Genomic DNA, 56,199 nt, shown 5'->3' on the forward strand with positions numbered 1-56,199 from the left:
AGTGAAGATATGAAATCATAATCGGTGTTAATCACCATTTTATTCCTAACTTCTTTCTCTAAACTAGAAATAGGCAGGAATATAACATCTTGGTAGTAAGGGTAACTATCCTTCACTATATGACAATCAATCTTAGGTATGCTCAAACCGCATTCTTTAACTATATCTTCATTATTTTTTATAAAGTTATGGTAATTGCATCCTCTACATGGAGAGCCATTTTCCTTATGAAATTGAGATTCCATATCCCCATCAAGAACTATAACCATTTTAGTATTATTGAACAGACCATTAATTTTAAATTCATGAGTGAAGCTCAGAACCTCTCTCCACCCACCAAGAGCAGATACATTCACAAGTTTGTTTTTAGATAACTCATTTTTTTTTATGGTTTCTGAAACTATTTTTTTTGCAAGTTCATCTTCAACGCAAACAATATAGTCATATCCTGATGACTCATATATCCCTCTAATTGCATAATGTGGATAACATGGAGTAGTCACACTAAGCTTACCGCTACTCAAATGAGACTCTAACAAGAATATCTGGTCTTGCCTTAGGTTTGATATGATATCTCTGCTATGAGTGGAGAATATTATGCAGATCCCATGCTCTCTAGAGACCTTATTACAAAATTGGATGAACCTCTTTTGAGAGGATGGATGTAACGCAATTTCAACTTCATCAATGATTATCAAGAATGGTTCTTTGTTCGGTTTCTTATCAGTTGTATAGGTTATCCTGTAATAAATATAATCAAGTATTTTTAACAGCAGATATTCGCCAGAACTCATTTTGTATTGAGTTATAAACCCACTATCCTTCTTTAGCAGGAAGGGACGTTCCGTTCTGATTAAAAAGTTTTCAGCTTCTTTTGGCATTTCTTTGGACTGTCGATTCAAGTCAGCCTTTGTAATGGTTTTTAATCCTCTATAGTGATTTTCATTTCCTTTGAGTATTTTCCCTAGGTTTTTAAAAACAAAATCAGGTGCATCATATAAACTTTCTTCTGAAAAAGAAACGTAATGTGAACAGTATTTATTTATTACGTGTAGTGAAGAGTTTACAAATCGACTCCCGTAAATAATCCCTGGTTCATGAAATCCTTTTAGTTGGACTAAATCCCCTTTTTTTACCCATTTCCCGGAATTTTGATTCCATATACATTCCTCATTCCCTAGCTTTATGGAAAGTGAAGATGTTTGCCTTTTTTCGTCGAAAAAAAGTTTATTTATATTTGATTGTTCTACTAGTTGAGATATTGCATTAAGAATCGTAGATTTACCAGATCCGTTACCACCTACAAGGCATATAAGACCCGGTTTTAAATCTATAGATAATGATAATTCATTTATAGCCTTAACATCCTTGATCTTAATTTCTAGCTTTTTGTATATAGACATATCTATTTCTCTTGTAATATGCAGTGCTTTCGACATTTAAAATCACATTATGGTTGTGGTTATACCTCTCAGAGATTTTTATTTTTTCCCTCTACCACTTTTTCATGGGGAAACTCTCTCAATGCATTAATTCTACTAGTGTGAATGTTTTCAATATTCACTTTGTAATAATCATTAGATAAATCTAATGAGTAAATTTCGCCATACCCTTAACCATTCTACTTGCTTTGTTATCTTGAAGCGGAATAGTTAAATAAAGATTGCAAGTATCAGCTATTTGTAGCATGCATATAATCACCATTCATAATCAATTCATTCGTGATGTATCGCGCAGTCAGCGCATTTCCAGTTTTTATCGACCAAAGTATAGTTGTGATTTAAGCTATGGTCACCAAATATTTCCCATCATATATCTGATGGGAAACACTTTTATATCGCATATCTAGATTCTATAACGAAAATAACCTCCAGTACAACTAGCTAGCCTGTCATACAACTTCTGGTTCTGGGCTGGATTGGAGATATGGTTAATCTAGAACACCTTGGCTCAGGACTTTTTCTCAGGTTAGTTACGAAAAACTTCTATAGCGATTTTCTTCGGCTACTGCGCAGGCGGTTTGACGTGCATATCGGCTTGGCATGACCAGGCCGTATTTGAGCGCGTACTCCGCGATGTCGATGGCGCCGTTGTAATCGCCGGCGTCGATGCGCCAGACCATCACATGCATGATGACGTCATCTTGCGCACCCATGCCGGTCTGCAGCACTCCGGCCACCCACGGAGAGTAATGGGGGAGAACCTCGCGCTTAACTTCGGCTTTTTTCTCCTGAGATTGCACCCGCTTCAGTCGTCGGCTGTCCTCTTCAATCTTCAGGAGCATCATTTCATAGCCATTGGCATGGCGGCTTAGAGCGCCGCCCTGGCGGGCGGCCTCTTTTGCTTGCACATAGACCATATGGCGCTGCGCTGGGCTCAGGGCCATCAGTTAGCCCCTTGATTCGCCCGCCGGTGCTTCCGGCGCTGGCGCCGCAAACTTGCCGAGTTTGATGTTTTCGATCAGGCAACCACAGCCATAATCTTCAACAACATAGGCCTCGTTGACCGATTCGAAGTTTTCGATGCGGTCGCGTTTCGGGTTGTCGATAATCAGACGGCGGCGGGTGTCTTCTTGCCAATAGATGGACAGGTTATCCAAGCGAGTGATCAGCATGGCATTGGCCGGGAAAAAGGGCGCGCGAACAGCTTGCAGGCCGCCCATGCGTTTCTGGCTAATAATCAGATCAGCGGCCAGCGCTTCGGTGTTTGGCTGCGACTGGTTCACCAACGGGAAGTATTTATCCGCCAGCAGGCCACGGCCGCAAATCACCACCAGATCGGTATCATCCTGGAACCACGGATCGATCAGGTTGTTCACGGCGTCCATCACGACGGCATCCAGGTTGGCAAAGTCGCCGTTCTCACCCACGCGGATCACGGGCGAAACTACGGCCCCTTCGTCATCCACGATTTTATCCATCACGCGCGCCGGGGCGTCGGTGCGGTATTTCTGCAGCCACCCAATGTTAACGTCCTGCAGTAATGGGTTGGCGGTTCGGTTCGAGGTCTTTTCGCGCTTCAGGCCGTTAAAGCCGATCATGATGCGGTCCAGCGCTTGGCGTAACACGATGGCGTCACGGATGCGTTTCTGGAAATCTTGGAACTTGGCCCACAGGTCCAATTTCCCGTAGGTGATCGAAGTGTCGAAGTTGGTTTGTTCGCACTTATATTCGATGGAGTCCAAGCCGCTTGGATCTGTAGTTTCACGCTCTTTGGTTGAGGTGTCAGTGGTGCTGGCAATCGTTGTGCCCACACCCAGCCCCAAACGTTGACCTGATTGCTCAGTTACCTGGACAATATTGATCATCTGCAGGAATGCGGCGCTTTCCTGGATTTTGTTTTCCAGCTTTTGTGCGATAGAAGGCTCTACCGCAAATTTAGTGCTGAATTCGACGGCTACACCGTTCAACTCACCCAAGGTGGTCAGGTAGGCGTTAAATTTAAATCGCGTTTCATTGCGCATAATCGGTAACTCTCCGTAATCAGTTTTTTATGCCCTATGGGGGTGCCGTGGCCCTGCGTTTAGCAGTCGGTTTTTTCGCCGTTGCTTTCACCGCCGCCGCCAGGTGTTATCGGGCGAAACTTCGGATTGCGGTCCTGCTTGCTCAGGTTGGTCTGCAGGTCGTTAAGTTGCTTGCTCAGTGCGGAGATCTGGGTTTCCAGGGCAGGCACTTTTTCAGCAGTGGTGTTGAGCTTGGAGACGCTATCGCCGAGGCTCTGCACTTCACCGGCGACCAGTTCCACAGCCTGATTCACATCAGAAAAGCGTGCGTCGTCATTGGCGTTACGCTTGGCGAACATCGCTGTGATACGGGACAGCAGGCCGGGCTTTTGGTCTTCCTGCTCCACAAATTCGATCAGGGCTTCTTCTGCTGCAGTGAAGAGGTTGTCTTTATGCTGCTTGCGGTTAGCCAGTGGGTTTGCTGATGCGGACGCACTGAAGGCGAGGTATTCAGTCCCCAGGCTGGCCGGGTCGTCGGTTACGGCCAGGCCGATCAGGTAGGCTTCGCCGGTATCGGCAAATTTCGGGTTTACCTCGATCGAGGTGTAAACCTTTTGCGCTTGCTTAACCATTTCGACCAGGTCTGCTGTTGGTGCGATGTCGCCATATAGCGCCATCTTCCCGGCCAGTGGGCCTTCGGTAATTTCCTCCGCTATCAGGGCGGTTACATCACCGAAACGACGGAAGGAGCTATCGGGGTGATATCCCTTGATGTGTTCCAGATTTACCCGCGCGCCATAAACTGATGGGTTGTAGTTCTTGGCCATCTGCGTCAGCCATTCGCGGCTAATGTTGCGGCCGTCGGTTGTCGCACCCTCTACGGCAATACGAAAACGCTTTGATTTAAGTGTCATTAGTCTGTTCCGGTCAGTGTCGGTAATCGGTCAGGCTTATGGTTGCGGCGAATAGGGAGGGGAGACAACGAAAGGGCATTGTGTGGTGTTTGGCACAATGACCGGGAAGGGATGGCAGAGCGGCCGGTCGGTAGTCTGGCGCCATGACAACGACGACGCTCAACACAGATCTCGATCCCCGCAGACAGGCGATGTTCCTGTACTTTCAGGGGTTACGCATATCCCGCATTGCTGAAATGCTGGGAGAGAAGGCCGCAACAGTACACAGCTGGAAGAAACGCGACAAGTGGGGGAGCATTGGCCCGCTTGAGCAAATGCAACTTACCACAACAGCGCGCTATTGCCAGCTGGTGATGAAGGAGCACAAAGAAGGGAAAGACTTCAAGGAAATCGACCTGATCGCCCGCCAGGGTGAGCGACTTGCTCGGATCGGGAAATTCAATAGCGGCGGCAATGAGGCCGACTTAAACCCGAACGTGGCCAATCGCAACAGCGGCCCGCGCAAGGCGCCTGAGAAGAATGTTTTCAGCGACGAACAGACGGAAAAACTGACTGAAATTTTCCATGATTCTCTGTTCAAATATCAACGCAACTGGTTTGAAGCCGGCGCCAAACACCGTATTCGCAATTTGCTTAAGTCCCGCCAAATAGGCGCGACTTTCTACTTTGCACGCGAAGCCCTGATAGACGCCATCACTACAGGCTGAAACCAAATCTTCCTGTCAGCGAGTAAGGCACAGGCGCACGTTTTCAAGCAGTACATCATCGAGTTTGCCCGCGAGGTGGATGTTGATCTGAAGGGCGACCCGATGACCCTCGGCAACGGTGCGTGCCTCTATTTCCTCGGCACAAATGCCCGCACCGCGCAGAGTTATCACGGCAACCTGTACCTGGATGAGTATTTTTGGATCCCTCGCTTCCAGGAGCTGCGCAAAGTTGCCTCCGGCATGGCACTGCATAAGAAATGGCGCCAGACGTACTTCTCAACACCATCGAGCCTTACCCATAGTGCCTACCCATTCTGGTCCGGCGCCCTGTACAACAAGGGGCGCGCCAAGGCCGATCGGGTTGATATCGATCTCACCCATACAAACCTGGCGCGCGGCGTTCTCTGCCCTGATGGCCAATATCGCCAAATCATTACCGTTGAAGATGCAGTTAACGGCGGATGCAACCTGTTTGACCTGGATCAGCTGCGGCTTGAATACGGCCCAGAGGATTATCAGAACCTGCTGATGTGTGAGTTTATCGACGATATGGCGTCGGTGTTCCCACTCACTGAAATGCAGGGGTGCATGGTCGATAGCTGGGAACAGTGGGACGATTTCGAAGCGCTGGCCATCAGGCCTTTCGGTTATCGGCCGGTGTGGATCGGTTATGACCCGGCCAAAGGCTCCGCGTCGGGTGACAGTGCTGGCTGTGTTGTTGTGGCGCCGCCAATGGCGCCCGGCGGGAAATTCCGCATTTTGGAGCGCCACCAGTGGCGCGGCATGGACTTTGCCGCCCAGGCGAAAAGCATCAAACTATTGACTGAGTGCTACAACGTCCAATACATCGGCATCGACTCCACTGGCGTTGGCCACGGCGTCTATCAGCTTGTGAAGCAGTTCTTCCCCGCGGTGCGGGAGTTTGTCTATCGCCCGGAGGTGAAAAACGCCCTGGTGCTGAAAGCCAAAGACATCATTACACACCGGCGCCTGGAGTATGACGCCGGACACACCGACATCACCCAATCCTTTATGGCTATCCGCAAGGCGATGACCGCCAGCGGTAGCCGGCCAACGTATGAAGCCAGCCGCAGCGAAGAAGCCAGCCATGCCGATCTGGCGTGGGCAACTATGCATGCGCTGTTCAATGAACCGCTTGAAGGCGTCACGGCGGGCAACAGCAACATTGTGGAGATTTTTTAAATGAGCAAGCGTCATAAAAAACGCGCATTACCGCCAGTTCACGCCCATAAACAAGCTGCCGGCGCGGCAGGGGTTGAAGCATTCACCTTTGGCGATCCCGTCCCGGTGCTCGACCGTCGGGAACTGCTTGATTACGTCGAGTGCGTGCGCATGGATAAATGGTATGAGCCGCCGATCAGTTTCGATGGCCTGGCCAGGACGTTCCGCGCCACGGTGCACCATAGTTCGCCGCTATATGTGAAGCGCAATATCTTGACCAGCACATTTAAGCCACATCGCCTGCTGAGTCAGCAGGCCTTCAGCCGTTTCGTGCAGGATTATCTGGTGTTCGGCAACGCCTACCTGGAGTTGCGGACCAACCGCCTCGGCGGCCCGATGGAACTTAGACCCTCCCTGGCGAAATATACGCGCCGGGGCGTGGATCTGGATACCTACTGGTTTGTGCAGTATGGCCTGGGCGTTGACCCTTACCAATTCGACACCGATAGCGTGTTTCATCTTCTGGAACCTGATATCAACCAGGAGATCTACGGCTTGCCAGAATATCTGTCGGCGCTTAACTCGGCATGGCTCAATGAATCTGCCACTCTGTTCCGCCGCAAGTATTACCAGAACGGCAGTCACGCTGGTTTCATCATGTACATGAGCGACGCCGCCGCCAGCCAGACTGACGTGGATAATATCCGCAACGCTATGAAAGGTGCGCGCGGGCCTGGCAACTTCCGCAATCTGTTCATGTATTCGCCGAACGGTAAGAAGGACGGCATTCAGATCATTCCTCTGAGCGAGGTGGCAGCGAAGGATGAGTTCTGGAATATCAAAAACGTCACACGTGATGACCAGCTGCACGCGCACCGCGTACCGCCGCAATTGATGTGCATCGTGCCGGAGAACGCTGGCGGGTTCGGCAACGTCAAGGAGGCGAGCGAGGTGTTTGTTCGCAATGAGTTGATACCGCTGCAGCGGAGGATGCAGGAGTTAAATCACTGGATGGGGGAAGAGGTGATCAGTTTTAATCCATACTATCGTAATAGTGATTAAATTTTTTAGTCCCCACGCATAATTTATGCGTGGGAAAATTTCCTAGTTATTACCTTCCAGTAGTTGGATATATGATGCTATTTTTGTTTTGGTTTTTGCATCTTTGAAAAAACGGTTGAATGAAAAACCCGGGTCATCCTCTTGCTCCTTGATAATTACATCTGAAATGTATTTTACAGCGTTTGGAATAAGCTCAGAGGCTTTCTGATAATCAAGTCGTGGGATTTTTCTAATGTCACATATTTGCCCTACGGCAAAAAGAACGTGATAGGCACCATCTATTAAAAACATTTCTTCAGCTTTAAACTTCTCTTGCTTTCTGATCGCTGACTGAACACGCTTTTTTACTCTTTCTATAGAGTCTAAAATCCTGACAGCTGCCAATAGATCATCAGGTTGTAATTCATCAGTGAATACTTGGTCATAAAGATCTGAGAATATACGACCCCTATCTTTCTTTGCCACCTCTGGTAAATCTAGACTGTATGCTAAGTGGGCCTGACCGGCACTTAGTGCATCAATACGTAAGTTCTTTGGCGAGTCTGCATGTTGCCCATTTTTCCTGTCGTAGAATAGGCCCATACCATCAAAAGCTTCTTCTAATTTTTTCTGTATATCATCATTTGAACGAAGGTCACGTGTTTTTATAGGTGTTTGACTATTCGTCGATTCCGCGATTGCTAAGCTGACTGGCTGTGATTTTGTTTCAATGATACGAACCAAGATAAGCACATCATCAAGCTTGTCTACGGCAATTTGACTAGCTTCAAACAGCGCATTAGAGGTTTGACCTCCATTAACAATTTGAATGTTTTTAATCTCAACTATTGGCGCTCGCTTCCCTTTTAAATATGAAAAAGAATCACATGTTATGGTGATTCCATTGTTAAGATACCAAAATAATGGGCTGTCATCTGAAGTTGCTGCCTCAATTATTTTTCTGTTTATTTTATTTGTTCTGCTTAAATAAACTCTAACATTATCGTTAAATATTTCTTCTCTTACTTTTTTGGGGTTTTCTGGAGAGGATATTAATCTTATAATTTCATTTGCTTCGACTGTGCATATTAATCCTCGTATGCTTCCATCTGTCCGATCAAAATAATCCTTGTCGATTACTTGTATTTGATCGTTGATCGCTACGTGTTTTTTATCAACAAAGTAATCAACAATTGAGTCTAGGCTATGATGATGGATATTGAAATATTTATATTTACCCAATGCATTATCTGCTCTTTCTTTTTCATCCGCTTGCATAGGTAGAGTATTACTGCAAAAGTGAACTTCTATTGATGGGTTTGGTTTATTTATTGCAGGCCAAATTTCCTTTACTTTATTCCAAAGTATTGGATTGCATGTTTTTTCTAGTGATTTATTTAAATCTAATAGGTCATCAAAAAATGAGGCCAGTTTATCTATTTCTGAACTTGGGAAGTTTTTTTTTGTATTTTCAAAGTTGTCTACATATTTGAACTGGAAAACATGAATAGAATTGCGCCCATCTCTATCATCAACAAATATGGCATCCACCCCACGATCTTTTGAACCGTCCGTTATGGAGTCCTCAGCTTCTTCGTCAGATACATTTAGCAGGGTAGCGACCATAAGAATAGGGAACGCTTTTTGACGCGTGTCAATACCATTTTCTATATCGAGATAAGATTTAACCTTATGGTCTAAGGTACTCCAATCTATTAAATTCGCCATAAATCCTCTTAAATTTAGTAAATTTATTAGTCGTCAATCATCAATAGCGGGATAAGTATTTTTCTAAATGTAATTTAACAACAATAACGTGATCGGATCAATGTTGAGTTTTGGCGCGCAATCGTAGCCCCGCCACGCCTGCCCGCTTTTTGTATGGGTTTTCATGCAGTAGCCCGAAAAGCAGAAGGGCGCGCCATTACTGGTGCGCCCGGCCGTTTTAGATCCTTTTTTGATCGTGCGGATTCATGCAGCATAGACATGCACAAGCCCTGACAGGTGAATCACTGGTTCATATTGTATTTGTAGTAGGTATTAAGCCCATAATCGCCTTCAACCTGGAGGTGCCAAGTAGGTTGATAAAACTTTATGTATTCGTTCGCCTGGCCCGGTGACCAATCAAAGCCGACTCCTTGCAACTTCCTCAAAAAATCTGCAACCGTAATAATCCATCTGCCGGTTGGTTCTCTTTTTCTGGCCAGTTCAAAAGCCAAAGCCTCGTTGCCGCGCCGCGCCATAATTTAGCCCTCGTCTGCGTTGTAAAAAATTCCGTCGTAGTCTTTTTCTGGTAGAACCTCGCTGGACAGATCGATGATCATGCCCAAGGCAAGTTTTAAATCAGAAGCATGCCGCGGGGCTATAAGGGCAAGCTCTGCAATAAACCGAACGCGCGTCAAAGTTTGTTTTTGTTTTTCAAGTGATTCCATCACTACCTCCAGATGGTACTGTATGCATGTACAGTATTATATTGAGCGCTTTCCGAAACCTCGTCAAGACTCTATGTTAATGAATTTATTTCATTCGCATGCATTTCAGTCGGTTAGATGCTTTGTTCTACTGTGCGGCGCCAAAAAAAACCCGCTGAAGCGGGTTTGTGTTACTTAGGATTGTTCACTAGCTACTACGTAAACATCTGCATTTGTTCATTTTTAAGCAAGATGATTTTTTCTCTGAGCTTTATTTTTTCGTCGGCTTTTTGTACTGCTCCAGGGGACATGTGCTCAAGTAATTCGTCAAGATGCTCTGGTGACTTAATTACAATGAACTTCTTGATCTTATTGACGAAAACCACGCAACTTTTTTTACGTTTAAGTAATTCAAGAACATTACTTAACGTCCCCGTGCTTTTAGCATCCCAGATCATCAAGCCAAAATCAGCCTCTTCGGCCATCTTAATATCTTTGGCCGTGAAAAAAGCTCGAGTACCTGAGGCATGATGTGTTTTCACAACATGAACTGGCCATAAGCCTAGGTTGTTACGTGGTGACTCAGAGCTGCTGAAAACGGTGACTTGTTTGCTACCTAAGGTAACCAGTACGTCCTGAACAGATGAGTCCACGCCGTTAGCGTCACCGACAACCACGTGAAAGTCGGAATCTACGATTTTTTTTAAACGCTCTACTATGAGAGCATCGAGATTCTTAATGGTGATTGAGCCAGCAACAAATACCGTAGTCATGACTATCTCCAAGTTAAAGCGGCAACATATATATTAGCTACCTTATTATAACGTCTTAACGCCTCACATGCAGCTTCCATTGTTGCACCAGTATGAAAGAGATCATCGACTATAAGAACATTCCAAGGACCAACGCCATCAATGATATCATTAATGGAAAACGAATCGCCAATAGCTTCAATCTTCTCTTCTTTTGTACTAAGGTTCTTGAGAGATACTCCTCCTGGGGCTTTAACCAAGAGGTTATCAATACATGGCTTGCCGATCAGTTCCGCCAAATTATGTGCGATTTCGGTTACCGGTTGTCGTTGACGAACCTTAGAAGCCGGCATCGGTAAGATAAAACCTATATTGTTGAAAAGAGGTACTGCACTATCAGCAAGGCATTGAGCCAATGGTTGAACCTTTGTCCAATCGTCGCGGTATTTCAACTGAAATAATGCCTCACCGACCTCTGTCCGCTCAGTATCGAAGCGCATATGTCCCCATTCATCCTCACCAATAGGAACACTTCGGACGCTATGTTTATCCATAGCAAATCCCAAGTTCCAGTTCCCGTAAATCTGCTTTATGTTGACATTCATAAGTAATCCATCGCTGTGTATTTAAATAAGGAAACAACAAATTACATCAATTGGACTAAATCTAAAATTAGCAGTCTAATTCTTTAAATATTAGAATATTTACATATGTCAATATATGAATCATTATCTTTGTCGGCCATAAAGCCGGCCATCCGCCCCGGCCCGGAAGTAAAACGCGCCGATCTTCACTGTTCCGCCAAGCAAAAGACGATCAATTTCTTCAATGGCTGGAGCCTGTCTGCCAGCTGCACCCAGCTCCTGCGCTATTTTTTCTCGCTGCTTATTGGCTTCTTTTTCCATCTGTTTCAGGAAAAAATCTCGATCTCCGACTTGCCCGGTCACTTTTTGGCGCAACCTATTAAAACGCTGCATCAGGGCACCTACCCGAACCGGGGGACGCGCCGTAAATACATCACCACTGGTGTTGCCGTAGTAGTGATTACCGGCAATTTTCATCGTCATGCCTTTGGCCAACAGTTGGCACTCAGAATCGCTGATCTGAATGCCGGCAATTTCTTCCACCCGGTCCCGGATTTTCTCCATAGCGCCAGCTGCGCCGGTTGGAACATTGGCGCCCTGTAGTCTGCTTATTCTTGTTTTTGGGTTTCCGTCCCTGATTCTTGCCAGCACCTTCCGTCGTTCCTTGGCAGATAACTTGCTAAAATCGACATCACAGTTGGCATAGTCGGCATCACCTATATCCGGTGGGGCCATACTCCCACCAGGATCCCCCGTACAGTTATTGACAGAACTCCGAGAGGGCGCAGGCGCGCCCTGAAGGTCAACCCCCAAAACCGGCGCTTTCTTCGGCATAATTTTCCATTGAATTACGCGGGTGATGATTGGCACGTCCTGGCCAACTGGCGGGGAGAAAACACCACGTACGCGGATCACGTCTTCGCCGTATCCGTTGGTTTCCTCCGCGGCCTCGTAATAGGTACGGACAACCAGATCATCGCGCTTAACAAACGGCCCTCCCTGGGCGTTGATATATTCCGCCCAATTGCCGACGTCGGCGGCGTCGTGGACAGCGGCAAACTCTACGCTAAGCCCAATTGCGGCCTCATGGTCGGCCATCCGGCGCAACTCGCGGTATACGGTTACCGGAGCGCCGCCAATGAATTGAAACTGACGAACACGCCAGCGCGCGGCCCAGGCGGACACGGCGGCGGCGGTTTCCTTGAGCGGCTTCCCGCTTTCGTCGTCCAGTTCTCCATCCAACTGATAGCCGTCGATGTTTTTGCTGATGTACTTCGCAACGTAGCCGGTAGCGCTGCCCTGGTCAGGATCGATCTCTTCAGCATGGAAGCGTGCCTTGCGTGCCTTGGCAGAACTCAATTCCCGAGCATCTTCCTGCCTGGCGTAATCGCGCATGATTTCACGTACCTGGCCAACATCTTCAGGCTGCATAAAAATCAGCATGTGCCAGTGTGGCGTGCCGTCGTGGTGAGGCTCGGCAACCCTGATCCCGAAAATGCGTAAATCTTCGCGGTGGAGTTTCGCGCGAATCTTTGACCAGACCGACCTCAGATAACCCTGCGTCTCGGCCGGGCTGGCGCCGTTCCATTTTCGATTACGATGGCCGTGTTTGTTGGTGGCATGAAATTTTGACGGGGCCGTTATGGTGTAGAACTCGCCGATGTAGCCCAGATCGTTACAGATGTTCTCGAAGCCGCGGATACGCACCATCAATTCACTGCGGCGGATCGCGGGATTAGCAACGCTGCCATCATATTTATCGATCAGGCTTATACGGTTGCCGGCTTCGTCTTCGAGCTCCATCCCCTTTAAAAACTCGCGGGTTCGTCGCTTTTGCTCGCGCCACTCGGTGATCGCCGTTTTGCTGGCGTATGGATTGGCTTTTTTGCTGACATTGGCCAGCGCAATATTCAAGTGCTCGCGCCATTCTGCAGAGGTACGGCGTAGACGGTTGAGCCACCATTGCGGCGACAACATCCGGGATACGGCAGGGCCGGCATCCTCATCGCTGAAAAAGCGTTTATTCAGCTTTTCCCACAGCGGCGGCAATTGGCGAAAGTCGCGAGTGATGATCCCCGCGCGGCGGTAAAGCAACCACATTGCCTTCAAGTCACTGCAGCCGGAACATTGCTCTGCGACCAGGTCCAGCTCTTGCGCTATAAATGCGGCAATATCCTCGGCAAGCGCCTCAACATCACTGCGGGACATATCAGCAAGGTGATTAAACCGAGCCATGTACCTGGCGTTGTCAGCCGTCATTTTTGATATCCGGTACTGCTTATTGACCAGTTCCAAGCGTGGTAATGCGCGCTTAACAAAATTAAGCGTCAAGTACGCATGTGCTCGCTGGATCCCCTGAGATTGCTCAAGTTTGAAGAAGTGGGAGTTAACCTGGCGCTTTACCAGGTCAGGTTGGCTGTTCAGGTGTTCAAAGGCGGCGGCGAGATCGGCATTAATGCGATCCCGCTTTTTCTGTTCTTCCGCGCTGACGAATGGCGAGCCGACACCTTTTCTCGGTGCGTTCCATGAATATGCCCATTCAAAAGCAGGCTCGCCGCTGCCCGAAAAGGGCGGCGGCGGGGTGGGGGCTTGGCGGCCACTGGAATTTTTAGCCATGCGCGGTGGCCTGATACTTTATCAACGCTGTAAAATTATCCATAATCATGCCGTTACACACGCATGCAAAAGGAATGAATAAAATGCTTAATGACGTAGAAAAGCTGAGCGTTGAAGAGGTCGATGCAAAGCTGAAAACTTTGGAGTTAGTCGTTGCTGCGCAAGGTGCAATGATTACTGCGTTATTGAAAGAATTAACGTCAAAATCCCCATCCTCATTAGCAGTAATAACAGATATTGTGCGAACCGAAATTGCTCGTTTTACTGAGCCTGAAAGTGATGAGCGGGCAGTGGTCCACCAATCTGCTAAGAAGGTGTTTGATAGCGCATTTGAAACTTCGCAAACTCTTAATTTGATCAAAGCTTCTTCCTCACACTGATTGTTTCACCCGGGCCGATCATCTTCGTAATCTCTACGAGGTTTTCAGCTCGGTACTGCTTACCGTTTTGCATCATCACGAAATGCTGGCCCTCATTAGTTGTTGAGGGGTGGAAGTAAGCGACGTCTTTATGTGAAATAACGTATTCACGGCCATTACAACTGAATGTAAAAACGCTACTAGGCTTGATTGTTGTTACATTGTTCACGCCGTAATCCCTCCCATCGTTGCGATGATTTCGCCGACACGCCCGCGCCCATCACTTTTGCAACTCACGGAACGCGGGGCGGTGATGTGGTGGATCTCAAACTCGTCATAACACTGCAGCGCTTCGGCGACATCGCTGTTTGAGGCCACAACGTGACAACCGCGCGCGGCGGCGGCACGCAGCGAGTACATCAGGTTGTACTGATGCAGTTCGCCAAAGCCTTCAGTGTGGTAATCGGTAAAGCCGGTTGTCTTCGTCTTAGGCATGTATGGCGGATCGCAGTAAATGACATCGCCGGGCGCTGCCATTTCAATGCTTTCGGTGAAGTCACAGCATAGGAAAACGGCGTTTTTCGCTTTCTCGGCGAAGGCGTAAATCTCTTTCTCTGGGAAATAGGGATCAACAACCTTGCCGTAAGGGATATTGAACTCCCCGCGGCGGTTGTAGCGACACATGCCGTTGTAGCCGTGGCGGTTCAAGTAGAGGAACTTCGCCGCGCGCATGATATTGCTGACTTCGATGCGGAGGTTGAAGCTGGCACGGACCGCTAAATATCCTTCCTGGCCCTTGTGATTGGCAAACATCAACTGGCCAAGCACGATCAATTCTTCCGGGTGCTCTTTGGCCACGTTGTGGAAGTTGATCAGGTCGCCATTGATGTCGGCCAGCAGGTAGGAATCGAAGTCGGTGTTCAGGAAAACGGTAGCGGAACCCACAAATGGCTCCACCAGGCGGCGGCCTGGTGCGGTTGGCAGGTGTTGGCACAGGGTGTCCATAATGCGGCGCTTTCCGCCCACCCATTTCAACGCGGAATTCAGCATAACTACCCCCGGTAGTGGCGTGATTTTGTTTCGTGAAGTTCCTGGCAGCTGGCGCAACGGGCTGCACCAGGAACGGCAAGGCGGCGTGCCTCTGGGATCTGCGCGTCGCACTCTTCACAGAGAAAGGCGGAAGGGGCGGCCGGTTTCCGGCGCGCCTGTTCGATTTGAGCGTTCAGGATCAGCTGCTGGCGTTCCTGTTCGATGTCCATTGCGTCGGCCATTAGTGCAGCTCCATCGCCTGGTTTTGGATGAATTCGGCTTCGTGGCGCAGCAGCTCTACGGCATCGCGAAGGCTCAAATCCTTGGCGATGATGGAGTTGGCCAGATTTTCCAGCTTGGTGGACATCACCGAGGCCTGGTTCTTACGCTCATCCATGCGTGCGCGCTTCAGCATTTCTTCCAACTGGTAGGCGGTCTGATGTACAACTGAAACATCGTTGCCGGCGGCTGGATCGATACCAATGGTGATTGGCAGTTTTTGTATATTTCTCATTGTGGTTTTCCTTTCTTCAGGTAATAAAAAGCCCGGCGGGTTTACGCCAATTAATTTCTGGTCAGGTTAAAAAGTTATTTCTCTCGGCATGCTTAAATGCTTCGGGAATAAACTCACGACTGCGCGGAATTTATTCATTGCATCGACCAATGCTTTTTTCTCCTCACTCGTCAGTTCATTGAAATCCAGCCCGTGGCGCTCTTTCTTAATACCAGCTAAAAAGAAAATGGCGCTCAGAGCCCGGATGTTGCCTTTGTTTCGTGGATCGCTTTCGTCGCGCACGTCTGCCAAAAATCGATTTATTTCAGCGGTGCTGTCGCACTTGAAAACATCCCGGCGCAATTCGGCGATGTGCTGTAAACCGTCGGCCCGCTGGCCCGGTGTCAGCGGCACAGCGCGCGCAGTTTCAGTAAAAGCCATATCATGATTTACTCGTGATTGCTTTGTGACCAGCTTCATAAAGACACTCAGCCAGTACATCTGCCAACACAGATGTATCAGCATTGGCCAGAATTTTGCGCCACTGAGCCTTCGCTCTTACACTGTCCATGCACAACCCAAGTTGCATCTCAACGGTCATGCGGAATAACCTATACAAAGCGTCGTATTCATCTTTTTTTTCAGCAAGAGTAGGTGTGGTCATGTCCAAAAGCTCCAATATTGATTTGTTTAATGAAATAACAGGTAAGACATTGGCTTTTCTCTATGAGAATTTCCCACTTGAAAAGACCATTCGTATAAAAAATCTTATTGATGATGCCCCCATTGATGTGACGCTGGAAAACGGTGCCACAGTGCCAAGCAAAGAATGTGAAATCGCATTTGCAACAATAAAATGGCTTGTCGAAGCCGGATATATTTCTGCTAAAGGTCATCCATATGCTTCGTTTAGCGATGCAGTACTTACGGCAAAAGGCCTAGAGTTACTGAAATTGACGCCTGATTCATTGACGGAATCCTTCGGTGATACTCTTTTGGCAGCGAGTAAAGGAGCAGTGACTGAAGGCACTAAAGACGTCATTGGGCAAGTCACTTCCAAAGCACTAACCGCAGGTTTAAGTATCTTGTGGCAAGGCATTTCAACGCTTGGATCCTAAAAAATGCAAATACCTCTGATTTACGGCTCGCAACCTTTTCCTCTTGTTTTATCTCTAGTCGGCACTGCACTGGGTGCCAGCGTTGACCGTTCTTGAGTTCTAACCAACCGTGGCCAAAGTGGCGGAATTGACTTTGCTGCTTGAGCAGGGGAGCAATAGAAATTGGCATCATGTCCACCTCAGCTCATGCCCAGTGACGCGCCAACGGCGGTGATGGCATCAACGGTTGAGGCCATTGTCGGGTTGGCATGGATGCGGGACTGAATGGCAAGTCCTGCCAGCGTCATGTAACGAATGCCGGCATTAACGCTTTCGCGTATCGCACCGCGGCGCGCGGAGGTCATGGCGCCATCTGCAACGGCCTCGGCCGCGACCTTGCCGATTTCGGAGGTGGCATTCAGCACATACGCCGCGACTTTGCCGCTGGATAGCTCATTGATCGGTACGCACGGCTGGCAGTGCAGCTGCGCCAGCATCCCATCGATCAGCGTCGGGTCTTCGGTGAGGTCGGTCAGCGTCAGCAATTCCTCAACCGTCAGGCGGTGCGGCTGGTCTGGATTCAACTTGTTACGCAGCACCTGCGCCGACATGCCAGCATCAGCGCTCAGCTGCTTGATGTTGTGCTTTGTCGCGAATCGGCGGCAGGCTTCTTCGTAGTGCGCCTGTTTAGAGACTTGATAATCAAACATGGTTTAACCCTTCAAAATTCGAATAATCGAATTAACCGCGGATGTAACGGCATTTGATCGCAACCTGGCGGTTTTTCTCGCGCCACGCTTCGAGGTTGATCAGGGCGTTACCGTGTTTGGTCATCGTGACCTCTTCGATCACGCCGGTCTTCCGGTTCTTTCGGTTTTGTTTCACGGTAGTGGTAGGGGTTGGCGCCAGCAGCACAACGCCGTTTGCGATCCATTTCTCCAGCACGGATGCGCTGATGCCGTTAACGGCAATGAAGTCCTCTTTGGACATGGTCGGGGAGGTGTGCATAGCAACTGCGCGCTGCACTGCTTCCAAAATGGCGCCGTTCAGACCGGGCAGAAGCATATTTGCAATCTGCACAGGTGAAAAAGGCGTGGCAGGGGCGGCCTGGGGGTTTGCAATATCATGAGACATAAAGCAATATCTCCGGTTAGTGGCTTGTGTTCTACGGTGTTACATGTGGTGTGTATCTATCGTAGATCCGTTTTTTGTATCTGTAAATACGAAAATCGAATTTAAGGTTATCTTGATGCGTATAGAAAACGCCGTGGCGTCAGAGGTTTTAGAAAGAATCCTTTCTTCTTATGGGTTTAGCATGCAGAAAGAGCTTGCTGAAAAACTGGAGATTTCCAGTAGTAACGTAGGCGGGTGGCTTTTGCGCGGGCAGGTTCCGGGCACGGTAATTGTGCGATGCGCCTTGGATACTGGCGCTGATGTTACTTGGTTAGTAACCGGGAAATTTGCAAATTCGAATATTGAAGTTGGCAAATCCACACTTCGTGGCAAAGCCTTATATGAAAAAGTCCAAGCTGCAGGGGGAAAACCTGTGCTGCGAAGGATGCTAGATGCGTACGGGTTTCGAACTCAAAAAGAGCTCGGTGATTTTTTGGACATTTCAACTGCAACAATCAGTACTTGGGTTAGGCGTGAATATTTTCCCGGCGATGCAGTTGTTGCGTGCGCGTTAGATACCGGCGTGTCGTTATTATGGTTGGCTACAGGGCAAGGTAATCCTGGCAATCCAGACGCTGTATCTTATGAAAGTGCCTATGCTTCTATTCCCCGAATGTCTATTGCCTCTGGTTTGTTAGTAGAAATCGGTTCTTGGGTATGTGATCCGTCCTTTATCCCTGACAGTGCGGACATGATACGGTTGGTTGAACGTTCTAACGAGTCTTGGCTGGTTGATTTTGGGAAAAACACCATAGGTAACGGTAGCTGGTTGCTTAGTATAGATGGGGTACATGATATTTACTTAATTTCTCGTATACCTGGTAATAGGATAAAAGTTACAGGTCTATCATCAAATTTTGAATGTTCTGTTGATGACGTTAAGTGTATTGGTGAAGTAAGAAAAACAATTATAGCAAGCTAACATATTTCTGGAGGAAACATGGAAAATTCTAACAGCTATAATTATTCAAGAAATAGAGAAAAGTTATTGATAAATTTGATCAACATAATTGAGGGGCTTACTTGCGATAGCAAAATTGATGAACAAGAACTGCTCTATTTAGATACGTGGCTATTAGAATCAGAAATAATTAAAGATAATTATTTTTCTAAATTGATTAGAGAAAAAATAGCACGTATCCTTGATGATGGAATAATAGAGAAATCTGAACTTGATAAGTTCAAAAGTGATTTGATTGAAATCCAAACAAAAATGCTAGATATTCCAGACATTGATCTTTATTCAATAGAGTCAGATAAACACCTTCTAGAGGGATTGTGTAAAGGTGTTGTCGCCAATCAATCATTAAATGATGCAGAGATAGGCTATCTTAATTGGTTTCTTACCTCTAATGGCGCTTTGAAAAGTAATTATCCGGGAAAATATTTATACAAGCTAGTTAAAGATATACTCGATGATGGAGTAATCACTGAAGAAGAACGATTGCAGCTTATGCAGGCTTTATCTTCTTTTGCTGGAGTTGAAATGAGTTCAGGTATTGTTGACGGTAATGCGACACGATTGCCAGTTCAGCATATCGATTCTTTAGAGCTTAAAGGAGCAACTATTTGTTTTACCGGTAGATTTCTTTGCGGCAGTAGGGATGAATGCAAGTCTGCTATTGAAAGTGCAGGTGGTATAGTTGTCGAGCGAGTTACTCAAAATTTAGATTACTTGATCATTGGTGCTCTAAGCTCGAAAGACTGGCGATACAAAAGTTATGGAAGAAAAATTGAGTTAGCAGTTGATTATCGAGATAATAGAAATTCGCCAATAAAAATAATAAGTGAGGAAGTTTGGAAATATTTTTACATGTAGAAATGCGGCGATAGTTTCTACTATCGCCTATTATAACTGATTTGATGCTAATTGTTATTCTGATTTTTCGGTTGGCTTTTTTATTATGGATTCATAATATTCTTTAATTTTTTTATATCTTTCAATGTCAACGCTTTTGATGAATGAAAGTATACCTTGTATCTTGTAAGTGCTATATTCATCATCTTTTTTTACTAATATGAATATTTCTTTACGATAATGATTATATTTTTCTCTGCCAAGGCCAACTTTTGGAGTAACAATTAATCCAGTAACTTTTCTCTGCGATTGAGGACCTGATAAGATCTCTTTGTTTTTGTTTATGAAATAACCTTCGCTTTCTATTATGAGTCTGACAATACGCCAAGCTTTTCTTATTACGGCCAGCTTGTTTCCTGAAATGGTTATGTCATCTGCATAACGAGTATAAGTTAGTGCTTTATTATCACAATATTTCCCTATTCTTTGATCTAATCTTAAGCAAACTAAGTTTGACAAAGCAGGAGATGTTGGCGCACCTTGTGGAAGTACTCCATTCAATGTGCAAATTGATGTTAGGGCATAAGATATTTTTTTCGAGTAACCAACAGACTTAAAAACAGTAAATACATGTGATGCTTTTACAGTGGAGAAAAAATCTTTGAGGTCTATAGATAATATATACTGGTTTCCACTGTGTGGTGCTGCATTTTCAGTGATTGAGATTCCTTTAATGAAACCCTTAGCATAGATAGACGGAGATAGATTTATTAGTAAGTTTTTTAATATCCATCTTTGCAAAGCTTTTAACTCTACATTTGGGTTGTCAATTGGCCGGAAACCGCCTGTTTTTTTCTTGAGAACTAGGTGTCTATAATATCTGGTATTATTCCGCAAATATTTAGATATTAAAGAAACTGGGAGTCGAGTGCGTATTGCCAAGTCATCGATGCTTTGTAGGATGGGTAAGGATAATAATCTCTGCGTGAATAATCCTTGATAGCGGTTTGCCATCGTACATTCTCCGAATTTACTTCTAATTATTTTGATTTATGAAGTGCTAGCTCCTAACGACTAAAGTGGTAGGGCCGCTTAGCCGCAAGGCGTTTCGGCCTACCGAAGTGCGTACGAGGCACCGAAACTACATACGTGGTTTCGGTGCCTCGATCGCACGCCAGTGCGAAAGTTAACTTGTGGGTATAGAGCAACTGATTCTCTATCCACTAAACCTCACTGTTTATGCATAAGGCCTAGCATTAACAGCTCGATCCCGCTTAGGAGCTAGCTCTAAGAATATTACATATTTTTGCTTAATTGTCTACCTAATTGTTTGTTCATGATCTTGATTCGAATGGCATTTATTTCATTAATTGCATAATATCTTGCGTTGATGTCGTCAAAACCTTTCTCTTTTATTTGGAAAGTTTCGTGATTTTTCTCTATTAAAGAAGAACGAATTAACGAATGTAATGCTGCTTTGCTTGCTATATAGTCTTGATTTAGTAGTTTTCGCTCGAGAATGATCCCAAGTAATTTGTTCAATGATGACTGTGTCATGTTGTCAAATAAATAAATCAATAGCAATATATGATTTTGATACATGAGTATATTATCAATGTTCCTTTTTTTTCTTCTTGAAGGAATCATTTTACTGACTTGCTTTAATATTGGGAGAGAGTGCGCACTGCGTGATGGTTCAAAATCAGTAGGTATGTCTTGTACATGTCCCTTTGCCGATCGAATTAGGCGTATTGGCCCGTGATTTATAAAACTTTTATCCGACTTATACTTGCCTTGTCTTAAAACCAACATTTTTTTTGCTAGCTCTTGTCTCATTGAAAAAGCACCAAGTTCAGCAAATGAACCAGGGCTTTCTGGTATTAAAATTATTAAGTCGACGGCTTCGGCCAACTGTTCTTCCAAAGCTAAAAGGCTATTACCTGCTTGTCCTTCTAGTAAATCTTCAAAAAGGTCCTCGGGGTATGCAAGTTGATAGCTTTTTTCTTTTTCTAGAAGTAATGAAATTTTATACCGATAGCTATTTTTATCGCTTTTATCCTTTCCACAAATAAATATTACTTTCTTTGAATCATCAAGCCCATTCTTTATCACGCCTTTTATTTCTTTGGCCAGAGAGTTAAATACTGTTTCATGGATATTATTGATTATCATTGTTATTGAATCTTAATGTTTTTTCTTTCTTTAACACTTTATTTCTATCTTTGCAAGAAATCAATAGGGTTCAGGGTGGGGAGTGTGTAGCCATTTTGTAGTCAAATAAATGATTAAACTATTTTAACCATTTGATAAATAACAGTAAATTATAATATGAATCGTATTCGGTCTTTTTTTGTGTTTGATTTATAAGCGTATTTTAGAAATTAGAAAAAATAAGCTGCAACCCCTGCTTTCCCCAGACTCAAATTCCGGTAACAAAACGCGCTACAGAGGAAGATCGTTTTTTTGCATGATTGCTACGAGGGGGACGTGAGGTGTTGGGGGGATAACGTGGTGATCTGTCAGCTTAACAGTGCAACAGATACATCAAGCCCTATTGGCTGAAATAGGGCTTGCGCGGGTGGCTAAACTTTCCTGTTAATGACTCAAAACCATCAGCGGTTTGCAGCTCCCGCCCGGAAGGGATAAGCGGCAAACAGCGCGGCTACCGCCTGTTGAAGCTGCGCCTGGCTGGCAGGTTGCGCGTCGGAGTTGAGCGTGTCGCTGGCGGTTCCGCGCCAGACCAGCTGTTTCTTCTTGCTGTCCACCAGATCCACCGTCAGGGTGCCTTCGGTGTAGGTCCACAGTGTTTGATTGTATCCGCCCCAGCCGGCATAGCCCCAGCGGCCAATCGGCGCGGGGGAGTCATTTACCTGCACTTTGTTTTGTTTCATTGCGCTGCTGTAAACCAACAGGTCTGGGGATGCGCTCAGCTTATAGCCGCGCTGCTCCATCTGTTGCGCTATGGCGCTATGAATATATTTACCCGTCAGCGTTAAGTACTGCCCCTCGGCCTCTGTAGCAAAGCCGTAGGTATGGTATTGACCAAAATTGGTGCTGTGGTCATAGTCGCTGGTCACCTGCGGCTGGTTGGCGCAGCCCGACAATAAAGCCAAGGAACTTGCGAGCAAAAGGCAAGAAAGCGAACGCATAGAAAACCCCTGTAGGATTATTAGTTTCATAAACTTAGCCCCAGAAGGTGAGCTTGGCAAATCTGGTTGGCAGGGGCGGGTTGTGTGTACCGTATGAACTAGAAAAACCCGTAGTGGCCGCGCCAGAAATAGCGGGCGTATTTTTGTTCCGTAGGGATGTGCCATCAGGGGATTCAGGTCGCGGATACCCAAACCTGTAGCGATACGCCGGAGTTTCGGCTCGTTCACTGAAAATTAAGAACATGCTGCTGGCCGCGGTGGCAGTGGCTTTGTTACTATCGGCCCACCTAAAGTCTCAATGGTGCATTACGTTGAAAATCAAAGCGTTGTTATTTATCGCCTTAGTCGGCCTCGCCGGCTGCAGCCAGGAGGGAGCGAAAGTGAGCCAACCCGTGAATAAAGACGGAGATCATACGGAAGTGTTGCTGGTTAACAGCGCGCTGGTAGATTGCATGGGCGTTGCCCCAATGAAATGCATGCAGGTTCGCCACTCTGTGCAGGGGCAGTGGGAAATGTTTTACAGCCAGATCGAAGGTTTTACCTTCGAGCCCGGTTACCGCTACCGCCTGAAGGTTAAAGTGACCGAACTGGAAAACGTCCCGGCAGACGCTTCTTCACTGCGCTATACGCTGGTTGAGCAGTTGGAAAAGAACAAAGTCTGATAGCCGTATGCAGGTCAGGGCTGAATGTCCTGACCTGATAACCTCAAAGCGATAACCCAACGTCCGCCGCTACCTGCTCAATCTGATAGCGCGAAGTCCGCGCCAACGCAGGCTCTTTTTCAACGTAATACGCATACGCAATCACGCCAATCGACAATGCCCAGGCACGGCCACGCAGCCAGGTGGCTTTATCGGTATCCACGGCGCGTTTAAAATCCTCGCGGTTGTCCTGACTCAATAAATTCCACGCGACAATCAAATCCACCGCCGGATCGCCAATCGCCATACCGCCCCAGTCGATCACCGCCGCTAACTTACCTTCGTTGACCAACAGGTTGCCCGGCTGGATATCGGTGTGGATCCAGCATGGGGTAGCGTTGTGCTCCTGTATCTGGCTAACGGTTTCCCATACGTGCAGCAGAATGTCCGTATCGAGATAGTCACCACATTGCGCTATCGCGTTGCGGGTGAGGGTGTCTCTGGCGCCAAGCGGGCCGCCACGATAGGAGGTCAGGCTCTTTTGCAGCTCAGGCTCGGTAACAGGGATGGTATGCAGTGCGTGGACAAATTCCCCCAGCTGTTGCGCCAGCCCATGGCTGCCTTCGCCGCAAACCGGCATTTGCCCCTGGATCCAACGGCCTACGCACCAGTTGAAAGGGTAGCCTGCTTGCGGCTGACCTTGCGCCAGCGGAACGGGAACCGGGACCGGCAGATAACGGGCTAGCAACGCCGGGTAACGGTTTTCCCGCTCAAGTGCCGCCGCTGCAGACGGCGTGCGCGGCAGACGAATATAGAGCTCGTCGCCCAGCCGCAGCATCACGTTATCGGTACCGGCAATAGCGACCGGCGCTATCGCCAGCGCCGCCCACTGTGGAAACTGGTCGGTGAGCATGGAAGTCACCAGGTTGAGATCAATATCCACTTCGTCGGCGTGTAATTTGGCGATAAAACTCACGTGCGCACTTCCTTCAAGGCTGAGATTTAACGAGTGAGACTGGTCTGCTCACTGGGCTTGTTGCAAATCTGCCATGCACCCAGCTTAAGTATATTGATAAAATCAGGTATATTGTCCTTCGGTTTTTAGCTACCAAGAAAAAATTACTATGATTATCAAACCTAAAATTCGTGGTTTTATCTGCACTACCGCTCACCCGGCAGGTTGTGAAGCCAATGTCCGTGAGCAAATCGCCTACGTTAAATCACGTGGCGAACTGAAAAACGGGCCGAAAAAAGTGCTGGTGATCGGTGCTTCCACCGGTTACGGCCTGGCGTCACGTATCAATGCCGCTTTCGGCAGCGGTGCGGCCACTATCGGCGTATTTTTTGAAAAGCCGGGCAGCGAAGGCAAAACCGGTTCTGCCGGTTGGTATAACTCTGCCGGTTTTGACAAGGCAGCTAAAGAAGAAGGCCTGTACGCGAAAAGCGTTAACGGCGATGCGTTCTCCAACGAATGCCGCCAAACGGTCATTGACCTGATCAAACAGGATCTGGGCCAGATCGACATGGTGGTTTACTCACTGGCTTCGCCGGTGCGTAAAATGCCGGAAACCGGTGAAGTGGTGCGCTCTGCGCTGAAACCTATCGGCGAACCGTACAAATCCGTGGCGCTCGACACCAATAAAGACGTGCTGGTTGAAGCCGTGGTTGAACCGGCCAACGAGCAGGAAATTGCCGATACCGTCAAAGTGATGGGCGGCCAGGACTGGCAGCTGTGGATGGACGCACTGGAAGAAGCCGGCGTGCTGGCGGACAACGTGCAGGCAGTCGCTTACTCCTACATCGGTACCGATCTGACCTGGCCAATCTACTGGCACGGTACGCTGGGCAAAGCCAAAGAAGACCTGGATCGCGCGGCGCAGGCCATCGATCAGAAACTGAAGGCCAAAGGCGGCGCGGCTTACGTTGCCGTACTGAAGTCGGTAGTGACTCAGGCTTCCTCCGCTATCCCGGTCATGCCACTGTATATCTCTATCGTTTTCAAAATCATGAAAGCGCAGGGGATCCACGAGGGCTGTATCGAGCAGATCCAACGTCTGTTCGCCACCAAGCTGTACAGCGGCACCGCACCGGATACCGATGAGAAGCACCGTCTGCGTCTGGACGACTGGGAACTGCGCGACGACGTGCAGAACACCTGCCGTGAAATCTGGGCACAAATCGACGACAGCAACATCAACGAACTGACCGATTACCTGGGCTACAAGGCCGAGTTCCTGCGTCTGTTCGGTTTTGGTCTGCAAGGCGTTGATTACGAAGCCGACCTCAGCGGTGAAGTTAAGTTTGATGTGATTGAGCTGGTCTAAATCCATCGAGCATTGAGAAAGGGCCGGGTTTCCGGCCTTTTTTACGCCTGTCACCCAGCCGCTCATCAGTCCAGTTGATCGTTGACAGCAATAAATTATCGTTTTACGATAATTTATTGCTGTTTTTAAGGATGAAATCGCTATGGGCGCTGCGCCACGGATCCACCTTCCGCTTTATGTACGTTGCTTGTGTTTGTTGATCATGACGATGCTGATTGTCAGCACCGGCGTGGAGATGTTTATGATTGTCCAGGGTTGGGTGCAGGGCGAGGCGTTCAACAGCATCGTGGCGTCCTACCGTGACTATTACCCAGAACTGAACGCCTATGCCGTTCCGCAGCAACGCTGGGCTTTAGTGGCCACCCTGTTGTTGGACATGTTCGCCTACGTGCCTTATTACAGCGCATTACTGTGCGGCGCCGGGCTGTTTTACCAGTTCTATCGCGGCAACGTTTGGCACCGCAACAATATGCTGCTGTTACAGATCATCGGTATCCTGCTGATTGTCGATGTGCTTTTCCCCTCGCTGGCCGGGATGTTGCAGGTGATGATACTGACGGCCAATGAAAAAATGCTGCTAATAATTTATTATGGTATCAACAGCGAATCGGTACGCTCGCTGATCGTAGGCTGCGCAATCCTGGTGTTTAGCCGGGTGTTCCTGGAAGCGTTGCGGCTGAATGAAGAACAGCTTTCTTTCGTGTGAGAATAGAGTGGCGATAATAGTAAGTCTTGATGTCATGTTGGCCAAAAGGAAGATGCGTTCGAAGGAACTGGCGGAACAGGTGGGCATCACCGAACAAAACCTGTCCCTGCTGAAGAACGGCAAGGTGAAGGGCGTGAGGCTGGAGACGTTAGATAAAATCTGCCGGATCCTCGACTGCCAGCCTGGCGATCTCCTGGCCTGGCAACCGGATAACCAAGACTAGCGCGGTGGCGTGCTTTGCGCGCCATATCGTCAATATATTGATTAATTATTATCGTCGGTACTGTAAGCCTTTTTATTGTCAATTAAATCATTAGTCACCTTATTTAAAATTAATAAGGTCGTTTTGACGTTGCTCGCGTTTGAAGGGGGGTTATTAAACTAAAAAAAGTCATTTTTTTATTTACCGTTGCTAACGATAGCGTTTATTTTAAAGGAGGATATATGAAATTTTACCAAGGGATCCCGGTATTGTTAATTATGCTAAGCGGTTGCAGCAATATTCAACCCGGCTTTTCGTCTTCAAGCCCTGGCTGGGAACAGCCAAAGCCGGCGACACGTGAGCAACGGCAGCGCATCAGCGCAGGAGAGTCGGCTTCTGCGGTGCTTAACGAGAGAGGGCCGAGTATCGGTGGAACCATCGATTGGTCAACATTGTGGGATCGCTAATTCACTAAATATATTTATCCTGCGAATTATAAACCCAATGGCACTCATTTAATTAAGGTTTACGCTTTGCCGGGTAATATGTTGTTCTTCTCGCGTTTTTTATTTTAACAGCAATAAGTGCTTTTCATTATTTAATGGGAATGAGCGCCATTATGGGCTTTATTACAGGAGTTTATTGTGGAAAAAGGCATCCCCGTTATTTTCATATGTCTATTGTTGCCCTGGTGCCAGCAGGCTGCCGCCGCGCGTTATGAGCGGGAGCATGAAGGCGTCTCTTCGGTGCTGTTTCGCAAGAAACTCAAAGAGGTGGCTCTTGACTTCTGGGACGAGATGGGCAACGAGAAACAGCGACCTCTGATATCGACGCAAAGTGAAGACAATACGCTGGCTCAGCGTAAAGCCTGCAAAGGGCAGAGGGGCAAGGCTGCCGCCGCGAGTGAACCGCATCCATCGGCATTGCCGCGCGAAGAACAACTGCTGCTTATCAACGGTTGCTAACCTCATGCACTAATGGAGTTTTTTGCTTTTGAAATTGACCTCTTTGATGACAGCGGCACTCGCCCTGTTGGCGTCTTCTTGTTGCTATTCGTTTGTCGACAAGCACGCTCAGCGCGCCGGTTTCGAGACGGGGGAAAGCAGTGTGGATTACCGATTACGGTTTAACGGGCTGTTGCAACATCTGTGGTACGTAGAGCAAATACGTTCGGAACAGGTGCGTCTTGCCGTGATACGCCTTGAGCGCAAAACGCTGGAGTCCGCGATGTTGCCGCGTGTATGTCGGGCAACGCCTGTGCCGCTGTTTTTAGTCGGTAAGAGCGCCATAGCCAGAAGATAGTTTTGTGAGTCAACAGGTGAATTTAATATCGGGAGTCTATCAGTGAAACGGATTTTTCTTGCCTGCGTGGCGCAGTGGTCTTGCTTCTCATTGCAGGCGTCGGTTGACTGGCAATACCATGCCGCACAGCCGCTGGATAACAAAATCTCTGAGGAGTACCAGCAAAAGCGCAGCGGGTTAAAACATAAAGTATGGAGTGCCGAGGGCGTGGCGTTGGCCAATGAGAAGGCGCTTGAATTGGAACGGCAACGCGCCGCCGCCGAGCAGGCGAACCGGCAGCAGCTTAAAACGCTGTATGGCGAGTACCACTACCCTTGTGGCAGGCGGAAACAAGAATACCGCAAATTGTGCAACCTGCCGCGCGGGATGACGGATTTTCCCGGGCACAAACGCCACCCTTAGTTCCCTGGCAACTGGCTTGGCATCTGCGCCAGCAGGATGTCGATCGCCGCCCGCGTTTTGGCCGGTAAATAACGGCTGTGAGGCCAGACGGCGTGGATTTCACTGGCAGCAGGCGAATTGCTGGTGTTACCGGTGGTGCATCTGTCCAACGTGGCGCGCCAAGAGGATTTTGTCGCCGCGCTGCGCACCTTTCTGCAAAGGTAGTGAGATTAAAAGAGTGGCCCCTGGACGCAATGATGCGTGATGAGCCCCCAGGGGGCATCGTCTAGCGGCAATACTCTTTCAGCATGGCGACCGCGTCCGGCTTTAACTGGTAAAGATAGACCGGTCTGCCGGTGGTGCCGTACAGGATGCGGGTGCCCAGAATGCCACTTTCCGCCAGATAGATAAGGTATTTACGGCAGGATACGCGCGAAATGCCGATAGCGTTGGCCAGGTTGTCGGTCGAAAACTCCCCATCGTGCTGCTGTTCGATCCATTCGCATACCGTACTCAGCGTAATGCTGGTTAACCCTTTCGGCAGTTTCTTGCCTTCGCTGCTGTTGGGCTGACGCCGCAGCAGGCTGTCGACATCGGCCTGTGAGAATTCGCGCTGTGCCAGGATCTGCGACTGCTGCTGGTAGTTACTCAGCGCCTCTTTGAAACGGCCGAACTGGAAGGGTTTAATCAGATAATCCACCACGCCGTAGTGCAAGGCGCGTTGCACCGTGTCCACGTCGCTGGCGGAGGAAATGATAATGACGTCGGTTTTTTCACCCAGCTCGCGCAGGCCAGGCAGCAGATCCAGGCCATTCTCCTGCTGCATATAGATATCGAGCAGGACCAGATCGATACTGAGATCGGTATCGGCCAGCAACTCGCGTGCCTGCGCCAGCGTAGCGACGGTGGCCTGACAGTGAAAGCCGCTTACCTGGCTGAGGTAGTATTTGTTCAACTCCGCTACCATCGGGTCGTCATCAATAATCAATACGTTAATCATGGGTCAGCCCTTGGCCTGATAGGGAATATGGACAAAGAACTGGGTCAGTACACCCGGTTCAGATTCAAAATCAATGCTGCCGCCCAGTTTTTCCAGGCTGCTGCGGATCAACGCCAGGCCGATACCGCGTCCCTGCCCTTTGGTGGACACACCCTGCTCAAAGATACGGGCGCCGAGAGCCGGAGCGATGCCGGGGCCGTCGTCGCTGATTATACAGTGTAAGTGATTCTCATTGTGATGAAAGCTCAGGTTGATCTCGTGTCCCTCAACGCCGTCGATGGCGTCAATGGCGTTTTCAATCAGGTTGCCCAGCACGCTGATCAGCACATGGGTGGTTTCCGCGTCGTCGGTTTCCGGCAGCAGGCTGGTCTCATCGATGGTCAGCTCAATGCCGGCCTCATGGGCGCGGCTGATTTTGCCGATAAAGAAGCCGGCGACCTCTGGCGACTGTATTTTGCGTAGCAGCGCGCCGATCTCTTCCTGGTAGTTACTGGCAGTGTTGATGATGTAGTTTTCCAACTGCTGGTAAGCCTTCATATGCAGCATGCCGAGGATTACGTGCAGTTTGTTCATAAACTCGTGCGACTGTACGCGCAATGCGTCGGCGTAGTGGGCCATACCGCTCAGGCGCTGCACCAACTGGCTGATTTCGGTTTTATCGCGGAAGGTGGCGATGGCGCCAATCACCTGGCCCTTGACGATCACCGGCACGGTATTGGTCAAAAGCTCGCTGCCGTTAAAACTGATCTGCTGGTCGCGTAACGGTTTGCCGCTGGCCAAAACTTCCGCCAGATGCAGTTGGGCCGGCCAGTACTTACTGGCGGACTCCAGCAGCAGATTTTCGAAGGGGCCACTTTGGCGCAGCAGGCGTTTCGCCTCGTCGTTAACAATGGTGATACGTGACTGGTTATCGACCGCGATGACGCCTTCTTTAATCGATTGCAGCATGGCGTTGCGCTGTTCAAACAGGTTGGAGATTTCGTAGGGTTCAAAACCGAGCATGATGCGCTTAAGCGCTTTCACCAGGAAGAAGGTACCCAGCGTGCCGACCAGCGCGGCGAACGCGAGGGTTAAATAGATAATCCAGCGGCTTTCGGCCACCACCCGGTGGACGGTATCGAGAGCGATGCCCAGCGCCACTACCCCTATCTGTCGGCGCTCGCTGTCGTAGACCGGTGCAAAGACGCGCAGTGAAGGCGCCAGCGCGCCACGGTTGATGGCGCTGTTGGTTTTCCCGTGCAGGGCCGGTTCTAAATCGTCGCCGATAAAATGCTTGCCGATCAGCCAGGGTTTAGGGTGCGAGTAGCGGATGCCTTTCATGTCCACCACGGTGACGAACAGCAGCTCGTTTTGATGTCGCACCTGCTCGGCGAAGCGCTGGATCGCGCCACTGTGATCTTCCCGCTGCAGGCCGTCAACGACGTTACCGGAAAGCGCCACCGTTTCGGCAATTGCCATCGCCTTTTGGCGCTGCTGATCTTGCCCCTCGTGACTCATCTGCACAAAAAACAGCGCGTACACCACCAGCAGCACCGAAGCAATAATGGCAGACACCATCAGCGTGAGGGTGGTGCTGAGTTTCAGCGGTATCCGTTGTTTGGGCATGGCGGTTCTCCGAATGGGCGTATCAGGATTTTAGCGGGGAATGGGGCGCGGGGCAGCGTCCGGCAGCAGGTTATAACATGCTGCCGCCGGGGGAGGGATTATTTTAATTACAAAAGCCGGGATCAGGGTTGATGATAGATTTCCAGCCCTTGTTGGCCGCTGGCCCCCTGATGGATGATCGCCATCAGCGCGCGCACCACTTTTGACGGATTATCGTGTTGATACACATTGCGGCCGTACACCATGCCGGATGCGCCCTGTGCCATCAGCCCCGCAGATTTCTCCAGCACCGCGCCCAGTTCACCTTTACCGCCGCCGCGGACCAGCGTTGGGCAACGCGCCGCTTCAACGACGCGGTGGAAGTCTTCCACCCGTTCGGTAGGGTCGGCTTTGATGATGTCGGCGCCCAGTTCACGCGCCAAGCGCACCAGCGGCACCATTTTTTCGACGTCGCCCAATGAGCCGTAAGCCGACCCTTGACCGGCCGGCGCCATAACCAGCGGTTCGACCATCAGCGGCATGCCATAGCGATCGCAGGCATGGCGCAGGAGGCCGATGTTTTCCACGCACTGGCGGAAAATGCCCGGTTCATCGGGGATCAGGTACAGATTCACCACCACGGCCGCGGCATCCATCTGCAACGCGGCGAGGATCGGCGCTTCCGGATTATGCAACACCGCCCACATTTCACGGTGACGCGCAGCGTTATAAGCGTTGCCGACGTCGGTACGCATCACCAAGGCCGGTTTATCGCGTTGCGTCGAGCATTGCAGCAAATCCGCCTGGCCGTAGTTCACCTGAATGGCGTCGGGGCGGGCGACGATCAGGCTATTCATGACCCGTTCAATATCTTCCAGACCGATTAAAAAATCCGGTTCATTGGCAATGCCGTGATCAATCGCCACGTCGAGGCACTTGCCGTTATTGAATAGCCGGTTCATCCGTACCTTACTGCTGAGCTGCATGTCAGATCCTCCTGAAAACACATGTCCATTCAGTATTGTCGAGTAAACCGCGGGATGAAACCGTGGATCCACAAACTGCGCGCTCGCTCGCATATTTACTGAGAGAACCCCTCGCGTTTTTTCATCACGGCAGATCGTTTCTCGTCGCTGAACGCACTAAAGGAACGCGTACGCTGATGGCTTTTGCGCCATTTGTTAGATCCGTGTCATGTTTTTGTTACTTGGTTATTCCAAAACGCATGTTTCGCTTGTTTGGGTTAAAAAGTTTCAATAATCTCAATTTTGAAATAAACATTTGAAAGTTACGATATGACGTAACGAGTTAGGCAAGGGTTTTATTTCAATTGATTGTTTTTAATCTATTTTGAGACATTGATCAAAATTTCACACACTGCCAGAAGACGGAAAAAAAGCGGTAAATCTGCCGTATCAAAGGGATATCACCGACCGGATTGTTGTTTGAATGTAAAAAATATTTTTCATTAGCTGTCAAATCAACAGGCCTCTTCACTCTAACGATTAAAGGGTACAGAACATGAAGCTGAAGAAACTGATCGTCACCTCGGTATTGATGTGCATGTTGCCGGCCAGCGTATTGGCAAAAGACATCAAAATCGGCGTTTCAATGGCTTATTTCGATGACAATTTCCTCACCATCCTACGCCAGTCCATGCAGAGCAAAATGAAACAGGACGGCAACGTCAGCGGGCAATTTGAAGATGCCAAAGGGGACATCGCCCAGCAGATCCAACAGATTGAGAACTTCGTCAGCCAGGGCGTTGACGCCATTATCCTCAACCCGGTCGATACCCAGGGCGTGAAGCCGATGATCAAACTGGCGGAAAGCGCCAAGATCCCGCTGGTGTTCGTTAACCGCCGTCCGGAAGTGACGCTGCCTGCGGGCATGGCCTACGTAGGCTCAGATTCCAAACTGGCCGGTAAGCTGCAGATGGAAGAGTTGGCCAAGCTGATGAACGGCAAGGGCAACGTGATGATCCTGATGGGCGAACTGTCCAATGAAGCGACCCGCGACCGCACCCGCGGCGTGGAAGAGGTGGCGGCCAAGTATCCCGGCATCAAAATTCTCGACAAGCAAACCGCCAAGTGGGGCCGCAAAGAAGCCGTCGACATTACCACCGACTGGGTGCTGACCGGTCAGCAGATTGATGCCATCGCCTCCAACAATGACGAAATGGCCATTGGTGCGATCCTGGCGCTGAAACAGGCGAAGAAGAGCGGCGTGCTGGTGGCCGGCGTGGATGGGACTCCGGATGCGCTGGAATTCATCAAGAAGGGCGATCTGGCATTGAGCGTATTCCAGGATGCTAAAGGCCAGGGCGAAGGCGCGGTGCAAACTGCCATTCAGCTGGTTAAAGGCGAGAAGGTGGAAAGCAACGTCCTGATCCCTTATCAGCTGATCACCAAGGCCAATTATCAGGAATTTGCCGACAAGAACAGAAAATAAGCGTTAAAGCAGCGCGGTTATATCCATTGCCGTATTTATCCGACACTCGACGGTAAATACGGCAGGGATGCATTGACGAACGGCGGAGGTTATCAGTATGTATCCTTATGTTCTTGAGGCTGAAGGCATCAGTAAGCAGTTTCCCGGCGTGAAGGCGCTGGATAAGGTCTCAATTAAAATCAAACCAGGCAGCGTGCACGCTTTAATGGGTGAAAACGGCGCGGGAAAATCCACGCTGATGAAATGTTTAATCGGTATTTATCACCCCGATGAAGGCACCATTAAAATAAAAGGCCAACCGGTGACCTTCAGCGACACGCTGCAGGCGCTGCATTCGGGCATTTCCATGATTCACCAGGAACTCAACCTGGTGCCTTATATGACGGTGGCGGAAAATATCTGGCTGGGGCGTGAGCCGGCGAAGCTGGGCTTCGTAAACCATGACCAACTGAACAAGAAAACCCGCGAGCTGCTGGCGCGGCTGAACATCAAACTCAAGCCGGAAACGCTGGTGGGTGAACTGAGTATCGCCAGCCAACAAATGGTGGAGATCGCCAAGGCGGTGTCCTACAACGCGGACGTCCTGATCATGGACGAACCCACCTCGGCCCTGACCGAAGGCGAGGTGGTGCATCTGTTTGCCATCATTCGTGAGCTGCGTGAGCAGGGCAAAGGCATTATCTACATCAGCCACAAGATGGACGAGATTTTTGCCATCACCGACGAGGTGAGCATCTTCCGCGACGGCACCTTTATTGCCAGCGATAAAACCGAAAACCTGACCAAACAGTCGCTGATCACCATGATGGTAGGGCGCGAACTGACCCAGATGTTCCCTAAATTCAACAACAATATCGGCGAGGAAGTGCTGCGGGTGGAAGGACTGCGGCGTTCGGACTGGTTCCACGATGTCTCGTTCAGCGTGAAACGCGGCGAGATCCTCGGTGTTGCCGGGCTGGTGGGGGCCGGCCGCAGCGAAGTAATGGAAAGCCTGTTCGGAATGCACCCGGCGGACGGTGGCAGCATTTTTATCGAAGGCAAAGCGGCAAAGGTCGATTCGCCCTCAAAAGCTATTGAACTCGGCCTGGCGTTTCTCACCGAAGATCGCAAAAAATCCGGGCTGTTTTTGGTGCTGTCGGTGGTTGAGAACATGAGCATCGTCAACCTGTCGGAGTACATCGGCAAGAACGGGTTTGTCAGCCATGTGCAAATGGCCAAAGACTGCATGGAGCAGATCAAAAAGCTCAACATCAAAACCCCGACCATGGACCAAATCATCAATAACCTCAGCGGCGGTAATCAGCAGAAGGTGCTTATTGCCCGCTGGCTGCTGGCCCAGCCCAAAATATTGATCCTCGATGAGCCAACGCGTGGCATCGACGTCGGGGCCAAGGCGGAGATCTATCGCCTGATCAGCGAGCTGGCGAACCGCGGCGTCGCCATTATTTTGGTGTCATCGGAATTACCGGAAATTCTCGGCATGAGCGACCGGGTGATGGTGATGCACGGCGGCCGTATTACCGGCATTTTGGATAAAGAAGAAGCGGATCAGGAAAAAATCCTGGCGCTGGCCTCTGAATAACGCAAAGGTGAACCACCATGAGTAATGTAAAAATTGAGAAGCCGCTTGCGGGTAAAGCGCCCCTGTTCTCTGGCCTGAGCGGCAAAATGCCGAAAGATACCGGCATCTTTATCGTGATGATCGGCATCGCGCTGGTCTTTGAAATCCTCGGCTGGTACATCCGCGACCAGTCATTCCTGATGAACCCTAACCGGCTGCTGCTGATCGTGTTGCAGGTAGCGATTATCGGCATCATCGCGGTGGGCGTGACCCAGGTCATTATCACCACCGGTATCGATCTCTCTTCCGGCTCGCTGATTGCGTTGACGGCGGTGGTGGCGGCCAGCCTGGCGCAAACTTCAGACAGCATTTCGCCGATGTACCCAGCGCTCCTCGATCTGCCGGCGGCGATCCCGATCGGCGCAGGGATCGGGGTAGGTATTGTTTGTGGGTTTATCAACGGCTTCCTGATCACCCGTACCGGCATTCCACCGTTTATCGCCACTCTGGGCATGATGGTGTCGGCACGTGGCCTGGCGCAGTATTACACCCAGGGTAACCCGGTCAGCTTCTTGTCCGACGGCTTCACTTCAATCGGCCAGGGCGCGATGCCGGTGATCATCTTCCTGGTGATTGCGGTGATCTTCCACATCGCGTTGAAGCATACCCGCTACGGCAAATACATCTACGCCATCGGCGGCAACATGACCTCCGCCAGAGTTTCCGGTATCAACGTCAATAAATACCTGGTGACGGTCTATACCATCGCCGGCGGTCTGGCCGGACTGGCGGGCGTGGTACTGGCGGCGCGCGTCAGCAGCGGTCAGTCGAGCATGGGGATGTCCTACGAGCTGGATGCGATTGCTGCCGCGGTCATCGGCGGCAGCAGCCTGATGGGCGGCGTTGGGCGCATTACCGGCACGCTGATCGGTGCGGTGATCCTCGGGCTGATTAAAAGCGGATTCACCTTTATCGGCGTGGACTCCTATATTCAGGACATTATCAAAGGCGTGATTATCGTCGCCGCGGTGTCTATCGACATGCACCGTAACCGCAAAAAACACTGATTGCCGTAAATCTCCGCCGGTGCGGCTTGCCCGGCGGTTTTTTTTTACCTCAGGGGAATCACCATGAAATACCTAAAAAGAATCGTGCTGGTGGCGGCGCTTAGCTGTTCCACCTCGGTACTGGCGGAAACTATCGGCGTGTCGATGGCCTATTTTGACCAGAATTTCCTCACCATCATCCGCCATTCGATCGACAAAGAGGCCAAGGCGCGCGGTATTACCGTGCAGTTCGAAGATGCCCGCGGTGACGTTGGCCGCCAGACCGATCAGGTGCAGAGCTTTATCAGCGCCGGGGTGGACGCGATTATCGTCGACCCGGTCAACTCGGCGGGCACGCCTGCGATCACCAAGTTGGTGACCAGGGCGGGTATTCCGCTGGTGTATGTGAATCGTACGCCGGGCGACAGCACGCTGCCGTCCGGCGTGGTGTTTGTCGGCTCCGACGAGAAGCAGTCCGGCACCTTGCAGATGGAAGAGCTGGCGCGCCTGGCGAATTATCAGGGCAACGTGGCCATCATGATCGGTAACCTGACCGATGCCGGTGCACTGCAACGCACCAAAGACGTGGAGCAGGTGGTGGCGAAGTACCCGAAAATGAAAGTGGTGCAGAAGCAAAGTGCCAACTACTCACGCAGCGAGGGTATGGATCTGATGCTGAACTGGGTAACCAACGGCGAGTCCATTGATATCGTCGCGGCCAACAACGACGAGATGGCGATTGGCGCGATCATGGCATTGCAACAGGCCGGTAAAAAGGACAACAAAGTGCTAATCGGCGGAATCGACGCCACCCCGGACGGCCTGAAAGCATTGTCTTCCGGCAAGATGCAGGTCACGGTCTTCCAGGACGCCGTCGGCCAGGGCAAGGCCTCGGTCGACGTGGCTCAGCGGATGATCAAGGGCGAAAAGCTGGAACCCTATTATTGGATCCCGTTTGAACTGGTCACGCCGGCCAATATGCAAAAATACGCGGCAAAGTAACAGACTGTACCCACATTGAAAGGACACTGCTTAGGCAGTGTTTTTTTTGCAGTTCGGTTGTGTCAGCGCTTGGCAGATTTTGCAATTAACTGGATTTATATACAGTTAATTGGCGGCAATCATGCCGTCACCTGGAGATGTACCATGACTGACACCTGCATAGATATCGTTGCTCTGGCCCAAAAAACGGCACCGACTGGCACCTTGATGGAGGTTGCTGCCTTCGATGCCGCGCGATTGAATAAACAAATCCGTAGTACCCTCGGGGGCGGCATATTTGTTTCGATCCCGGCCAGTGGAATTACCCTTGATGGCTGTATCTACGTTACTCAACCTGCAAGTTCACCCTATTGTTGGATGCGGAAGCTTGACGCAGATTCAGTATTAAATCCGGAAATGTTCGGCGCAGTGGGAGATGGAACCAACAATGATTACCTGGCGGTAAAACGCATGTTCAGTTACGCCGCTAGCGTTGCCAGCGCGCAGACGCCGCAAAAAATGATCCTCGAGGGGCGTTACCGTTTGGCTGATGTCGATGCTAATACCCCCTTTGTGACACTAGATGCTCCGGGTTTTAGCACTATTGTCGGCGGTGGGCAGCTTTATCTGGATAGTGATAAAACCAACTTAACCATGGTGCAGTTTGTTAATAAGAGCGATTTCGTAATCAACGGTCTGACGTTAACCCGTAAAGGAAGTGATCCGACTCGCCTGTGGTCAAAACAGGCCACTGCGTTATTTATTGATGGTGGCCAGCGTTTCCGATTGTCCGAACTCGATCTGTTTATGCACACCGATGCCATCAGCATCAGGCAGTCGGAAAGTTTTGAGGTTTATCGCAATAAGTGCCATGAACTGGGTGAGGAAGGCATTGCGGTGCGTGGCAGTCGTCGCTGGGTATTGAGAGATAACGAAATTTATCACCATAACGGCGATGGCATTTTGCTGAAGACCTCTTCGACCCCGAGCTTTGACGGCAAGATCCTCAATAATCGGCTGTACGACGCTATTGGTGCGCCAGATACTGCCCAAGGGCACCGTGGCGGTGGGATTACCCTCAATGATGAGAATGGCGGTTCAACGACTTTCTTCCAGAATTTGCTGGTTCAGGGCAATTCGCTTACCAACCTCTCATACGGTATCGCATTCACAAATATTGAAGATTGGGAGGTGGCGGATAACTTTGTCGATGTTATCGATCGTTTCGGCATTATCGTCGACAGTGAGCTCAGTAATAACCCGCAAAAGAACCCGATCCAACGCAGTAAATGTATTGGAAACACGGTGCGAAACACGGTTCAGAATGGCATCAGCTTCACTACGCTGAATGACATTAAAGTTCAGTATGCGCTTATCGCCAACAATCAGGTGGACACTTGTGGCACCAGTCCAACGGCCGAGTTTCCTGGTATTTCCGCGACCAACGCTACAATTAGCGGTAATCGAGTACTCAACTGCAAGGTGGGGCTTTCTGCCAATGGGTGCGTGACCAGCGGTAACATCTTTGAAGGATCGACGTTCACCAATGCCGGTTCTGGCAGCAATTACATTAAATTAGGGTCGGGTGGTAGTTTTGTTGGAAACCGGGTAACCGACACCAACCAGGGGCACATCCGCCTGTCTAATCCTGGCTGCTTCGTGTTTGCGGATAATATTGTGCAACTTAACTCTTCTTTTGCCGGGTTGTATTTCATGGGGACTGATTTTGGACCCAACACCCTGATCGGTAAAAACGTGTTTGATACCGCTTTTGTTCCGGTAACCAAATTCGAAATTGGTGCCGCCAGCATTCGTCGTATTCAGATGGACTCATCGGCTTATGGACGTCGCGAATTTCGTTATGATGGTCAAACCCCGACGGATATTGACGCTCGAGCTGGAGACGAAGTGTATAACTTTAGAGCCGTGCCGGGACTGGCGCGTAAATACAGTTACGTTACGGTGGGGGAGAGTTCGGCTTGGGTAGCGGGGGATTTTGTCGATATTGTTGTCTCGTCGACGTCTCAGGATGTGACATTGGCACCGGGGGCGAGCATGGATATTGATGCGCAACTGGCGGCGGTACTGCCAACCTTTGTCGCTAATGGCGTGAAGTTCAACCAGAATCCAAAACGAGTGAAAAGTACGGTATGTGTCAGTGAGGCAGGTACGGTGACTTTTACGTTGATCAATCCGACGGCTACTGTGGTAACCCTCCCGGGCTTGATATTGACTACACGCTGCAATAACGCAGTCTAAACCTTTAGGCGCTGTTTGCCGCGTCATCATATAGCCAGCAGCGTATTAGTTGCTGCTGGCTATATTCGTCTGTCGCAAGGGGTTTGGTCTATCAAAGCGCAGCAAGATGTTGTCGCACGATCTCGCGGCCGATCTCCAGTGAGGCGGTCGCCGCCGGGGAGGGCGCATTGCAGACGTGCAGCGAGCGGCGGCCCTTCACAAAATGAAAATCATCCACCAATTTGCCGTCGGCGGTCAGCGCCTGGGCGCGAACACCGGCCGGGCCGGGCCGGATATCTTCTGGTTGCAGCTCGGGGATAAGCTGGCGTGCGTTTTCGGTAAACAGTTTGCGTGACAGGGAGCGTCGAACTTCTGCCAGCCCTTCGCCAAGATAATTGCCGGCGATTTTCCAGAATCCTCGATAGCCAAGCACCTCGCTCAGATCCTGCAGGCTGAAATCGCATTTGCGGTAGCCTTCACGTTTGAATGCCAGCACCGCATTGGGGCCAACGTCGCGCTTGCCGTTGTACATACGGGTAAAATGCACGCCGAGGAAAGGGAAATCCGGGTTCGGTACCGGGTAAATCAGGTGGTTCACCAGATAGTTTTTTTCGTCGTTCAGCACAAAGTATTCACCCCGGAACGGCACGATCTTCATCCCGGTCTGATAGCCGGCCAGGGCGGCGATGCGGTCACTGAAAAGACCGGCGCAGTTAACCAGCCACTTGCCCTGATATTCTGCGCGAGGGGTGCGCACGCTGACGCCGTCACTGCTTTCAACGATGCCCTCAACCTGTTGTCCATAGTGGATCTCGCCGCCGCGTTGCTGGATCACTTCCGCCAGCTTTGCCGCCACCTGGCTGTAGTTGACGATACCGGCATCGGGCACCAGCAGTGCCTCAATACCGTTGACGTGCGGCTCACGCTCCTTTAACTGCGCCTGCGACAATCGGCTGACCGCCAGCCCGTTCTGTCGCCCGCGCTGGTAGATATTCTCCAGTAAAGCCAGCTCCTTCAATTGGGTGGCCACAATCACTTTGCCACATTGCTCCTGATAGAGGTCATGCTCGCGGCAGAAGGCGAACATGCTTTGGTTGCCCAGTTTTGCCAGCCGTGCCTTCAGGCTGCCGGGAGTGTAGTAAATGCCGGAATGCACTACGTTGCTGTTATGGCCACTTTGGTGGGCCGCCGGGCCATTTTCTTTTTCCAGGATCAGGATGCGCAGCATGGGGTTCGTTTCCTGCAGCGCGTTTGCGACGCCCAACCCCACCAGACCTGCGCCGATAATGATCACGTCATGCATGGTTATCCTAACTCCTCATGGTCCAGGCGGCGCAATTTGCCGCGTACGTTGCTGAGATGGTTTTGCATCGCGGCAGTGGCTGCCGCCGGATCGCGAGCCTTGATTGCCATAAATACCCGTTGGTGCTCGTCGATCACCCGTTGGCGTTCGGCCTGACGGCCCAGGTTCTTGCTGAGTGAATACACCAGCACGCCGAGATATAATTCGTGCATGTTATCCAGGATCTGCACGAAAAACGGGTTGTGCGAGGCCTGCATAATGGCGCGGTGGAACAGGTAATCCTCTCGATGACCAATCAAACCTTCGTCGAGGGTGCAGCGTTTAAAGTCGTTAAGGGCCAATTCAATCGCCCGCAGTTCCTGCTCGGTATGGCGTTCGGCGGCCATACTCGCCGCCTGTTGCTCAATCACCTCACGCATTTCCAGCAGCGCTTCCACTTCACCCGGATCGGCTATTTCCAACACCAGCGGCTGGTATTTGCTCAGCAGGGAATGTTGTTCCACCCGATGGCCGCCCCCCTGCCGCGAGGAGATGATGCCGCTGACCTCCAGAATGCCGAGCGCCTCACGCACGGGCACCCGGCTGACGCCAAAGGCCTCCGCCAGCAGGTTCTCTGACGGCAGTTTTTCCCCGACGGGGAAGGTGCCGTTACTGATGCCTTCCTTCAACTGCGCCAGGACCTGATGAGAAGCTTTCTGGCGCGTAACCTTATTGATCATTTACAGCCCTCTGCGGATGACTCCGCCTGAAACGCAACAGATGCGCGGACGCCGCAGTAACAATCAGCGCCGCGCCGCCCAAGTCGGTCAGCAGCCCCGGTTTAATCAGCAGGATAGCCGCAAAGGTAAACAATATCCGCTCCAGCCAGTGGGTTTTCATCATCCAGAAATTGGCGCTGGCGATCGACAGCGCATAAATCCCTACCAATGCGCTGATCACCATATGGATCACCGACAGCGCATTAAGGTCGTCGCCCTGCATCAGCAGCATCGGGTTATAGACCAGAATGAATGGGATGATAAAGCCCGGCAACGCCAGGCGCACGGCATCCCACGAGGTCTGCATCGGGTCGGCGCGAGCGATGCTGGCGGCGGTGTAACTGGCCAGCGCCACCGGCGGCGTGATGTTGGACAAGGCGCCAAACCAGAACACAAAGAAGTGCGCCGCCAGCGGCATCACGCCGGCTTTGATCAGGATCGGCGAAACGGTAACCGCCACCACGATATACAGCGCGGTAGAGGGCAGGCCCATACTCAGTACGATACACACCAGCATCACCACCAGCAGGATCATCCACAGGGTATTGTTGGTCATCGCGACGATATTAAACGCCAGCGTGGAGCCGATACCGGTCATGGTGACCACGCAGATGATCACCCCGATGGCGGCGCAGGCTACCGTCACCTGAATAGAACCGCGAGCCGCTTCGTTCAGCGCCTCGGCGACTTTTTTCGGCGTCATGCGTACGGTGGTATCGGGGGTGATCCAACTGGCGACGATGATCGAAATAATGCCGAGGAACCCGGCATAGATCGGCGTTTTGCCCAACAACAGGGTGCCGATAACGATGATCAACGGCAGCAACAGCAGGCCGCGCGCCTTCAGCACCGCTTTCACTTTGGGAATATTTTCTTTGCTGATGCCTTTCAGACCCTGCTTTTTAGCCTCCAGATCGATGGCAATAATCAGCGCCGCGTAATAGAGCAATGCGGGAATAATGGCGGCGATCACGATGGTGGTATACGAAATGCCGAGGAAGCCGGCCATGATAAAGGCGGCGGCGCCCATGATCGGCGGCATGATCATTCCGCCGGTGGAGGCGGTGGCTTCAACCGCACCGGCAAAGCGGGACGACAGGCCGATGCTTTTCATCAGCGGGATGGTGAAGGTGCCGGTGGTGGCGACGTTAGCCACCGCGCTGCCGCTCAGGGAGCCGGTCAGCGCCGAGGAGATCACCGCGACCTGCGCCGGGCCGCCGCGACGCCGACCGGCCATCGCCAGCGCCAAATCGTTGAACAATGCCGTGGCCCCGCTGACGCTGAGGAACGCGCCAAACAGGATAAATACCACGATAGCGGTGGAGGCGGTGGACAGGGTGATGCCGAAGATCCCTTCGCTGGTCATGAACAGTCGGTACAGCAGGCGTTCGAACGAGAAGCCGCCGTGGCCGAAAATGCCCATAAAGTACTGGCCGAACAGTGCATAGACGATAGCGAAGGTCGCCAGCCCGGGAATGAAATACCCCGTGGTGCGGCGTGCGGCTTCAAACAGCACGCCGATGCCGATCACCGCCATCACGTAGTCGGTCGTATTGGGAATGCTTTTGCGCACCACGTGCAAGTCCAGATAGCTGGCGTAGAAATAGCCGTAGCTGACCAGCGTCAGGATAATGAACAGGTAGTCCCAGCGGTTGAATTTGCTGGTGGAGTGGCGGCGTGATACCGGAAACAGTATGAAGCCCAGGATTAAGATACCGCTGAGAAACGTGGTATTGCGATAAAACTCCTGGGTATTCGACAGTGCATTGGCATAAATGGTGTAAGCGGAAATCGCAATGGCCAGCACCGTGGCCAACTGCAAATAGATACCGCTCAGCGGGCGACTACCGGCCCCGGCTTCTTTGTCCAGATCGACGGCATTTTGCGGCGACAGGTTGTTAGTGCTCATACGACCTCCTTATCGATTGACGGCAAGCGCTGCCGCTTCCGGTGGGATCAGATAGTCGGGCACGCTGACCCCGGCCTCGAGATAATATTTATAAGCGCCCATATGCAGCGGAACAGAGACGCCTTTCAGCGCATTCTCCAGCGAAATGTATTTGGCGGCGCTGTGGACCTGATGCACTTCCGGCAGGTTTTCAAACAGGGTTTTGGTCAGGTCATACACCAGCTTTTCATCAAGGCCATTGAGCGCGACCAAAATATTGGGCTGGGCGATAGTGGAAACCGCCTTACTCTGCCGTGGGTAGGTATCGGCTTTAATATCAAAACGGAACCAGGAATTGGCGATGGCGTTGATGTTGGCCAACTGTTCATCGGTGACGTTGAGGATGCGTGAGGGCACGCCGCTGGCGAACATGTCGGTTACCGCTGCCGCCGGTACCCCGGCAGGCAGGGCGCCGCCGTCGAGTCGCCCGTCGCGCATGGCTGAAACGGTGTCGCCGTAACCCAGGTATTCCGGCGTCAGCGATTTCTTGCTCAGGTTAACCCCTTGCAAAATGATCAGCGTGGACTGCTCGGTGCCGCTGGCCTGTGGGCCAACTGAGAAACGGCTGCCGGCGATGTCATTCAAGGTGCCGTCCTTGACTTTGTTTTCCAGCATCACAAAGTGTTCTACGTTCGGCCACAGCATCGAGATGGAACGCAGATGGCCGTAGGCGCGGCCTTCAAAATTGCGTACGCCCTGGTAGGCTTCGACGGCGATCAGGCTTTGCAGGATCGCCAGCTGCGCCTCGTTTTTCTGCAGCAGATCGATATTCTCTATCGATCCCGCAGAGGATTGCCCGCTGACCTGGATGCCGTTCTGCTTCAGGCGGTTGCTCCAGACATTGGCCAGCCCGACGCCCATCGGGTAATAGGTGCCGCCGGTGGAGGCGGTGGCTACGGAAAGAAAGGTCTTGTCGGCATTCTCCACCTTGCCGGCGACCGCCAGCGCCGCGACGGCAGCCAGAGCACCCGCAGCCAGCAACAGCTTGATTTTTCTATTTTTCATTATTTTCACCCGAGGTTTTTGAAACAAATAGAAAACATTTACGCAAACTTGTATACAACATTGCAGCTTTTATCACCTAACAAGCATTGTTTGATTTGTGATCAAGGTGGGTGAAAAGTGTTCAAAAAATGGCGGGAAATGTGAGGGAGGATGGGATAACCCCGTGACGGTTGCCACGGGGGAAATGCAGATTACCAACCTTTAACGGCATCGCCCTTGTAGATTTCGGCGGCGCTGGCGGCAACTTCATCGGTCTGATAGGCCTTGATCAGATCCTTCACGTTTTCGTTGTTTTGGTTATCCACCCGAGTGGCGAAAACATTGACGTAAGGCGAATCTTTGTCTTCGACAAACAGCCCGTTCTTGGCGGGCGACAGACCAATTTGGCTGGAGTAGTTGGTGTTGATGATCGCCAGGGCGATCTGTTTGTCGTCTAACGCACGCGGCAACTGAGGCGCTTCAATCTCGACGATTTTCAATTTCTTCGGATTACTGACGATATCCAATGAGGTAGGCAGCAGCCCGACGCCCTCTTTCAGCACAATCAGCCCCTGTTTTTGCAACAGCAGCAGCGAACGGCCGAGGTTGGTCGGGTCATTGGGCACCGCAACCTGGGCACCGTCAGGCAGTTGGCTGAGCGACGTGATTTTTTTGGAATAACCGGCGATGGGATAAACGAAAGTATTACCTACCGCCACCAGTTTGTAGCCGCGCTCCTGGATCTGTTTTTCCAGATAAGGCTTGTGCTGGAAGGAGTTGATGTCGAGATCGCCATTATTCAGCGCTTCGTTGGGCAACACGTAATCATTGAAGGTCACCACTTCGACATCCAGATCGTATTTCTGTTTGGCGATTTTCTGTACGGTCGCCCACATAGCCTGATCGATACCGGAGCTGATGCCGACTTTGATGTGGTGGTTGTCTTGTTCGGTCGGTCCACAGGCAGTCAGCAGCAGGCTGCTTGTTACCGCCAGCGCTGCGGCGAGTTTTTTCAGCGTAAATGTCATTTCCCAGAGTCCTTGTCAAAATAGCCTACTGGTTATTGCAGGCTGAAGAGTGGCACTGACTCTAGATAATCGGCTGGCTAAAATAAAATACTGATTCTCTATGATTAATAGCGATTTGCTATGAGGGATTTCAGGCTCCGCGGCTGCGCCAAAACAGCGCAAACAGTTCGGACTGCGTGTTGATGCCCAGTTTCGAATACAGGTGCTTTTTATGCGCTCGTACCGTCTCGATTGAAATCTGCAGGCGGCGGGAGATCTCCTTGGTAGAACAGCCTGCCAGCATCAGTTGGCTGACCTGGTTTTCCCGTTCCGTCAATTGCGCGCCGCCGGGCAACGACGACAGTGAGAAGTTGCTGTCTCCATCATCGCTGGCGTTTTCGAAACGCATCCGCTGACGCATCAATGGCAGTAGCCAACTTTCGACCAGAGCCAGAATACCGAGGTGACGATCGCTGTAGCGCCGCGAGGCGCCCAACGACAGGCAAAGCATGCGCTGCGGCTCCACCAGCAGGTTGAAATGCACCTCATCGCCGCCGACGTTATGGTTGAAATAGTGTTGATAGTATTCCGTCGCCGCAAAATTGGCGGGTGCGACGTCATCCAGGCGCAACAGCCCGATGCGTTGGCGCGCCCAGGCGTCCAGGTAGAAAGGATCGAGCAGATAGAGGCCTTTCTGGTAATCGTGAAACAGCGCTTCGTCACTGCCGTCGCTTTCGTCGCTGGCAGCCAGGATCTGTGGTGGATGCTGGGGAGAAAACAGCAGCGCCACCCAGTTTTCGAACGGGATATGCCCCTTCAACAGGCGCGCACAGCTCAGCCAGAAATCCGCCCCGTCGAGGTTATCGACCAGTTGGCCGAATGCCCGATGCCAGGCCAGCGTCTCGGGAGAAATAAGGCTGCTGTTACCCACTGATGTTACCCCTGTTATGGAATAGCCAGAACGGCTGTTTCGGGCATACTACCATTATTATTACTGTGTTCCGCGTGGAGGATAAAATGGAAATAACCTTGGCCCAATTGCCCTGTCGTGAAGGCTGCGTTGCCGACAACCTGGCGCAGGCCCTGGCATTCATTGAGCGTTACGCCAAGGGCGGCAACCTTATCCTGTTCCCGGAAACCCAGCTCACCGGTTTCGCTGCGGCGCAGGGTGACACCGATTATGCCCTGCAAAGCGACGGCGCGGAGTTGTTGCAACTGGTTCAGGCCAGCCGCCAATACGATGTCGCGCTGGTGATTGGCTTTCTTGAACGCACCGATAAGGGGGTGTTCAACAGTACGGTGCTGATCACGCCGGAGCAGGGGATTTATCTGCACTATCGCAAGACCCATTTGTGGCCGGATGAGCGTAATACCGTTCTTCGCGGCGATACGTTAGTGTGCGGCGTTTGGCGCGGAACGCGTATCGGGCTGCTGATTTGCTACGATCTTGAGTTCGCGGAAAATGCCCGGGCGTTAGCCGTTATGGGCTGCCAATTGCTGCTGGTGACGAATGGCAATATGGATCCCTATGGCCCGGTGCACCGCAATGCCGCGCTGGCCCGCGCGCAGGATAACCAGATGTTTGTCGCCATGACCAACCGCTGCGGTGAGGGTGATGGATTGCAGTTTGCCGGCGAAAGCCTGATTGTCGATCCGCTGGGGCGCGAAGTCGCCGGATTGGGCCGCGAAGCAGGGGCGCTGTCGGCCACATTGGATTTTACCCTGCTAGAGCAGGCTCGCCGCCACTACCGTTATCTGGACGATCGGCGCTTACCGTTAGCGCGAGAAGCGCAGTGGGTTGAAGGGGAAGAGGGGCGCCGGGGGTGGCCACTGGGGTAATCGGCCTGGCGTATCCTGTTTGTGCCCTGGTATACAGTTTGTTTTGACGGGGGATCCGCCTGCTTATTATGATGACGGAAAGCCCAACCGGGGCGCGAATAGCGAAAGGAAAAGACAATGCGATTTAACATGTGGCGCAAGGCGTTGCTGCCATTGGTGGTTTTGACTTGCGTATCAGCAGCTCAGGTTCAGGCGGCGGAGAGCGTGGCGGAACCGATCCCGAAAACGTTATTGGGCAACTGGCATATCAGCAAGATCCTGCCGACCCAAACCGTGGGTTGCTGGGATGAACAGCAGGCGAAAGGCCTGATCGGCGGCAAGATCGGTTATAAAGCAGGGAGTTTCACCTGGAACGGTACCGAGTTGAAAAGCGAGGGGGCAACCCTCAGCACGGTGGAAGCACAGGAGTTTGTTGAGGACAACTCCGGCAGCAGTTCTTATATCGACTTCCCGATGCTGGGCATCAGCACGCCGGCGGTTGAACGGGTGATGATCCAGCATGCCGATACCACAATCAAAGGCATTACCGATCAGGGTACCGACGGCGTACCGGGGGATAACGTGCTGGTAAAAGATGCCAACACGCTGATCCTGTCGGTGTGCAACGTGTGGTTCGAAGCCCAGCGCGTGCGGTGACCCCTGCCATCGGCTTATCTTGTCCTGCCCTCATTGCGTCAGCGCGATGCGACCGAAGAGGGCATGACTCCCTTGCGGGGTAATGGCCGAAAGCTGATCCAGGCGGCAAACCCGTTGATTATCGAAATAAATAAACTCTCCCTCATTCTCCAGCGTCTGGGTGGTTAACGCCGTTGCCTGGAAACACTGCCCGTTAACCAATTCAACGTTCAGCCGGTAACCGTAGAGGCAGGCAATTTCCAAATAATCATGCAATTCGCAGTCTATCGGCCGGTAAGCTGTCATGACATCCCCTGGCAACCCTGCATTTTAAAAATGTAATAGCCCGTTTGGCCAATAGCCTGCTCCACCTCAGGGCTGGAGGACTCGCTGTGGCAGAATGCACAGCTGCTTTGGCTGATATTGTCCTCCTCAATGTTGTTCTGTTTGAGGAACTGTTGCGCATAGTGTCTTGCCTGAGCCAGATCGTTGCTGTCGGTGAACACGTCGAAATGCAGATAGCGACCATCCCTGGTATGTACATGAGTGTCAAAAACATTGATATACATAGTTATTTATCCTTTTGCTTGTTTATCTGAATGTGATATTGGTGTCGATTCGACACCATAATCCTCGCATTTGATGAAAATCCTGTCAACGGCGCTTTTAACCAAAATGACCGGTTGAGAGCAGAGCACAAGGAAAGGGGCATAAACCCTAAAGAAGCGTTTCAATATGAAAATGAGCGGGCAGAGCCGGTGATTTATTTCTGGCGTCACGTTTACCGAATTAATTTTTTATAAAATCAAAGCACTATCCGGGTTTGGAAAATAAAGGGGCGTTTGAAATCTTGGGGATATTTCAATGCCGGGATGCTTCAAGAAATTAGCCGCCGACTTTATATCGGCACGCTGATAGGCAAACACTATTACAGCTATAGGCGCAGGCTGGGTTATTCATTGATTGTTATCAATTATGCAGCGCATCTTCCTCTCTACTATTACCGGGCGACTGTCTATTGGATGGGCAATACCTTATAAGGATTGAAAATGAAAAAGGTCACCCGTATTGCGGCGATGTCCCTTACCGGCATTGTCTTATGTTATCTGGGGCTTTCGGGCTATGTTTGGTATCACGATACTCAGCGTACGGTGTACAGTCAGGCACCGCGATCTGCGCTGGAGAAGAATAACCAGATTCTCGGATTGCTGAGAGAAAAGGGCTGCGATTATTGCCATACACCTTCTGCCGATCTTCCCTTCTATGCCTCCTTTCCCATTGCCAAACAGCTGATGGAATACGATATCCGCCTCGGGTATCAGTCTTTTAACCTGGAACCTGTACGTGCCAGCCTGATCGAAGATAAAGCGGTATCACAAAGCGATCTGAACAAGATTGAATGGGTAATGCAGCATAAGACCATGCCGCCGACACGGTATGTCGCCTTGCACTGGGCGGGGCAGGTGGATGAGCAAGAGCGCGAGACCTTGCTTGGCTGGATAGCGCAGCAGCGCGCGCGTTACTACGCCAGTAACGAGGCTGCCGCGGAACACCGTAATGAGCCGATTCAGCCGATCCCCAAGGCATTGCCTGTCGACGCACAGAAAGTGGCGCTGGGTTTCCGACTGTATCACGACCCGCGCCTTTCCGGAGACAGCACTCTCTCTTGTGCCCACTGCCATTCGCTCAATACCGGAGGCGTAGACGGCAGAAAAACGTCGATTGGCGTTGGCGGCGCGGTAGGGCCGATAAATGCGCCAACGGTATTCAACTCCGTGTTCAACAGCGAGCAGTTCTGGGATGGCCGTGCGCCAACGCTGCAGGTACAGGCCGGTGGACCGCCGCTCAACCCTATCGAAATGGCTTCCAAATCCTGGGAGGAGATCATCGGCAAGCTGGACAAGGATCCGGTACTAACCCGTGATTTTGTCGCCGCCTACCCGCAGGGCTTCAGCGGTGAGACCATTACGGATGCCATCGCCGAATTTGAAAAAACCTTAATCACGCCGGACTCACCTTTCGATAACTGGCTGCGCGGCGATGACAAAGCCATGACGATGCAGCAGAAACACGGTTATCAACTGTTTAAGGACAACAAATGCGCCACTTGTCACGGGGGAACCATTCTTGGTGGGCGTTCCTTCGAGCCTTTGGGGCTGAAACGCGACTTCAATTTTGGGGAAATTACCGCCGCGGATATCGGGCGCATGAACGTCACCAGCGAAGCGCGCGACAGGCTACGGCAGAAGGTGCCCGGCCTGCGCAATGTGGCACTGACGGCGCCTTACTTCCATCGCGGGGATGTCGCCACGCTGGATGAGGCGGTCAAACTGATGCTGCGCTATCAGGTGGGTACCGAACTGCCGCAGCAGGATGTCGATGATATTGTTGCCTTCCTCGAAAGCCTGACGGGCGTATATACCCCTTACACCCAAAGCCAGAAATAACGGGCTGACGGCCCGCGTCATCATGGTATCTCCAGCCCCGGTAACGGGGCTGTTCCAACGGCAAGATGCCCGTTCGTCCCTCCGGTTTCTGAACTAAAATTATCCATAACGGGACAACAGAAATGTTGCCGTGCAAACCGGGGTCTCTATGAATCAATGACAGGAGGCGCTATGTGCTATCAACATATTATGATTGCCACCGACCTGAGTGATGACGGAAAACGGCTGGTGGAAAAAAGCGCGAGATTGGCCGCGGCGCTGCAGGCCAGGCTCTCTCTGATCTACGTGGATATCCACTACGATACTTACCATGCGGCGATTGGTTTTTCTGAGCGAAGCTACGACGGCGTACCTTTTGAAGAGAAGATCAAGAAAGAGCTGGAGCCGCTGACCCAGAATGTGAATTACCCGATCAATGAGGTGATCATCGGCCACGGTGATTTTATCGAAGAGTTGAAGAATGCCGTGGTGGATAAAAGTGTCGACCTGGTGGTTTTTGGCCATCACCATGACCTGTGGAACAAGCTGTTTTCCTCAACCCAGCATGCCATCAACCAATTGAATGTCGACGTACTGGTCATCCCGATCAAACAGTAGCCAGTTGATTAACCCTGCCAGTATTCACTCTGGCAGGGTGACGGACAGATTAGCGGGTGAAAAAGTCGTTATACAACATGTAGAGGTGCGCCGCGCTCCAGGAGAAATTCGGCGCGCCCTGTTGCATGCCGGTCAGCGGGTTGTAGTTCTCGCGGATGGGACCGTCGGTCATCAGCCCGTCGGCATGGTTGAAGAAAGCCTGGGCCATGGCGACAGCGTCGGCGCGATAGCCGTAGCTCTCCATGCCTTTAAGCCCGAAATACAACTGATCTACCCAGACTCGCCCCCGCCAGTAAATATCGGCACCGAACGCCGGATTGGTCAGCGCTGCCGTACCGAGAGGGACGTAGGTGTTGAATTCACGCGGATCCTTCATCACTTTAACCACTGCGTCGGCATGTTGTTGGCTGGCGGCGCCATTAAATAGTGGAGACCAACCTTCAGGCCCTTTACCTCGCTCTACGATGGGGTAACCGGCGCAGCCATTGGGCAGCGGTTTATCCTCGATGCGGATGTCGTAGAAGAAACCGCTGGTGCTATCGAACATGCAGTTATTAATGTAATTCGCCAGTTTATCGGCCTTGCTGCGGAAGGTAGCGGCCTCGGCATTGTGGCCCAGAATATCGGCCATCTCGGCCAGGTATCTGTTGTCGCTGTACATGTAGCTGGCCTGATCGACAGATTCCTGCAGCAGCGAATAGCCGAGCAGAGTACCGTCCGCCGCACGATTTTCAGCAAACTTCACCTGCCAGTCCTGCCGTTTACCGCCCTGCGCCAGGTAACGGGCCAACTGATCCGGGTCGATAAAGCCAAAGGCGGCGGCGTCGTCACGGCCCGACTCCCAGGACGCGGCGACCTGAGCCGGGATTTCAATACTGTCGAAACGCCCGGAACGTACCACCCGATTATAGTTGTTCAACCCGGCAAGCTTTTGCTGATGCTGCCCGCGTTTAACGGTAAACAGCATCTGACCGTCCGGCGTGTTGTGTGCCTTGTCGCGCGTGGCGCCATACTCTGGCACCCCGTTGCCGTTATGGTCCCGGTTGCGCAACCACCAGTCGTGATAGGCGACCAGCTTCGGATACATCTCGGCCAGCCACTGTTTATCGCCGGTGGTGTTGTACACCTCCATCACCGCCCAGGCCGCCAGGCTGGGTTTGGTATTGCGTTCATTCCAGTTGCTGCCATCGCCGCCGCGTTCCGGGCTGGGGTTATAGGCGATCAAATCGGGAATAAAGCCGGCATCCCACGGGCGCAGCGGGTCGTCAGGCTGGATCTGGAAAGCGAACACCGCACGGATATTATCCTTGGCGACGTTGGGATTAAAATGCGCCATTGCGTACGCCTGCTTCCAGGTATCCCAGGGCCAGGTCTGGTTGCCGGAGAACCAACGCCCGGTGACAGAAGGCGTCACCGAATCAAATTTCATCGCACCGGCGGCCCCGCGCCAGTTGGCGTTTAAGGTTTCTATCGCTTTGACCGCCACGCGTGCCTGTGCCTGGGTGGCATGCGGATTCGACAGCCCCTGGTCGAGATAATTTTCCCAACGCTGCGCCGATGCGCTCATGTAGCGCTGGGGATCGGCGAGGATCGAAGCAATCTTGCTTTGTTCCTGCTGGACTTCTGCGGCGGTGAGCAGGTGAGAGTAGGTGGTATAGAAGGTGGTGGAGCCGGAAATCGTGGCTTTGGCGATAAAACTATGGCCATTGACCGTCGTTTGCTGCGGCAGCGATTTATGAATTTGGTATTCGGACTCGCCGGAGGTCATCAGTTGTGAAGCCGCGCGCACCCTGCCGAAGGTAACCCGCAGGCCGTCCCTGGTCGGCAACAGCTGCCGCGTATAGTCGGGGAATGCCTGCTCGATGGTTGGCGGGGACTGTGGTTTTTGTTGTTTGGCATAGTATTTTTCCAACAGTTCGCCATCCCACACCAGTTCCAGCGGCGTATCGCTAGTGATTTGGGTTTCGAGCAGTGAAGTGCGGGCAGTAGCGAATCGCAGCGTCAGTTTAACCGTGATCCCTGGGGCGGTAAGCCGCTGGATCAGCGCGCCGGGGATGCTGTAGGCGGTCATGCTGAAGCGGACTTTCTCCCCGTTTTTATACAGGCTGAGCCGGTCGAAGTTATTGGCCATAAAGTTAATGTATTCTTCGGTGAGCAACGCCGGACCCGGGAAGCCGCCCATGCCTTCCGGGCCGTTTGGCAGCAAATGACCATGCCAGGCGCCAAGATCAAAAAACGGATTAAAGCGTTGGTGTTCATCGAAATCGTAATCGAGCATGTAGTGTGGGGCACCGCTGCGATTAATCACGTTTTTATAGGCTTCCGCCCGCAGGGGGCTTTCGTTACCCGGGTGAGAGATGCAGCCTGGTATCGTCAGGGCCGCGGAGATAGCCAGGGCCAGAGACGGCAGTTTATTAATCATCTTCATTATGTTTGCCTTTATGCGTTACCAATAAAAATACTGCATCAGAAACACCGAGTTGCTGGCGTCGGTGCTGTCGTTGGTCATATAAAATTTGCTGTCCAACGCGGTGGCCAGCCTGCCGCCGCCATATTCGTACCAGATACCGACCTGCGCGTAAGAGGTCGCGGTGTCCGGCGCATTGTCCAGCCGGTGGCGGGCGTAGCTGTAGGCCGTCGAGAAATACAGTCCCTTGGCGGCCTCAACCATGGCGCTCAGCATCAGGCCCGACTCCGAGCCCGGGTGATTGCCGTCCCCCTTGCCGGTGTGCTGCCAGACCCGGCCGGCCAGATTTTTCCCTTTCAGCCCCAGCAAATAGAGTTGTCCCATGCCGTCGGTGATTTCCAGACCGTTTAATAACGTCAGGCCTTCCTGCAGATCGTATTGCGTATAGCCGTTGACCATAGCCCGGTAGCGGTACTTATCCGAATAGCGGTCATATTTGCCAAAGTGCAACAGCGCCTTGCTCTCGTCGATGCGACTTTCTGGCGCGGCAGTCAGGCTGTAGCGGAATTTACCGGTCAGGTTCTGCAGCTTGGCTGCATAGGTGAGATCGCGGGTATTGGGGATCACATAACCGTATTCCGGGGTAAAGTCTGCCCACCACTGCAGATCGTCCAGCGAAGAATCATTACGCAGGCTAAGCATCATTTCGGTGCCGTCATCGGTGCGGTATCCAGCGTAAAAGCGGTTGATGCCGCCCTCAAACCCGCCCCAACTGTGGTCCGGTGTCCAGGCATTACCCTGATGGTCGGCCTGTACCGTCCAGCCTTCGCCGTAGAGCAGGCCGAACCAGTGGCCGTGCTTGATCTCCAGTCCGCCTTCGATATAGGTGCCATCGCTGTATTTGTGTTGGTGCTCCCCGTTTAAATAGACGCTGCCGCCGATACCCAACTCGCCGTAAAAGCGCAGGGCGGTCGGGCCGGTATTTGTCAGTTCGGGGAGCGGCAGAACGTTATGTTCCGCCGGCACCACGGATTCCTGAGCTAACAGCGGCAGCGGCAACATCAGCAGTAACGTGGGCAATATTTTATTATTGGATTTAATTTTCATCTGGACACGCATTGGGTTTGGGTCAATGGCGAGCCTGCGGGGGGACCCGCCAACTCGAACCGTTAACGCCATGTGGGCCGGCCCCATTCCCTGGGAGGAGATAAAAATACCGTCGCATAGCGGCGGTAAACGGAGAATATATTAGTAAATGTTTTAGTAAAAAATACTGGAAAATCAGTAAATCGTTAACTTGATCACAAAGGGTGAAATGGGTATCTTCGCTACGGGCGTTGCGAACCGCAGAGCTACGCATAGCACCAGCTACCGCCGCGCTGGAGGTAAAAGGACGTTTCTGGCGGTTTAAAGGGGGGAGAGTATCGAGGCGTATACCTCGTTGAGCTGTCCCGGTAAGCTAGCGTTTTTGTCTATTCGTTGAGACTCTATGGCCACACTGAAAGAAATCGCAGAAGCTGCAAACGTGTCTGTCGCTACCGTTTCGCGGGTGCTGAATGACGACCCCACGCTGAGCGTGAAGGCGCAAACCCGGCAAAAAATCCTGGAAGCGGCGGAGCGTCTCGAATACAAAGTCCAGCCCTCAAAACGTCACAGCGGGCATCGGCTGACTTTCGCCGCGCTTTTCACCTATAAACAAGCTATAGAGATTAACGACCCCTACTATTTGGCGATGCGCTATGGCATTGAAACTCAATGCGAAAAGTTGGATGTTTCGCTGGTGGCCTGCTACGACTTCAACGGTGAAAAACCCTTGCCTGCGGCTGACGCGCTGCTGGTCATTGGCCGGCCGCAGCCTGCGCTTTACGAACAGCTAAGCCAGCAGCGAGTGCCGGTGGTGTTCGTGGACGGTGTCATCGACGATCCGCAGTTCGACTGTGTTAATGTCGATCTGACCAAGATCAGCCAGAAGGTGATCGACTATTTCATCGAATGCGGTTACTCGCGCATTGGGTTTATCGGCGGACGTGACGATCCGGCGCTGGCCGATCAGCGTGAGCAAGCCTTTGTGGAATACGGCCGCTTGAAAAACGTGGTGCGGCCGCAGGATATTTACACCGGCGACTTCAGCAGCCAGGCGGGCTACCAGTGTGCCAGGCAAATGCTGGAGAAAAAGGGCGGTTATCCGCCAGCTCTGTTGGTCGCGACCGACTCTATCGCCATCGGGGTACTGCGTGCCTTGCACGAGCATTCGGTTCAGGTTCCTGGCCAGATTGCGCTGATCAGCGTGAACGATATCCCCACGGCACGCTTTATTTTCCCCGCATTATCAACCGTTCGCATACCCTCCGAAACCATGGGCGCTCAGGCCGTCAATCTGTTGACTGAGCGTATTCGTGACGAACGGACCATTCCATTATCGATCTTTGTTCCCAGCTCGCTTCAGTTGCGCGATACCACCGTTGCCTGAAAAGGTCCCCTGTGCCCTATGCCGATTGCGGCAGCACAGGGAGGCCGAACGGCCAAAAATTAACGTCATGATTAAAAAAGACATTTCATATTTATTGTGATCCCGTCGTCATTAGGTAAATATGATCTGTAGTTTTTACTAAATATTTACTATCGTTCTCCCATTGAAAGTTGTCGGGAGACGTGACGTGAATCATTGGGAAAACATAGAAAAACAGTCAGAGAATCGCTTACCGCCGCGAGCGAGCTTCTTCAGCTATCGGAATGCCGCGCAGGCATTAAGCTTCGATCGCAACGCCAGTGCGGCATTTCAACTGCTGAGCGGCCGTTGGCAGTTTCGTTACTTCGAACACCCTGATCGGGTGCCGGCGGCGTTCTATAGCCAACTGATGGCGGACTGGGGCGACATCACCGTGCCGGGCATGTGGCAGATGGAAGGTCACGGCCAATTGCAGTATACCGATGAGGGCTATCCCTTCCCGATCGACGTGCCTTACGTGCCGACCAACAATCCGACCGGTGCCTATCAACGCCAGTTTACGCTGGACGGCGACTGGGAAAACCAGCAGGTCATCATCAAGTTTGACGGCGTGGAAACCTACTTTGAGGTGTATCTCAACGGCCGCTACGTCGGTTTCAGCAAAGGCAGCCGTTTGTCCGC

Annotated in this window: 60 protein-coding genes and 1 pseudogene (2 of these 61 cut by a window edge); 25 read left to right on the forward strand and 36 right to left on the reverse strand. The window is 51.2% G+C overall.

The window, feature by feature from the left end:
- From AC1RKG_RS07265 to AC1RKG_RS07280, 4 genes are all read right to left on the reverse strand, one after another.
- Positions 1–1,439: the 5' portion of an AAA family ATPase gene (locus tag AC1RKG_RS07265; protein ID WP_493182500.1), read on the reverse strand. 307 nt of this gene lie to the left of the window's left edge; the window shows 1,439 of its 1,746 coding nt (coding positions 1–1,439); its start codon is at positions 1,437–1,439; its stop codon lies off the left edge, out of view.
- A 533-nt stretch (positions 1,440–1,972) separates the two neighbouring features.
- Entirely contained in the window at positions 1,973–2,386 is a 414-nt protein-coding gene (gpM, locus tag AC1RKG_RS07270) for a phage terminase small subunit (RefSeq protein WP_493182501.1), read from the reverse strand.
- Between the two features lie 3 nt (positions 2,387–2,389).
- The gene (locus tag AC1RKG_RS07275; protein WP_493182503.1) at positions 2,390–3,463 is read right to left on the reverse strand and encodes a phage major capsid protein, P2 family; all 1,074 of its coding nucleotides are present in this window, start codon (positions 3,461–3,463) and stop codon (positions 2,390–2,392) included.
- Positions 3,464–3,522: 59 nt separating this feature from the next.
- Positions 3,523–4,356, reverse strand: coding sequence for a GPO family capsid scaffolding protein (locus tag AC1RKG_RS07280; RefSeq protein WP_493182505.1), 834 nt, complete (start codon positions 4,354–4,356; stop codon positions 3,523–3,525).
- 143 nt (positions 4,357–4,499) lie between these two features.
- Here AC1RKG_RS07280 and AC1RKG_RS07285 point away from each other — a divergent pair.
- Together AC1RKG_RS07285 and AC1RKG_RS07290 are read left to right on the forward strand one after the other, a co-directional pair.
- Positions 4,500–6,266 (forward strand): annotated as a pseudogene (locus AC1RKG_RS07285) (terminase ATPase subunit family protein).
- Entirely contained in the window at positions 6,267–7,307 is a 1,041-nt protein-coding gene (locus AC1RKG_RS07290) for a phage portal protein (protein WP_493182507.1), read from the forward strand.
- Positions 7,308–7,349: 42 nt separating this feature from the next.
- Here the strand turns inward: AC1RKG_RS07290 and AC1RKG_RS07295 are convergent, their stop codons facing one another.
- The 6 genes from AC1RKG_RS07295 to AC1RKG_RS07320 all read right to left on the reverse strand — a co-directional run bounded on the left by AC1RKG_RS07295 (position 7,350) and on the right by AC1RKG_RS07320 (position 13,649).
- The gene (locus tag AC1RKG_RS07295) at positions 7,350–9,014 is read right to left on the reverse strand and encodes an AIPR family protein (protein ID WP_493182509.1); all 1,665 of its coding nucleotides are present in this window, start codon (positions 9,012–9,014) and stop codon (positions 7,350–7,352) included.
- 281 nt (positions 9,015–9,295) lie between these two features.
- A complete protein-coding gene (locus AC1RKG_RS07300) occupies positions 9,296–9,529 on the reverse strand; it encodes a hypothetical protein (RefSeq protein WP_493182510.1) in 234 nt (77 codons plus the stop codon).
- A 3-nt stretch (positions 9,530–9,532) separates the two neighbouring features.
- Positions 9,533–9,718 carry a hypothetical protein gene (locus AC1RKG_RS07305; protein WP_046373869.1) on the reverse strand — a complete coding sequence of 62 codons (186 nt, stop codon included), beginning with the start codon at positions 9,716–9,718 and terminating at the stop codon, positions 9,533–9,535.
- A 194-nt stretch (positions 9,719–9,912) separates the two neighbouring features.
- Positions 9,913–10,470: a hypothetical protein gene (locus AC1RKG_RS07310; RefSeq protein WP_493182511.1), complete on the reverse strand. Its 558-nt coding sequence runs from the start codon at positions 10,468–10,470 to the stop codon at positions 9,913–9,915.
- Between the two features lie 2 nt (positions 10,471–10,472).
- Positions 10,473–11,054, reverse strand: a complete 582-nt coding sequence (locus AC1RKG_RS07315; protein ID WP_493182513.1) for a ComF family protein — start codon at positions 11,052–11,054, stop codon at positions 10,473–10,475.
- Positions 11,055–11,177: 123 nt separating this feature from the next.
- Complete coding sequence (locus AC1RKG_RS07320) at positions 11,178–13,649, reverse strand: replication endonuclease (RefSeq protein WP_493182514.1); 2,472 nt, start codon at positions 13,647–13,649, stop codon at positions 11,178–11,180.
- Positions 13,650–13,732: 83 nt separating this feature from the next.
- On the opposite strand from AC1RKG_RS07320, the gene AC1RKG_RS07325 reads away from it, so the two are divergent.
- On the forward strand, positions 13,733–14,029 hold the full coding sequence (locus tag AC1RKG_RS07325; RefSeq protein ID WP_149572974.1) for a hypothetical protein: 297 nt from the start codon (positions 13,733–13,735) through the stop codon (positions 14,027–14,029).
- Positions 14,030–14,233: 204 nt separating this feature from the next.
- On the opposite strand, the gene AC1RKG_RS07330 is transcribed toward AC1RKG_RS07325, so the two are convergent.
- The 5 genes from AC1RKG_RS07330 to AC1RKG_RS07350 form a co-directional block, all read right to left on the reverse strand.
- Complete coding sequence (locus AC1RKG_RS07330) at positions 14,234–15,058, reverse strand: DNA adenine methylase (protein WP_493182516.1); 825 nt, start codon at positions 15,056–15,058, stop codon at positions 14,234–14,236.
- A gap of 2 nt (positions 15,059–15,060) precedes the next feature.
- The gene (locus tag AC1RKG_RS07335) at positions 15,061–15,279 is read right to left on the reverse strand and encodes a TraR/DksA family transcriptional regulator (protein WP_493182518.1); all 219 of its coding nucleotides are present in this window, start codon (positions 15,277–15,279) and stop codon (positions 15,061–15,063) included.
- Positions 15,279–15,551 (reverse strand): DUF2732 family protein, encoded by a 273-nt coding sequence (locus tag AC1RKG_RS07340; RefSeq protein ID WP_048760566.1) that lies wholly within the window; start codon positions 15,549–15,551, stop codon positions 15,279–15,281. Before AC1RKG_RS07340 ends, AC1RKG_RS07335 begins: the two co-directional genes overlap by 1 nt.
- Positions 15,552–15,617: 66 nt before the next feature.
- Positions 15,618–15,971, reverse strand: coding sequence for a DUF5347 family protein (locus tag AC1RKG_RS07345; protein ID WP_046373864.1), 354 nt, complete (start codon positions 15,969–15,971; stop codon positions 15,618–15,620).
- Position 15,972: 1 nt separating this feature from the next.
- Positions 15,973–16,194 carry a hypothetical protein gene (locus AC1RKG_RS07350; protein WP_046373863.1) on the reverse strand — a complete coding sequence of 74 codons (222 nt, stop codon included), beginning with the start codon at positions 16,192–16,194 and terminating at the stop codon, positions 15,973–15,975.
- On the opposite strand from AC1RKG_RS07350, the gene AC1RKG_RS07355 reads away from it, so the two are divergent.
- Positions 16,193–16,648, forward strand: coding sequence for a hypothetical protein (locus tag AC1RKG_RS07355; RefSeq protein ID WP_046373862.1), 456 nt, complete (start codon positions 16,193–16,195; stop codon positions 16,646–16,648). The genes AC1RKG_RS07350 and AC1RKG_RS07355 overlap by 2 nt on opposite strands.
- Here AC1RKG_RS07355 and AC1RKG_RS07360 read toward each other — a convergent pair.
- The 3 genes from AC1RKG_RS07360 to AC1RKG_RS07370 are packed head-to-tail and all read right to left on the reverse strand — an operon-like array spanning position 16,581 to position 17,761.
- On the reverse strand, positions 16,581–16,820 hold the full coding sequence (locus tag AC1RKG_RS07360) for a phage filamentation protein Fil family protein (protein ID WP_414711853.1): 240 nt from the start codon (positions 16,818–16,820) through the stop codon (positions 16,581–16,583). The genes AC1RKG_RS07355 and AC1RKG_RS07360 overlap by 68 nt on opposite strands.
- A gap of 7 nt (positions 16,821–16,827) precedes the next feature.
- The gene (locus AC1RKG_RS07365) at positions 16,828–17,337 is read right to left on the reverse strand and encodes a phage regulatory CII family protein (protein WP_048760568.1); all 510 of its coding nucleotides are present in this window, start codon (positions 17,335–17,337) and stop codon (positions 16,828–16,830) included.
- 31 nt (positions 17,338–17,368) lie between these two features.
- The gene (locus AC1RKG_RS07370) at positions 17,369–17,761 is read right to left on the reverse strand and encodes a hypothetical protein (RefSeq protein ID WP_493182520.1); all 393 of its coding nucleotides are present in this window, start codon (positions 17,759–17,761) and stop codon (positions 17,369–17,371) included.
- 115 nt (positions 17,762–17,876) lie between these two features.
- On the opposite strand from AC1RKG_RS07370, the gene AC1RKG_RS07375 reads away from it, so the two are divergent.
- Positions 17,877–18,722 carry a phage repressor protein CI gene (locus AC1RKG_RS07375; protein WP_493182522.1) on the forward strand — a complete coding sequence of 282 codons (846 nt, stop codon included), beginning with the start codon at positions 17,877–17,879 and terminating at the stop codon, positions 18,720–18,722.
- Between the two features lie 18 nt (positions 18,723–18,740).
- Positions 18,741–19,619, forward strand: a complete 879-nt coding sequence (locus tag AC1RKG_RS07380; protein WP_493182524.1) for a BRCT domain-containing protein — start codon at positions 18,741–18,743, stop codon at positions 19,617–19,619.
- A gap of 54 nt (positions 19,620–19,673) precedes the next feature.
- On the opposite strand, the gene AC1RKG_RS07385 is transcribed toward AC1RKG_RS07380, so the two are convergent.
- The 3 genes from AC1RKG_RS07385 to AC1RKG_RS07395 form a co-directional block, all read right to left on the reverse strand.
- Positions 19,674–20,612, reverse strand: a complete 939-nt coding sequence (locus tag AC1RKG_RS07385) for a retron St85 family RNA-directed DNA polymerase (RefSeq protein WP_319876985.1) — start codon at positions 20,610–20,612, stop codon at positions 19,674–19,676.
- A gap of 282 nt (positions 20,613–20,894) precedes the next feature.
- The gene (locus AC1RKG_RS07390; RefSeq protein ID WP_493182525.1) at positions 20,895–21,770 is read right to left on the reverse strand and encodes a retron St85 family effector protein; all 876 of its coding nucleotides are present in this window, start codon (positions 21,768–21,770) and stop codon (positions 20,895–20,897) included.
- A 440-nt stretch (positions 21,771–22,210) separates the two neighbouring features.
- Positions 22,211–22,711 carry a DUF4136 domain-containing protein gene (locus AC1RKG_RS07395; protein ID WP_244995214.1) on the reverse strand — a complete coding sequence of 167 codons (501 nt, stop codon included), beginning with the start codon at positions 22,709–22,711 and terminating at the stop codon, positions 22,211–22,213.
- A 347-nt stretch (positions 22,712–23,058) separates the two neighbouring features.
- Between AC1RKG_RS07395 and AC1RKG_RS07400 the strand changes: the two genes are divergently transcribed.
- Positions 23,059–23,409, forward strand: a complete 351-nt coding sequence (locus AC1RKG_RS07400; protein ID WP_041415315.1) for a DUF4377 domain-containing protein — start codon at positions 23,059–23,061, stop codon at positions 23,407–23,409.
- A 43-nt stretch (positions 23,410–23,452) separates the two neighbouring features.
- Here the strand turns inward: AC1RKG_RS07400 and AC1RKG_RS07405 are convergent, their stop codons facing one another.
- Positions 23,453–24,364, reverse strand: coding sequence for an aminoglycoside phosphotransferase family protein (locus tag AC1RKG_RS07405; RefSeq protein ID WP_238387444.1), 912 nt, complete (start codon positions 24,362–24,364; stop codon positions 23,453–23,455).
- Between the two features lie 148 nt (positions 24,365–24,512).
- Here AC1RKG_RS07405 and fabV point away from each other — a divergent pair, with 148 nt between their 5' ends.
- The 7 genes from fabV to AC1RKG_RS07440 all read left to right on the forward strand — a co-directional run bounded on the left by fabV (position 24,513) and on the right by AC1RKG_RS07440 (position 28,324).
- On the forward strand, positions 24,513–25,712 hold the full coding sequence (gene fabV / locus AC1RKG_RS07410; protein ID WP_020826387.1) for an enoyl-ACP reductase FabV: 1,200 nt from the start codon (positions 24,513–24,515) through the stop codon (positions 25,710–25,712).
- A 142-nt stretch (positions 25,713–25,854) separates the two neighbouring features.
- Positions 25,855–26,418: a DUF2975 domain-containing protein gene (locus AC1RKG_RS07415; protein ID WP_048760583.1), complete on the forward strand. Its 564-nt coding sequence runs from the start codon at positions 25,855–25,857 to the stop codon at positions 26,416–26,418.
- 7 nt (positions 26,419–26,425) lie between these two features.
- Complete coding sequence (locus AC1RKG_RS07420; protein WP_041415317.1) at positions 26,426–26,641, forward strand: helix-turn-helix domain-containing protein; 216 nt, start codon at positions 26,426–26,428, stop codon at positions 26,639–26,641.
- Between the two features lie 221 nt (positions 26,642–26,862).
- Positions 26,863–27,087, forward strand: a complete 225-nt coding sequence (locus AC1RKG_RS07425) for a hypothetical protein (RefSeq protein WP_122078620.1) — start codon at positions 26,863–26,865, stop codon at positions 27,085–27,087.
- A 177-nt stretch (positions 27,088–27,264) separates the two neighbouring features.
- On the forward strand, positions 27,265–27,585 hold the full coding sequence (locus AC1RKG_RS07430; protein ID WP_493182528.1) for a hypothetical protein: 321 nt from the start codon (positions 27,265–27,267) through the stop codon (positions 27,583–27,585).
- A 28-nt stretch (positions 27,586–27,613) separates the two neighbouring features.
- Positions 27,614–27,922 carry a hypothetical protein gene (locus AC1RKG_RS07435; protein ID WP_409325093.1) on the forward strand — a complete coding sequence of 103 codons (309 nt, stop codon included), beginning with the start codon at positions 27,614–27,616 and terminating at the stop codon, positions 27,920–27,922.
- Between the two features lie 42 nt (positions 27,923–27,964).
- A complete protein-coding gene (locus tag AC1RKG_RS07440; RefSeq protein WP_142815420.1) occupies positions 27,965–28,324 on the forward strand; it encodes a hypothetical protein in 360 nt (119 codons plus the stop codon).
- On the opposite strand, the gene AC1RKG_RS07445 is transcribed toward AC1RKG_RS07440, so the two are convergent.
- The 4 genes from AC1RKG_RS07445 to AC1RKG_RS07460 all read right to left on the reverse strand — a co-directional run bounded on the left by AC1RKG_RS07445 (position 28,321) and on the right by AC1RKG_RS07460 (position 31,873).
- Positions 28,321–28,473: a hypothetical protein gene (locus tag AC1RKG_RS07445; protein WP_236591356.1), complete on the reverse strand. Its 153-nt coding sequence runs from the start codon at positions 28,471–28,473 to the stop codon at positions 28,321–28,323. The two genes, AC1RKG_RS07440 and AC1RKG_RS07445, sit on opposite strands and share 4 nt — an antisense overlap.
- 116 nt (positions 28,474–28,589) lie before the next feature.
- On the reverse strand, positions 28,590–29,303 hold the full coding sequence (dcuR, locus tag AC1RKG_RS07450; protein WP_020826394.1) for a two-component system response regulator DcuR: 714 nt from the start codon (positions 29,301–29,303) through the stop codon (positions 28,590–28,592).
- Between the two features lie 3 nt (positions 29,304–29,306).
- Entirely contained in the window at positions 29,307–30,908 is a 1,602-nt protein-coding gene (locus tag AC1RKG_RS07455) for a sensor histidine kinase (protein WP_493182531.1), read from the reverse strand.
- Between the two features lie 122 nt (positions 30,909–31,030).
- Positions 31,031–31,873, reverse strand: coding sequence for a class I fructose-bisphosphate aldolase (locus AC1RKG_RS07460; RefSeq protein ID WP_493182532.1), 843 nt, complete (start codon positions 31,871–31,873; stop codon positions 31,031–31,033).
- 535 nt (positions 31,874–32,408) lie between these two features.
- Between AC1RKG_RS07460 and AC1RKG_RS07465 the strand changes: the two genes are divergently transcribed.
- The 5 genes from AC1RKG_RS07465 to AC1RKG_RS07485 all read left to right on the forward strand — a co-directional run bounded on the left by AC1RKG_RS07465 (position 32,409) and on the right by AC1RKG_RS07485 (position 39,185).
- Positions 32,409–33,338 carry a sugar ABC transporter substrate-binding protein gene (locus AC1RKG_RS07465; RefSeq protein WP_020826397.1) on the forward strand — a complete coding sequence of 310 codons (930 nt, stop codon included), beginning with the start codon at positions 32,409–32,411 and terminating at the stop codon, positions 33,336–33,338.
- A gap of 97 nt (positions 33,339–33,435) precedes the next feature.
- Positions 33,436–34,920 carry a sugar ABC transporter ATP-binding protein gene (locus tag AC1RKG_RS07470; RefSeq protein ID WP_020826398.1) on the forward strand — a complete coding sequence of 495 codons (1,485 nt, stop codon included), beginning with the start codon at positions 33,436–33,438 and terminating at the stop codon, positions 34,918–34,920.
- A gap of 17 nt (positions 34,921–34,937) precedes the next feature.
- Positions 34,938–35,966: an ABC transporter permease gene (locus tag AC1RKG_RS07475; RefSeq protein WP_020826399.1), complete on the forward strand. Its 1,029-nt coding sequence runs from the start codon at positions 34,938–34,940 to the stop codon at positions 35,964–35,966.
- 63 nt (positions 35,967–36,029) lie between these two features.
- Complete coding sequence (locus AC1RKG_RS07480; RefSeq protein WP_020826400.1) at positions 36,030–36,947, forward strand: sugar ABC transporter substrate-binding protein; 918 nt, start codon at positions 36,030–36,032, stop codon at positions 36,945–36,947.
- Positions 36,948–37,091: 144 nt separating this feature from the next.
- Positions 37,092–39,185 (forward strand): right-handed parallel beta-helix repeat-containing protein, encoded by a 2,094-nt coding sequence (locus AC1RKG_RS07485; protein ID WP_217331085.1) that lies wholly within the window; start codon positions 37,092–37,094, stop codon positions 39,183–39,185.
- A gap of 91 nt (positions 39,186–39,276) precedes the next feature.
- Here AC1RKG_RS07485 and lhgO read toward each other — a convergent pair whose 3' ends face one another.
- The 6 genes from lhgO to AC1RKG_RS07515 all read right to left on the reverse strand — a co-directional run bounded on the left by lhgO (position 39,277) and on the right by AC1RKG_RS07515 (position 46,095).
- Positions 39,277–40,467 (reverse strand): L-2-hydroxyglutarate oxidase, encoded by a 1,191-nt coding sequence (gene lhgO, locus AC1RKG_RS07490; RefSeq protein WP_493182534.1) that lies wholly within the window; start codon positions 40,465–40,467, stop codon positions 39,277–39,279.
- A 2-nt stretch (positions 40,468–40,469) separates the two neighbouring features.
- On the reverse strand, positions 40,470–41,186 hold the full coding sequence (locus tag AC1RKG_RS07495; RefSeq protein ID WP_129983018.1) for a FadR/GntR family transcriptional regulator: 717 nt from the start codon (positions 41,184–41,186) through the stop codon (positions 40,470–40,472).
- A complete protein-coding gene (locus AC1RKG_RS07500; protein ID WP_493182536.1) occupies positions 41,176–43,134 on the reverse strand; it encodes a TRAP transporter permease in 1,959 nt (652 codons plus the stop codon). The genes AC1RKG_RS07495 and AC1RKG_RS07500 overlap by 11 nt, the downstream gene beginning before the upstream one ends.
- Positions 43,135–43,143: 9 nt before the next feature.
- Positions 43,144–44,178: a TAXI family TRAP transporter solute-binding subunit gene (locus tag AC1RKG_RS07505; protein WP_116690726.1), complete on the reverse strand. Its 1,035-nt coding sequence runs from the start codon at positions 44,176–44,178 to the stop codon at positions 43,144–43,146.
- 191 nt (positions 44,179–44,369) lie between these two features.
- On the reverse strand, positions 44,370–45,185 hold the full coding sequence (metQ, locus tag AC1RKG_RS07510) for a methionine ABC transporter substrate-binding lipoprotein MetQ (protein ID WP_046373843.1): 816 nt from the start codon (positions 45,183–45,185) through the stop codon (positions 44,370–44,372).
- A gap of 130 nt (positions 45,186–45,315) precedes the next feature.
- Positions 45,316–46,095, reverse strand: a complete 780-nt coding sequence (locus tag AC1RKG_RS07515; protein ID WP_493182538.1) for a helix-turn-helix transcriptional regulator — start codon at positions 46,093–46,095, stop codon at positions 45,316–45,318.
- 86 nt (positions 46,096–46,181) lie between these two features.
- On the opposite strand from AC1RKG_RS07515, the gene AC1RKG_RS07520 reads away from it, so the two are divergent.
- Complete coding sequence (locus tag AC1RKG_RS07520; protein ID WP_122078642.1) at positions 46,182–47,003, forward strand: carbon-nitrogen hydrolase family protein; 822 nt, start codon at positions 46,182–46,184, stop codon at positions 47,001–47,003.
- Between the two features lie 117 nt (positions 47,004–47,120).
- On the forward strand, positions 47,121–47,639 hold the full coding sequence (locus AC1RKG_RS07525) for a hypothetical protein (protein ID WP_116690723.1): 519 nt from the start codon (positions 47,121–47,123) through the stop codon (positions 47,637–47,639).
- 30 nt (positions 47,640–47,669) lie between these two features.
- Here the strand turns inward: AC1RKG_RS07525 and AC1RKG_RS07530 are convergent, their stop codons facing one another.
- Both AC1RKG_RS07530 and AC1RKG_RS07535 read right to left on the reverse strand, forming a co-directional pair.
- On the reverse strand, positions 47,670–47,924 hold the full coding sequence (locus tag AC1RKG_RS07530) for a Rho-binding antiterminator (RefSeq protein WP_020826409.1): 255 nt from the start codon (positions 47,922–47,924) through the stop codon (positions 47,670–47,672).
- Entirely contained in the window at positions 47,921–48,187 is a 267-nt protein-coding gene (locus AC1RKG_RS07535) for a DUF2024 family protein (RefSeq protein WP_020826410.1), read from the reverse strand. Before AC1RKG_RS07535 ends, AC1RKG_RS07530 begins: the two co-directional genes overlap by 4 nt.
- A gap of 480 nt (positions 48,188–48,667) precedes the next feature.
- Here AC1RKG_RS07535 and AC1RKG_RS07540 point away from each other — a divergent pair, with 480 nt between their 5' ends.
- Together AC1RKG_RS07540 and AC1RKG_RS07545 are read left to right on the forward strand one after the other, a co-directional pair.
- Positions 48,668–50,065 (forward strand): cytochrome-c peroxidase, encoded by a 1,398-nt coding sequence (locus AC1RKG_RS07540; protein ID WP_493182540.1) that lies wholly within the window; start codon positions 48,668–48,670, stop codon positions 50,063–50,065.
- Between the two features lie 171 nt (positions 50,066–50,236).
- Positions 50,237–50,662 carry a universal stress protein gene (locus AC1RKG_RS07545; RefSeq protein WP_046373839.1) on the forward strand — a complete coding sequence of 142 codons (426 nt, stop codon included), beginning with the start codon at positions 50,237–50,239 and terminating at the stop codon, positions 50,660–50,662.
- Between the two features lie 49 nt (positions 50,663–50,711).
- Here AC1RKG_RS07545 and ygjK read toward each other — a convergent pair whose 3' ends face one another.
- Both ygjK and ygjJ read right to left on the reverse strand, forming a co-directional pair.
- On the reverse strand, positions 50,712–53,090 hold the full coding sequence (gene ygjK / locus AC1RKG_RS07550; protein WP_493182541.1) for an alpha-glucosidase: 2,379 nt from the start codon (positions 53,088–53,090) through the stop codon (positions 50,712–50,714).
- Positions 53,091–53,108: 18 nt separating this feature from the next.
- Entirely contained in the window at positions 53,109–54,131 is a 1,023-nt protein-coding gene (gene ygjJ / locus AC1RKG_RS07555; protein ID WP_493182580.1) for a protein YgjJ, read from the reverse strand.
- Between the two features lie 427 nt (positions 54,132–54,558).
- Here ygjJ and ebgR point away from each other — a divergent pair, with 427 nt between their 5' ends.
- Both ebgR and ebgA read left to right on the forward strand, forming a co-directional pair.
- On the forward strand, positions 54,559–55,539 hold the full coding sequence (ebgR, locus tag AC1RKG_RS07560) for a transcriptional regulator EbgR (protein ID WP_048760622.1): 981 nt from the start codon (positions 54,559–54,561) through the stop codon (positions 55,537–55,539).
- A 187-nt stretch (positions 55,540–55,726) separates the two neighbouring features.
- Positions 55,727–56,199 carry the 5' end (the start) of a beta-galactosidase subunit alpha gene (ebgA, locus tag AC1RKG_RS07565; RefSeq protein WP_201895372.1) on the forward strand. 2,623 nt of this gene lie beyond the right edge of the window, so only the first 473 of its 3,096 coding nucleotides appear in the window; its start codon is at positions 55,727–55,729; the stop codon falls past the right edge of the window.

The organism is Serratia sp. GW822-FHT06D09 (genome assembly GCF_058799515.1).

Bases quoted from the DNA above. Each gene is read 5' to 3' on its own strand.
- gpM (WP_493182501.1), bottom strand. From the start codon at position 2,386: ATGGCCCTGAGCCCAGCGCAGCGCCATATGGTCTATGTGCAAGCAAAA.
- AC1RKG_RS07275 (WP_493182503.1), bottom strand. From the start codon at position 3,463: ATGCGCAATGAAACGCGATTTAAATTTAACGCCTACCTGACCACCTTG.
- AC1RKG_RS07280 (WP_493182505.1), bottom strand. From the start codon at position 4,356: ATGACACTTAAATCAAAGCGTTTTCGTATTGCCGTAGAGGGTGCGACA.
- AC1RKG_RS07290 (WP_493182507.1), top strand. From the start codon at position 6,267: ATGAGCAAGCGTCATAAAAAACGCGCATTACCGCCAGTTCACGCCCAT.
- AC1RKG_RS07295 (WP_493182509.1), bottom strand. From the start codon at position 9,014: ATGGCGAATTTAATAGATTGGAGTACCTTAGACCATAAGGTTAAATCT.
- AC1RKG_RS07300 (WP_493182510.1), bottom strand. From the start codon at position 9,529: ATGGCGCGGCGCGGCAACGAGGCTTTGGCTTTTGAACTGGCCAGAAAA.
- AC1RKG_RS07305 (WP_046373869.1), bottom strand. From the start codon at position 9,718: ATGGAATCACTTGAAAAACAAAAACAAACTTTGACGCGCGTTCGGTTT.
- AC1RKG_RS07310 (WP_493182511.1), bottom strand. From the start codon at position 10,470: ATGACTACGGTATTTGTTGCTGGCTCAATCACCATTAAGAATCTCGAT.
- AC1RKG_RS07315 (WP_493182513.1), bottom strand. From the start codon at position 11,054: ATGAATGTCAACATAAAGCAGATTTACGGGAACTGGAACTTGGGATTT.
- AC1RKG_RS07320 (WP_493182514.1), bottom strand. From the start codon at position 13,649: ATGGCTAAAAATTCCAGTGGCCGCCAAGCCCCCACCCCGCCGCCGCCC.
- AC1RKG_RS07325 (WP_149572974.1), top strand. From the start codon at position 13,733: ATGCTTAATGACGTAGAAAAGCTGAGCGTTGAAGAGGTCGATGCAAAG.
- AC1RKG_RS07330 (WP_493182516.1), bottom strand. From the start codon at position 15,058: ATGCTGAATTCCGCGTTGAAATGGGTGGGCGGAAAGCGCCGCATTATG.
- AC1RKG_RS07335 (WP_493182518.1), bottom strand. From the start codon at position 15,279: ATGGCCGACGCAATGGACATCGAACAGGAACGCCAGCAGCTGATCCTG.
- AC1RKG_RS07340 (WP_048760566.1), bottom strand. From the start codon at position 15,551: ATGAGAAATATACAAAAACTGCCAATCACCATTGGTATCGATCCAGCC.
- AC1RKG_RS07345 (WP_046373864.1), bottom strand. From the start codon at position 15,971: ATGGCTTTTACTGAAACTGCGCGCGCTGTGCCGCTGACACCGGGCCAG.
- AC1RKG_RS07355 (WP_046373862.1), top strand. From the start codon at position 16,193: ATGTCCAAAAGCTCCAATATTGATTTGTTTAATGAAATAACAGGTAAG.
- AC1RKG_RS07350 (WP_046373863.1), bottom strand. From the start codon at position 16,194: ATGACCACACCTACTCTTGCTGAAAAAAAAGATGAATACGACGCTTTG.
- AC1RKG_RS07360 (WP_414711853.1), bottom strand. From the start codon at position 16,820: ATGATGCCAATTTCTATTGCTCCCCTGCTCAAGCAGCAAAGTCAATTC.
- AC1RKG_RS07365 (WP_048760568.1), bottom strand. From the start codon at position 17,337: ATGTTTGATTATCAAGTCTCTAAACAGGCGCACTACGAAGAAGCCTGC.
- AC1RKG_RS07370 (WP_493182520.1), bottom strand. From the start codon at position 17,761: ATGTCTCATGATATTGCAAACCCCCAGGCCGCCCCTGCCACGCCTTTT.
- AC1RKG_RS07375 (WP_493182522.1), top strand. From the start codon at position 17,877: ATGCGTATAGAAAACGCCGTGGCGTCAGAGGTTTTAGAAAGAATCCTT.
- AC1RKG_RS07380 (WP_493182524.1), top strand. From the start codon at position 18,741: ATGGAAAATTCTAACAGCTATAATTATTCAAGAAATAGAGAAAAGTTA.
- AC1RKG_RS07385 (WP_319876985.1), bottom strand. From the start codon at position 20,612: ATGGCAAACCGCTATCAAGGATTATTCACGCAGAGATTATTATCCTTA.
- AC1RKG_RS07390 (WP_493182525.1), bottom strand. From the start codon at position 21,770: ATGATAATCAATAATATCCATGAAACAGTATTTAACTCTCTGGCCAAA.
- fabV (WP_020826387.1), top strand. From the start codon at position 24,513: ATGATTATCAAACCTAAAATTCGTGGTTTTATCTGCACTACCGCTCAC.
- AC1RKG_RS07415 (WP_048760583.1), top strand. From the start codon at position 25,855: ATGGGCGCTGCGCCACGGATCCACCTTCCGCTTTATGTACGTTGCTTG.
- AC1RKG_RS07425 (WP_122078620.1), top strand. From the start codon at position 26,863: ATGAAATTTTACCAAGGGATCCCGGTATTGTTAATTATGCTAAGCGGT.
- dcuR (WP_020826394.1), bottom strand. From the start codon at position 29,303: ATGATTAACGTATTGATTATTGATGACGACCCGATGGTAGCGGAGTTG.
- AC1RKG_RS07455 (WP_493182531.1), bottom strand. From the start codon at position 30,908: ATGCCCAAACAACGGATACCGCTGAAACTCAGCACCACCCTCACGCTG.
- AC1RKG_RS07460 (WP_493182532.1), bottom strand. From the start codon at position 31,873: ATGCAGCTCAGCAGTAAGGTACGGATGAACCGGCTATTCAATAACGGC.
- AC1RKG_RS07465 (WP_020826397.1), top strand. From the start codon at position 32,409: ATGAAGCTGAAGAAACTGATCGTCACCTCGGTATTGATGTGCATGTTG.
- AC1RKG_RS07470 (WP_020826398.1), top strand. From the start codon at position 33,436: ATGTATCCTTATGTTCTTGAGGCTGAAGGCATCAGTAAGCAGTTTCCC.
- AC1RKG_RS07475 (WP_020826399.1), top strand. From the start codon at position 34,938: ATGAGTAATGTAAAAATTGAGAAGCCGCTTGCGGGTAAAGCGCCCCTG.
- AC1RKG_RS07480 (WP_020826400.1), top strand. From the start codon at position 36,030: ATGAAATACCTAAAAAGAATCGTGCTGGTGGCGGCGCTTAGCTGTTCC.
- AC1RKG_RS07485 (WP_217331085.1), top strand. From the start codon at position 37,092: ATGACTGACACCTGCATAGATATCGTTGCTCTGGCCCAAAAAACGGCA.
- lhgO (WP_493182534.1), bottom strand. From the start codon at position 40,467: ATGCATGACGTGATCATTATCGGCGCAGGTCTGGTGGGGTTGGGCGTC.
- AC1RKG_RS07495 (WP_129983018.1), bottom strand. From the start codon at position 41,186: ATGATCAATAAGGTTACGCGCCAGAAAGCTTCTCATCAGGTCCTGGCG.
- AC1RKG_RS07500 (WP_493182536.1), bottom strand. From the start codon at position 43,134: ATGAGCACTAACAACCTGTCGCCGCAAAATGCCGTCGATCTGGACAAA.
- AC1RKG_RS07505 (WP_116690726.1), bottom strand. From the start codon at position 44,178: ATGAAAAATAGAAAAATCAAGCTGTTGCTGGCTGCGGGTGCTCTGGCT.
- metQ (WP_046373843.1), bottom strand. From the start codon at position 45,185: ATGACATTTACGCTGAAAAAACTCGCCGCAGCGCTGGCGGTAACAAGC.
- AC1RKG_RS07520 (WP_122078642.1), top strand. From the start codon at position 46,182: ATGGAAATAACCTTGGCCCAATTGCCCTGTCGTGAAGGCTGCGTTGCC.
- AC1RKG_RS07525 (WP_116690723.1), top strand. From the start codon at position 47,121: ATGCGATTTAACATGTGGCGCAAGGCGTTGCTGCCATTGGTGGTTTTG.
- AC1RKG_RS07530 (WP_020826409.1), bottom strand. From the start codon at position 47,924: ATGACAGCTTACCGGCCGATAGACTGCGAATTGCATGATTATTTGGAA.
- AC1RKG_RS07535 (WP_020826410.1), bottom strand. From the start codon at position 48,187: ATGTATATCAATGTTTTTGACACTCATGTACATACCAGGGATGGTCGC.
- AC1RKG_RS07540 (WP_493182540.1), top strand. From the start codon at position 48,668: ATGAAAAAGGTCACCCGTATTGCGGCGATGTCCCTTACCGGCATTGTC.
- AC1RKG_RS07545 (WP_046373839.1), top strand. From the start codon at position 50,237: ATGTGCTATCAACATATTATGATTGCCACCGACCTGAGTGATGACGGA.
- ygjK (WP_493182541.1), bottom strand. From the start codon at position 53,090: ATGAAGATGATTAATAAACTGCCGTCTCTGGCCCTGGCTATCTCCGCG.
- ygjJ (WP_493182580.1), bottom strand. From the start codon at position 54,131: ATGTTGCCGCTGCCGCTGTTAGCTCAGGAATCCGTGGTGCCGGCGGAA.
- ebgR (WP_048760622.1), top strand. From the start codon at position 54,559: ATGGCCACACTGAAAGAAATCGCAGAAGCTGCAAACGTGTCTGTCGCT.